Origin of the sequence: Kitasatospora sp. NPDC088160, from assembly GCF_044741445.1 — a bacterium.
Classification (GTDB): domain Bacteria; phylum Actinomycetota; class Actinomycetes; order Streptomycetales; family Streptomycetaceae; genus Kitasatospora.
On sequence record NZ_JBIUSS010000030.1, the window covers coordinates 56,975 to 113,418 of the forward strand.

Genomic DNA, 56,444 nt, shown 5'->3' on the forward strand with positions numbered 1-56,444 from the left:
GTGGCGCGCGGCCACCTCGGCGAGCTTCGGGTCCACCCCGCCCCAGGCGTCGTTCAGCAGGTCGGCGCCCACCTCGCAGACCGCCTCGCCGACCTCGTGCCGCCAGGTGTCGACGCTGATCACGGCCTCCGGGTGGCGCTTGCGCAGCTCGGCCACGAAGGGCACGGTGCGCCGCAGCTCCTCCTCCACCGTGACCTCGTCACCGGGCCCGGCCTTCACCCCGCCGATGTCCAGGATCGCCGCTCCCTCGGCCATCGCGCGGTCGGCGGCGGCGAACGCGGCCTCGTCCGCGAAGGTCGCCCCCCTGTCGAAGAACGAGTCCGGCGTCCGGTTGACGATCGCCATGATCACCAGCTCGTCGTCACCGAATTCCCGCGGTCCCAGGCGCAGTGCCACCGATGTCTCCTCCACAGCTGCTGCGGGTGCGATGATGGCCCCCGGCCTCACAGGGACCATGCTGTCATGATCAGTTTGGTCGGGGGCACTTCGCAGCAGGCCGGCCGGGAGTTCGGGAGGACAGCTCGTGTTCTGGGTGATCGTGGTCGCCATGGCCGTGGTGGTCGGCGGCGCCGCGCTGGTGGCGCTCGGCGGGGGCGGCTCGATGCCGGAGGCGGTGCAGGACCGCATCGCCGCCCGGCTGCCGCAGGACCGTCCGCTGAGCAAGGCGGACGTGGACGACCTGCGGCTGCCGATGGCCGTCCGCGGCTACCGGATGGACGAGGTCGACGACGTCCTGGACCGCCTCGGCGCCGAACTCGCCTACCGCGACTCGCGGATCGCCGAACTGGAGGCCGCAGGGCACCTGCGCGGCGCGGTCGAGGCGACCGACGGCCCGGACGCCGGCGCCGAACCGCTGCCCGGCCTGGAGGAGTTCGCGAAGGTGGTCGAACCGGCCGTCGCGCTCACCAAGGAGCGGCCCGAGCAGGAGCGGCCCGAGGACGCGAAGCCGGTGAACGACCGGTGACCGCTCTCGCCGAGGGCGCGGTGCTCGGCGCGGACGGCCTGCGCCGCTGCGCCTGGGGCGAGTCGACCGACGACTACCGGGCCTACCACGACACCGAGTGGGGCCGTCCGGTGCACGGCGACGACGCCCTGTTCGAGCGGGTCTGCCTGGAGGCGTTCCAGTCCGGGCTGTCCTGGCTGACCATCCTGCGCCGCCGGGAGGGCTTCCGGTCCGCGTTCGCCGGCTTCGGGATCGCCGCGGTCGCCGAGTTCGGCGAGGCGGACGTGGAGCGGCTGCTCGCCGACACCGGCATCATCCGCAACCGGGCCAAGATCGAGGCCGCCATCGCCAACGCCCGGGTCGCCCGCGACCTGGACGGCGGGCTGGACGCGCTGATCTGGCGGTTCGCCGGAGCCCCGGACCGGCCGGCCCCCCGCACGATGGGGGAGGTGCCGGCCGTCACGCCCGAGTCGACCGCGCTCGCGAAGGCCCTGAAGAAGGAGGGCTTCCGCTTCGTCGGCCCGACCACCGCCTACGCCCTGATGCAGGCCTGCGGCCTGGTCGACGACCACCTGGCGGACTGCCACGTCCGCACCGCGCGCCCGGTGTGATCCGAAGAGGGCCGCTGGGCGCGCCCTAGCGGCCCAGGTAGGTCGGCTTCTCCTTGGCGATGAAGGCGCGGACCGCGATCCGGTGGTCCTCGCTCTCGCCGGCCAGGGTCTGCAGCTCGTCCTCCTTGTCGAGCAGTTCGTCCAGCGAGTGCGAGGCGCCGTACGCCAGCGACTCCTTGATGGCGCCGTAGGCCACCGTGGGGCCCGCGGCCAGCTCCCGGGCGAAGGCCCGCGCGGTGGCGGCGAGCTCCCCGGCCGGCACCACCCTGGTGGCCAGGCCCAGCTCCAGCGCCTCGGCGGCCTTGACCGTCCGGGGCAGCATCAGCAGCTCGGTGGCCCTGGCGTGCCCGACCAGCCGGGGCAGCGTCCAGGAGGCGCCCGAGTCGGCGGTCAGGGCGATCCCGGCGAAGGCGGTGTTGAAGCCGGCCCGGTCGGAGAGGACCCGGAAGTCGCAGGCGAAGGCCAGCGAGGCGCCCGCGCCGGCCGCCACCCCGCCGACCGCGGCGACGGTCGGCTTGCGCATCCCGGCCAGCGCCCGCACCAGCGGGTTGTAGTGCTCGGCGACGGTGCCCAGCGGGCTCTGTCCGGTCTCCTCGGCCCGCTTCAGCGCCGTCAGGTGCTCGTTCAGGTCCTGCCCGACGCAGAACGCGCGCTCGCCGGCCCCGGTCAGCAGCACCGCCCGCACCGCCGGGTCCGCGGCCGCGGCGGCCACGGCGTCCCGCAGCGCGACCTTGGTCGCGACGTCCAGGGCGTTCATCGCCTCCGGGCGGTTGATGGTGATGACGGCCAGGCCGCCGTCCAGCTCGTACAGCACGGAATCGGACATGGGCGAGGGCTCCCTGTGGTCGGCTCGGTGTCGGTCGTGTGCCAGGATGCCGGAGCGGACGGCCGGGTGGGGAGTGTGAGGTATCGCACCTTTCGACGGCCCGCGCGCCGCCGCCACGCCGGGGCTTATGACGGCAATTGCGGCGCTTGGGGGCGGTCCGGCCGATGTTGCACCGAGAGTGATGTTGGTCATCAGCCCGTGGCATGCGGGATAATGGCTTCCGATCAATGCGTTCGATACCGGCGGTGGACGGACTGCCGGTGCGTAGCTGAGCGGTTGCAGGAAGGGGAACGAGCATGGCGGCCATGAAGCCGCGGACGGGTGACGGCCCGCTCGAAGTCACCAAAGAGGGACGGGGCATCATCATGCGCGTTCCGCTCGAAGGCGGCGGACGCCTTGTGGTGGAGCTCACACCTGACGAGGCCGACGCCCTCGGCGAGGCCCTGAAGAAGGCCTGCGGCTGACCGCAGCGGGTGCTCGTCATCTCCTGGAGATGTGCTGCCGGGCCCGGGTACGACGTCATGTCGGCCCGGGCCCCGCGGCGTTTGGGGCCCTGCCCGGCCGCCCGGAGGCCGCGGTCCGGGGCGGCGGGGCCGCTGCCTGACGGTCCGGCTGCCTGACGGCCCTGCCGCTCGACGGTCCTACCGCTTGATGGCGCAGAGCAGTCCGTCCGAGACCGGCAGCAGCGCCGGCAGCAGCGCCTCGCTCTCCCGGACGTCCCGGACCAGGTCGCGCACCGCGCCCGTCTGGGGGTCCTGCAGCTCCGGCTCGGCCAGCCGGCCCTCCTGGAACACCCCCTCGAAGCAGACCATCCCGCCCGGCCGTAGCAGCCGCATCGCCTCCAGCAGGTACTCCCTGGACTCGGCCGGGTCGCCGTCGCAGAACACCAGGTCGTACTGGCCGTCGGCGAGCCGGGGCAGCACCTCCAGCGCCCGGCCCGGTATGAACCGCGAGCGGTTGGCCGCGAATCCGGCCGCGTGGTACGCCTCGCGGGCCAGCTGCTGGCGCACCGGCTCGGAGTCCACCGTGGTGAGCACGCCGTCCGGCCGCATGCCGCGCAGCAGGTAGACCCCGGAGACGCCCGTCCCGGTGCCGATCTCGGCCACCGCCTTGGCGTCCAGTGCCGCGGCCAGCAGCCGCAGGCACGCCCCGCCGCTGGGCCCGATCGCCCGTATCCCGGTGCGCGCGGACTGCGCCCGGGCGTAGGTCAGCACCGCGTCCTCGCCGACGTAGGTGTCGGCGAGGGCCACACGCGCGGGCCCGAACTCGCTGATGGCTGCCTCTTTCGGAGCCCCGGGTTACGGCCCGGTGCCGAGGGAAGTCGATATTTCCTGGCACAGATTACTGGCCGACCGGGAACCGCGTACGGCGGCGGGCCGTTGTCACGAAGGACCGGGTACGGGAGACCTCCCGGGCACTTTTATCCGGGCTTGACGGGTGAGGTGGATATGGTGGTGGCCCTGCTGGGCAGAAGAGCCGACCGAGGAGGTGTGGCCGAGGGCGACGTCCCCGTGCGGCGGCACTCCCGCGGCACCGCGTCGGCCCGTACGCCGAAGCCCGTGATGAACCAGCCTGCGCACTCCGACCTGGACCAGCCCGCCGCCGCGACGCCGGCCGCCGGTACCACCGAGGCCCCCGCCCTCGCGACCTTCACCGAGGGCCCCGACGCGCAGACCTGGACTCCACCCTCCTGGGAGGAGATCGTCGAGGCGCACAGCGCCCGGGTCTACCGCCTCGCGTACCGCCTGACGGGCAACCAGCACGACGCCGAGGACCTCACCCAGGAGGTCTTCGTCCGGGTGTTCCGTTCGCTGTCCACCTACACCCCCGGCACGTTCGAGGGCTGGCTGCACCGGATCACCACCAACCTGTTCCTGGACATGGTCCGCCGCCGCCAGCGCATCCGCTTCGACGCGCTCGGCGAGGACGCGGCCGAGCGGCTCGCCTCCCGCGAGCCCAGCCCGGCCCAGCACTTCAGCGACACCCACTTCGACGCCGACGTGCAGCACGCCCTGGACACCCTCGCCCCGGAGTTCCGCGCCGCCGTGGTGCTCTGCGACATCGAGGGACTGTCCTACGAGGAGATCGCCGCCACGCTGGGCGTCAAGCTCGGCACCGTCCGCAGCCGCATCCACCGCGGCCGCTCGCACCTGCGCGCCGCGCTCAAGCACCGTGCCCCCGGCTCGGCCCCCGGGCGCGAGCGCCGCGGCGGCTCGGAGGAGCCGGTGCCGGTCGGCGCCGCCGTCGAGGGCGCGCTCGCGCCGGGTGCGCGCGGACGGAGGCGATCGTGAGCGGAACCGGCCGGTCCGGGCCGGGCCAGCCGGACCCGTCCGGCCGGTCCGCGGCCAGGCGGGGCTGGGCCCTGCCCGGCCGCCGCGGCGGCGACGAACCGGGCGAGCCCGTCCTGCCCGCGCTGCCGCTGCCGGGCGAGACGGCGCTGCGCGCGGTGCCGGTGCGCCCCGCCGAGCCGGCCGCCGAGGAGCACCACCTCGGTGAGCGCCTCTCCGCGTTCCTGGACGGCGAACTCGGCCACGACTCGCGCGATCGCGTCCAGGCCCACCTGGCGACCTGCCCGCAGTGCCTCGCCGAGGTCGACGCGGGCCGGGCCGTCAAGCACCTGCTGACCCGCACCGGCACCCCCGGCCCCTCCTCCGGCCTGATGGCCCGGCTGATGGCCGTCGGCGGCCTGCCCGAGGACGATCCGGCGGACGCCGACTGGCCCGTCCGCCGCGGCAGCCGCGGTGACGACGACGACCTGCCCGGCGGCGGGGTCGCGGCCGGCGGCACGCTCGGCGGCAGCCGGCTCACCGGCGGCTCCTTCGGCCGCGGCGCAGGCGCCTCCTTCGGCGCGGGCGCGCTCGGCGCCGACACCCCGGTGCCCGGGGTCGACCCGCGGGCGTTCGGGCGCGGCGGCGCGGTGCTGCGGCCCCTGATGGGCCGGCGCAACGGCCGCCCCGAGGCCGCGGCCCGCCCCGAGAGCACCGTCCGGCCCCGCCCGGCCGCCGCCGTACGCTCCGCCGCGCCGCGCGGGCGCCGCTTCGTCTTCGCCGCCGCGGGCGCCTTCTCGGTCGCCGCGGTCACGCTCGGCGGGGTCGGCGGCCTCAGCGCGCAGAGCGAGGACCAGCACGGCAACCCGGTCAGCACGGTCGGCAACAGCGGCGGCACGGGCCGCAGCGGGGGCCTGGTCCCGATGACCGCGCAGATCCCGGTGGACTTCCCGGCCCACCCCGTCGCCGCGACCCGCGACGCGACGCCGCCGCCGGCCTCGGAGCGCAACTCGGGCGGCCTGCCCGCACTGCGCCAGCAGACCCGCTAGGCCCTGTCCGCACCTAGAGCGCCGCTCGCGCCCCGGTCGCGACGATCTCGGCCATCGGCAGGTCTTTACCACGGCTTCATCGCAGCGTGGACCATGGACCCGCCGATGGCCATTACCCTGTAGGGACCGTCGTCCGACGAGCTAGGGAGCTTAGGTGTTCAGCGATGTAGGCGGGCTGGAGATCCTGACCCTGGCCGTGATGGCGATCGTCATCTTCGGCCCCGACAAGCTGCCGAAGCTGATCCAGGACACCATGGGCTTCATCCGGAAGGTCCGTTCCTTCGCCGACAACGCGAAGGAGGACATCCGCAGCGAGCTGGGCCCCGAGTTCAAGGACTTCGAGTTCGAGGACCTGAACCCCAAGACCTTCGTCCGCAAGCAGCTCATGGGCGGCGAAGAGGACCCGCTGGGCCTCAAGGAGATGAAGGACTCGCTCGACATCCGCTCGGTCCTGGACGACAAGCCGGCGGCGCCGGTGAACGGCCGCAGCGGCAGCGTCAGCTTCGAGAAGGCCGCCGCCCCGGTGGCGGCCTCCACCGGGGCGCCGTTGCAGCCCGGCGAGCGGCCCCCGTTCGACCCCGACGCGACCTGACCGGCCCCCGGTCACACCCCGTACGACCACGCCACCGCCCCGCCCGGCCGCCCGGCTGAGCGGGGCGGCGGCGTGTGCGCCGCTATTGTGCTGATTGTTCCCGCTGAGCCGTCCGTCACATTCCGCGCTGTCGCGGACCAGGAACGGCTCCCGGGAACGCCGCGGTACGCCACGATGGGAGCGCGCCACGGCAGGCAAACGTGTGTTTGAGGAGGCCCGGGGATGGACGCGACGAGTCAGGCGGTGGGGACGACGGCCACGGCCGGCGGCCCGGTGGTCGGCGGGCAGGCCGGCCCGGCGGACCCGCTGGTGCCCTACCTGTCCGCCGACTTCCCCTGGTACGGCCTGGACGACGGCTGGACCGGCCGCCGCTACCTGATGCAGGCCGGCGCCGGAGGCCTCCGGGCCGGGGCGCCCGGCAGCGTCGACTACGGCAGCCTCGGCCACGGCGAGGAGCCGGCCAGGCAGTACGAGCCGCGCGACATGCGCAGGTTCGCGGTCGTGGTCACGGTGGCCCGCCGGGACAGCCGCCGCAGCGCCGACAACACCGGCACCCTGGAGGCGACCTCCGCCTCCTCCGCCGCCTGGCTGGCCGGCTCGGGCCTGCTCGCCTCGACCTGGCCCGGCCAGCTCGACCGCGCGCTGCGCCAGGACTGGCTGGACCAGCAGAGCACCCTCGCGTGGGACCTCGCCGACGACCTGGCCGGCCCCGGCTGGTCCACCCTCAGCCTCCCGGTGAACGGCCTGCCGCAGCCCTTCCGCTACCGCGAGTCCGAGTACGGCTGGGTGCTCGCCGGCGAGGCCCCGGGCGTCCTGCTCGGCGCCTACGGCCGCGGCGTCAGCGCCTACGGAGCCGGCTTCGCCACCGCCCCCGACCTGACCGCCTACACCCGCCCGTAGGGCGCGACGACGCCGAGTACGCCGAAGGGGCCGGGTGGTCGAACCACCCGGCCCCTTCGGCGACGCGTCATCAGAACTTGTTCTTCGGGGTCAGCCCGAGGGAGAGCCCGGAGAGGCCGCGCTGGCGGCCGCCGAGCTTGCCGGCGACGGCGCGCAGGGCGACGCCGGCCGGGGAGTCGGGGGCGGCGAGCACGACCGGGCGGCCGTCGTCGCCGCCCTCGCGCAGGCGCACGTCGATCGGGATCGAGCCGAGCACCGGGACGGTCGCGCCGACGGTGCGGGTGAGCGCGTCCGCGACGGTCTGGCCGCCGCCGGTGCCGAAGACGTCGATCATCTCGTCGCAGTGCGGGCACGGCATGCCGGACATGTTCTCGATCACGCCGACGATCTTCTGGTGGGTCTGCACCGCGATGGTGCCGGCCCGCTCGGCCACCTCGGCGGCGGCCATCTGCGGGGTGGTGACGATCAGGATCTCCGCGTTGGGGACCAGCTGGGCCACCGAGATCGCGATGTCGCCGGTGCCGGGCGGCAGGTCCAGCAGCAGGACGTCCAGGTCGCCCCAGTAGACGTCGGCGAGGAACTGCTGGAGCGCGCGGTGCAGCATCGGGCCGCGCCAGACCACCGGGGCGTTGCCCGGGGTGAACATGCCGATCGAGATGACCTTCACGCCGTGCGACTGCGGCGGCATGATCATGTCCTGGACCTGGGTGGGCCGGCCCTCGACGCCGAGCATGCGGGGCACGCTGTGGCCGTAGATGTCGGCGTCCACGACGGCGACCTTCAGGCCGTCGGCGGCCATCGCGGCGGCCAGGTTGACCGTGACCGAGGACTTGCCGACGCCGCCCTTGCCGGAGGCGACGGCGTAGACCCGGGTCAGCGTGCCCGGCTTGGCGAACGGGATCTCCCGCTCGGGGGCGCCGCCGCGCAGCAGCTGGGAGAGTTCCTTGCGCTGCTCGTCGCTCATCACGTCGAGCTCGACCTCGACGCCGGTCACACCGGGCACGCGGCCGACCGCTTCGCGGACCCGGGTGACGATGGTGTCGCGCATCGGGCAGCCGGAGACGGTCAGGTAGACCGCGACGCGCACCACGCCGCCCTCGGCGATCTCGACCGATTTCACCATGCCGATCTCGGTGATCGGGCGGTTGATCTCCGGGTCGTTGACGGTCGCCAGCGCCTGGCGTACGGACTCCTCCGTGACGCCGGCCGCGACCTCTGTCTCGTTGGCCATGCCTTGATGGTACGGCGCTCGGGGGATCCCCTAACCCGACGGTGGCGTGCCGCCGGTCACAGCGTCTCGGAGGGCTCCCGGCGCTCCTCGATCTCCTTGAGCAGGGACTGGAGTTCGGAGCGGATGAAGTCCCGGGTGGCGACCTCGCCGAGCCCGTGCCGCAGTGCCGCGACCTCGCGGGTCAGGTACTCGGTGTCCGCGATGTTGCGGTCGCTGCGGGCCCGGTCCTGCTCCATGTTGACCCGGTCCCGGTTGTCCTGGCGGTTCTGCGCGAGCAGGATCAGCGGGGCCGCGTAGGAGGCCTGGAGCGACAGCACCAGGGTGAGGAAGATGAAGGGGTAGCTGTCGAAGCGCACGTTCTCCGGCAGCAGGGTGTTCCAGGCCACCCAGATGATGATCACCACCGTCATCCAGACGATGAAGCGGCCGGTGCCCAGGAAGCGCGCGATCCGTTCGGAGAGCTTGCCGAACGCCTCCGGGTCGTAGGCGGGCAGCGAGATCAGCCCGGGCCGGGCGGTGCGGGGCTGGTCGAGCCGGGTGCGGGCCGGGCCGGCCACGGAGATCTCGGCGCGCCGCTCCCGGCCGCCCTCCCGGCCGCGCAGTTCGCGCAGCTGGCGCAGTTCCCGCAGTTCGCTCTGGAGGCGTTGGCGTGGGGACTCGTCCCGCCGCCCCTTGCGGTCAGCGTCCACCGTGCACCTCTTCCCTCGTGCCGTCCGTGTCGTCGTGGCCGTGCAGGACGGACTCGCGCCAGTCCTCCGGCAGCAGGTGGTCGAGCACGTCGTCGACGGTCACCGCGCCGAGCAGGTGGTCGGCCTCGTCGACGACCGGCGCGGACACCAGGTTGTAGGTCGCCAGGTAGCTGGTGATCAGTGACAGCGGGGTGTCCGGCGGCAGCGGGTCCAGGTCGTCGTCGACCAGCGAGCCGACCAGTACGTACGGCGGCTCGCGCAGCAGCCGCTGGAAGTGCACGGTGCCCAGGTACTTGCCGGTCGGGGTCTCGTTCGGCGGCCGGCAGACGTACACCTGCGCGGCGAGCGCGGGCTTGTGGTCGGAGACCCGGATGCGGGCGAGTGCCTCGGCCACGGTCGCGTCCGGCTCCAGCACGACCGGCTCGGTGGTCATCAGACCGCCGGCGGTGTTCTCCTCGTACGACAGCAGGCGGCGGACGGGCTCGGCCTCGTCCGGCTCCATCAGCTGGAGCAGCCGCTCGGCCTCGTCGGCGGGCAGTTCGGAGAGCAGGTCGGCGGCGTCGTCCGGGTCCATCGCCTCCAGGACGTCGGCGGCGCGTTCGTCCTTGAGCTTGCCGATGATCTCGACCTGGTCGTCCTCGGGCAGCTCCTCCAGGACGTCGGCGAGCCGCTCGTCGTCGAGCGCGGCGGCCACCTCGGCGCGGCGCTTGGCGGACAGGTGGTGCATGACGCTGGCGAGGTCGGCGGCGCGCAGCTGGTCGAAGGTGGCGAGCAGGTTGGCGGCGCCCTGGTCCTGCTCGGGCAGCGTGAAGCCGGTGACGTCCTGCCAGTCCAGGGTGAGCCGCTCGCCCTTGCCCTTGCGCAGCCGGCCGGCCCGGCCGATCTGGACGAAGACCTTGCTGATCTCCCACTCGCGCATCCGGGTCTGCACCATCCCGACGTCCAGCACGGTGACGTTCTCACCGGTCTTGGACCAGGTGACGGTGCGGTCCAGCAGTTCGGCGAGCACCAGGGTCTCGGACGGGCGCTGCTCGAAGCGCCGCAGGTTGATCACGCCGGTGGCGAGCACCTGGCCGGACTCCAGGCTGGTCACCCGGGTCATCGGCAGGAAGATCCGGCGCCGGCCGACCACCTCGACCACCAGGCCCAGGACCCGCGGCGGGCGGCCGCTCAGCCGCAGCGAGACGACGACGTCACGGACCCGGCCGACCTGGTCGCCGTTCGGGTCGAAGACGGCGAGGGCGGAGAGGTGGGAGATGAAGACCCGGGTGCCTGGCCCTGCCATGAACTCCCTCGACTCGTTCGATGCCGTGCCGGGTACGCCGGGGCGCACCTGCGGGCAAGGCTACCCGCGTGTCGCGAGCCCGGCCCGACGAGGCACGGTACACAGCCGAGGAGTCCCGGGCGTGAATCTTTAGCGGCGCTTGAACAGCAGTTTGGGCAGGCCGGCCGGGACGGGGCGGCGGGTGGTGGCCGCGGTGGGCATCGGCTGGGCGGCGTGCGAGACGTCCGGCATCGTGCCCGGACGCTCGGTCAGCGCACCGGCGGGCTCCAGGCGCAGCACCCGGCACTCGCGGGCCCAGCGGTCGGTGATGGTGTCGGTGTCGGGCGCGTTCAGCCGCTTGCCCTTGAGCTCCTCGACGGCGCCCAGCCAGGCCTCGCCGCCGGGGGCCAGCTCCGAGACCCGGGCGCTCCAGCCGGTCAGCCGGCCGCCCTTGTCCTTGCTGCGGACGGTCACCACCGCGCCGGATCCGGCGGTCAGGCCGTGCAGCGGCTGCTCGCTGCCCTCGCCGACCACCACCACGGCGCCGTCGTGCCAGGCGTGCCAGAGCGGGCGGGCCTGCTCCTGGCCGTCCGCGCGGACCCAGAGGAGGCCGGACTTCTTCGCGGCCTCCTCCAGCAGGGCCTGGTCGAGGAAGTCGTCGGCGGTCGCGGCGGCGGGCGTACGGTCCATGGCGCCCAGCGTACGACCTCCGCCGTCCACGAGTTGTCTCAGCCGTCGGGCGACAGTTCCATCGGCTTGCCACGGGCCTTACCGTAGGAACGCCCGGCCCCGGCCCGGTTCAGCCCGGTCCCCGCCTCGCCCCAGCCCACGTGACCAGCAGAGGAGCGCCGTGCCCGCCGCCCGGCCCGCGACCGCCCCCGCACCAGCCGCCACCGCCACCGAGCCGGTGCACCCGCTCCCCACCGCCGACCTGCTGCTGCTCGCCGTCTCCATCGCCGGCATCTCGCTGTCCGGCCCGCTGATCAGCGCCACCGCCGCGCCCGCGCTGGCGATCGCGTTCTGGCGCAACGTCATGTCGGTCGGCGTCCTCGGCCCGTACGCGCTGCTGCGCCACCGCGCCGAACTGCGCGGGATCGGCCGGCGGGCGCTGCTGCTCGCGATCGCGGCGGGCGCACTGCTCGCCGTGCACTTCGCGCTCTGGATGCCCAGCCTGCGGATGACCTCGGTGGCCTCGGCGACCGCCCTGGTCACCACCACCCCGCTGTGGACCATCCTGCTGATGCGCCTGCTCGGCGTCCGCGCCCCCCGGATGGTCTGGCTCGGCACGGGCGTGGCCTTCGCCGGCGTGCTGGTGCTGACCGGCGTCGACCTCTCGCTCTCCCCGCGCGCGCTGCTCGGCGACGCGCTCGCCCTCGGCGCGGGCCTGGCCGCCGCCGGGTACATGCTGCTGGGCGCGGAGGTCCGCAGGACCGTCAGCACCACCGCGTACACGCTGGTCTGCTACACCACCACGGCGGCGGGCCTGCTGGCGATCTGCCTGGTCGCCGGGACGCCGCTGGCCGGCTGGCCGGCCGGGGTGTGGTGGCAGATCGTGCTGCTGATGGTCGCCGCCCAGCTGCTCGGCCACTCGCTGAGCAACCGCGTGGTGCGCACCCTCGGCCCGTCGATCACCTCCACGGCGATCCTGCTGGAGACCCCGGGCGCGGCCCTGATCGCCGCCCTCTGGCTCGGCCAGTGGCCCCCGGTGGCGGCGTATCCGGCGGTGGTGCTGATCCTGGTGGGCCTGGTCCTGGTCGCCCGTGGCGGCCGGCGGGCGCCGCGGGCGGCTACAGCCAGCCGTTGCGGCGGAAGCCCCGGTACATCCCGACGCAGATCAGGATGATGGCGGTGAGCACCATCGGATAGCCGTACTTGTGGTGCAGCTCGGGCATGTACTCGAAGTTCATCCCGTACACGCCGGTGATCATGGTGGGCACGGCGAAGATCGCCGCCCAGGCGGTGATCTTGCGCATGTCCTCGTTCTGCGCCACCGAGACCTGCGCCAGATTGGCCTGGAGCAGCGAGTTCAGCAGTTCGTCGAAGCCGTGCACCTGCTCGGTGACCCGGGCCAGGTGGTCGGCGACGTCCCGGAAGTACTTCTGGATGTCCGGGTCGACGAGGCGCTGCAGCGGTTCGGACAGCTGCTGCATCGGGCGCAGCAGCGGCACCACGGCTCGCTTGAACTCCAGTACCTCGCGCTTGAGTTGGTACACCCGGCCGACGTCGGCGCTGCGCCCGCCCTTGGCCGAGAAGACGCCGTACTCGATCTCGTCCACGTCGTTCTGCAGCCGCTCGGAGACCAGCAGGTAGTTGTCCACGACGTGGTCGGCGATCGCGTGCAGCACCGCGGACGGGCCCTTGGCGAGCAGCCCGGACTCGTCCGCGTCGGCCTCCAGCCGGTGCCGCAGCTCCTGTAGCGAGCCGTGGCCGCCGTGCCGGACGGTGATCACGAAGTCCCGCCCGGCGAAGACCATCAATTCGCCGGTCTCCACCACCTCGCTGGTCGGGGTGAGCTGGTCGTGCTCGACGTAGCGGATGGTCTTGAAGACGGCGAACAGCACGTCGTCGTAGCGCTCGACCTTGGGCCGCTGGTGCGCGTGCACCGCGTCCTCGACCGCGAGCGGGTGCAGGCCGAAGCGCTGGGCGATGCCCTCGAACTCGGCCTCGGTCGGTTCGTGCAGCCCGATCCAGCTGAACGAGCCGTCCCCGTCCGGGAGTTGGTGCGCGGCCTTGATCCGGCGGGCGGCCTCGCGGGGGCTGCAGGTCTCGCCGTGGCGCTTGCCGTGCTGGTACACCGCGCAGTCGACGACCGCCGAGCCGGCGCCCGCCGGGACGGCGTCGTACGCGCCGGCCGCGGAACGGCGGCGGTTGGTGCGGACGGCGGCGCGCAGGCTGTTGATCATCGACATGGCAGGCTCCCTGGAACAGGAGCCGCCGCACAGCGGCGTCGGGGTCCCCCCGTCGGAAGGCGGGGGAGGAGCGGGCGGCCGTGGTGCGACGGCGAAGAACACCGGTGAAGGGGGGTGAGGGTGCTCTCCCGGCCGGTTCGTCCGCGCCCGGCCTGCCCGGGCTACCTCGGCTGGATCAGCCGGTTCAGCCTGCGTGGCGAGGGGTGCGGGGAAGTCGGGGCCGGGTAGAGCTGCCGGTACTGCATGGTCGGCCGGTATCCACCGCAACCACCTCCTTCGTGCCGCCGCCCCGGGAACCTGAGGATTCCCGGTGGCCAGTCGCTCACCCTAACATCTGACCGACCATCGGCGCCCCGGGCTTTCCCGAGGCTTTGCCCGGGCCGCCCGCACACGGCCGGCCCGCCCCCGGGGGTTACGCTCACCGGCATGGCGCACGACTTCCCGCTCTTCGGCGAACCCCACGGCGGCAGCTCCCCGGCGCTCTCCCGGGAGGCGGTGCTGGCCGCCGTCGAGGCCCGGCTGATCACCACCTTCGGCGAGCCGAGCGGCCGCGCCGCGGTCACCTTCCTCGGCACCGACCGGATCGAGGTGCTGCGCTTCGGCCCGGACGCCGACGGCCTGGTCCGGTACGCGACGCTCGGCATGTCCGCCGCGCCGATGGCCGACCCGACCGCACCGGTGGCCGACCAACTGCGCGGCCCACGCGCCGAACTGGTGCTGACCGTCCGCGGCGGGCGCGACAGCGTGCTGCGCAGCCTGGCCACCCTGGCCGCGACCCCGCAGGTCGAGGGCCTGGTGGTGGCCCCCGGCGGCTCGCTGGACCTCGGCGCCCCGCTGTGGGACGGCGCGCCGTTCACCTCGGTGCTGGCCGCCGAGCCGGGCGGCCTGGTGCCGGACCTGGAGCTGGACGAGCCGGCCGACCCGGTCCGTTTCCTGCCTCTGCTGCCGATGACGCCCAACGAGGCCGGCTGGAAGCGGGTGCACGGCGCGGCCGCGCTCCAGGAGCGCTGGCTGGAGCAGGGCGCCGACCTGCGCGACCCGGACCGCCGCGGCGTCCGGCTGGACTGACCGGGGCTCAGGTCACGGGTCTCCCGTCCTGGCCCCGCGCTCCCGCCGCGCCCCCGCACCCCGGCGCGCGGCCCTCAGCCGCCGATCGGCTTCGCGCCGGTGGCCTGCGCCAGCAGCGCCTCGTACACCGCGGGATCGGTGGTGTGCTCGCCGAGCCGGACGGTCTTGCGGCTGCCGTGGTAGTCGCTGGAGCCGGTGACCAGCAGCCCCAGCTCGTCGGCCAGGCCGCGCAGCCGCACCCTGGTCTCCTCGTCGTGGTCGGTGTGGTCGACCTCCAGCGCCGCCAGCCCGGCCGCCGCGAGGTCGGCGATCACCTGGTCCGGAACGGTCCGCCCGCGCTTGACCGCGCCGGGGTGGGCGAACACCGGTACCCCGCCGGTCGCCCGGACCAGCCGGACCGCCTCGATCGGGTCGGTCTCGTGCTTGCGGACGTCCGCCCGGGCGCCGTTGGCCAGCCACTCGGCGGTGAAGGCGTCCGACACGGTGGCCACGACGCCCGCCTCGACCAGCGCGCTGGCGATGTGCGGGCGACCGACCGAGCCGGTCCCGGCGATCCGCTGCACCTGCTCCCAGCTGATGTCCGCGCCGAGTTCGCGGCAGCGCTCGACGATCGCCCGCCCGCGCCGGAACCGGTCGGTGCGCACCAGCTCCCGCTCGCGCGCGAACTCCGGCTCGTCCGGGTCGAACAGGTACGCCAGCAGGTGCATGCTGACGCCGCCCACCACGCAGGACAGCTCGGCGCCCGGGACGACGGTCAGCCGGCTGCCGTCCGGCAGCGCGCGCACCGCCTCGGCGGCCTCGGCGTGGCCCGCGACGGTGTCGTGGTCGGTGAGCGCCACGACGTCGAGGCCCGCGGCCACGGCCGCCGCGACCAGCTCGGTCGGGCTGTCGGTGCCGTCGGAGGCGTTGCTGTGGGCGTGCAGGTCGATGCGCACGGGGCGGACTCCTGAGGGCTCGGGGTGCCGCCCAGGATAGGACAGGGCGCCGGGCCCCGGCCGGACAGGACCTATCCCAGCAGGCGGGGGGAGAGGGCCCCGCAGGGGAGCAGATCCAGTTCGGCGCCGGCCTCGCGCAGGTCGGTGAGGACGAGTTCGTCGTACATCACCAGGGCGGACTGCTCGGGCCAGGCGACGGCCCAGAGCCAGAGGCCGCGGGCCTCGCCGACGAACACCGCGCGGTCGACCGGGGCGTCCGGGACGTGGAACATCGGGGTGGGCCGCCCGGCGGCCAGCAGTTTGGCGTCGGCGGGCTTGTAGAGGCCGACGGAGTCGCCCGGGTCGGGCCCGGGCATCCCGGCGTAGCGGGCGCCGAGGCCGACCCCCAGTTCCTCGGCGACGAGCACCAGCTCGCCGAAGCCGCCGAGCGGGGCCGGTCCGGAGCAGGCGACGGCGGTGGCCCGGGCGCCGGAGACGTCGTCGCCGACGTGGGCGATGCCGGTGTAGAGCCAGCCGACCGGGAGCGGCCAGGGCAGCCAGACGGGGACCTGCGAGCGGGCGACGGCGACGCCCAGGGCTTCGACGCTCGGTGGCAGCACGGGCTGCATCGGGTGCACGGCTCCGTGCCGGTCGCACTGCCAGGTGTCTGAGAACAGACCGGGGGCGCGGACCCGACCGGCGCACCTCGGGCAGCTTGGCTCGCCCCTCATAGGCGACAACGCTCCTCCCTCCGGACCGCCGCGTCAAGGACGATCACCCGTACGGAGGGCTCGGCGGCACCTGTCGGTGGCGGGGCCCGTTCGGCGCGGGTGGGGCGGCGCGGCACGGGCGGTTCCCGTTGGGGGATGTCCCGTGGCGGGCGGCGGCAAACGTCTACGGGCCCAGGGCCCGGACGCACTGACGCCCTGTCATCGGCGATCGCGGTGACAGGGCGTCAGTCGGGTATCGGAACGTCCGGATCGGACGCTCCCGGCTCGTCGGCGGCGGGTGAGGGCTCCCGGTCGGAGGCGCCGCGCGTGGTCAGACGGTCGGGCACGGGCGGATGAGCAGGCGCTCACCGGTGCGGGCGGCGGCCTGGACGAACTCGCGGACGGTCTCGGCGTCGGCTATCAGGCGGTCGGCGGCGGAGCCGTTGGCGTCGTCCAGTCGGACGATCTCGAAGCGCATGGTCTTCGTCATGGGCGTCTCCTCTTCTTGCCCCGTCGGTCGGGGCGATTGCGGCTGAGTGGGTACCAGCCCTTTCGGGGTCCTGCGGGTCCGGCGGTGCGGCCGGATCGTTCGGTTCGTACGTGCGGCGGTCTGCTGCGGCAAGGGCTCCCCCTGCTTGCCTGGTGCCTCGTGAACCACGGTGACGTGGTGATGCTTCCGGGTCGTTGCCCGACCGTGAAGTCCAGGTTTCGGCTGATTCGCGCCGACGCGGAGGCCGGCGATGATTCCCGGACAGAATCAAAGATTACCGTAACTAACGACTTTTGTCCTGTGTTGAGGACGGTCGAACTTCGAGAAGTGGTTCAGACCACTCTCCGGGACCGGTGCGGCTCAGGCCCAGAACGCGGCCAGCGCCTCGGCCGTGGCGGCCGGGCGTTCGGCGTTGGGGGAGTGGCCGGCGTCCTCGACGACCACCCGGCGGGCCCCCAGGCGCTCCGCCATCCCGGTCTGCTCCGGCACCGGCCAGGCGTAGTCCCGCACCCCGGACAGCACCAGCACCGGCAGGCCGGCGGTGGCGGCGGCCAGCTCCGCCACCCGGTCCGGCGCGGCGACCAGATGGCCACCGGTGACGCTCAGCGACAGCGGTACGTTGGCCAGCCAGCGGCGGTGCAGGAACTCCGCGACGGCCGGCTCCGGGCGCTGCTTCTGGTCCCCGCTGCCCTCCTCCATCTGCCGCATGACCTGCCAGATCTCCTCCAGGCTCATGACCGGCAGCACGTCCAGCAGCAGCTGGGTACGGGCCGCCTCGGCCGGGTCGATCGCGCCCGGGCCGGTGGACATCAGGGTCAGCGAGCGCCACGGCGACGGGCCGTCCGCGGCCGCGGCCAGCACTGCCTCCCGGACCACCTGGCCGCCGAAGGAGTGCCCCAGCAGGTGCGGCGGCCCGCCGTCGGCGGCCACGGCCTCGGTGAGCGCCCGGACGTCCGCGCCCAGCGCCTCGACGGCGTACGCGGCCGGGTCGTCCGGGCCGCCGGTCTCGTACTGGCCGCGCTGGTCGACGGCGGTCACCCGGTAGCCGGCCGCCGCCAGCGGCTCCAGCAGGGCGATGAAGTCCTCCTTGCTGCCGGTGAAGCCCGGCACCAGCAGCGCCGAGCCGCGCACCGGCCCGTCCGGCTCGGCCCGCAGCGCGGCGAACCCGCCGCGGCTTGTGGACAGCCGCAGCGCGCGGGCGCAGCGGGGAAGGGTGAGGAACGGCGGCGTGCTCATGGGCTGCTCTCCTGCAGGCGACTGGCCGGTGACCCCGACCCTATCCAGCCTGTGCCGGAACGCCGGAACGCCGGAACGCCGGAACGCCGGAACGCCGGAACGCCGGAACGCCGGAGGGGGCGGGCCGGACCGCGAGGGGCCCGGCCCGCCCCCTCCGGGACGGGGTGCGTCAGCTCTCTGGGGTGGCCTCCGGCGCGGCGGCGGCCTTGCGGGCCCGGGTGCGCTTGCGCGGGGCCGGGACCTCGGTCGCGGCGTCGGCGGCCGCAGCCTCCGGAGCCGCCGGGGCGGTCGCGGCCTCGGCCTTGGGCTTGCGGGTGCGCGTCCGGGTGGCGGGCTTCTCCGCGACGGCGGCCTCGGCGGCCGGGGCCTCGGCGACGGCCTCGACGGCCTCCGCCTTCGGCTTGCGGGTGCGCGTCCTGGTGGCCGGCTTCTTCGCGACGACGGCCTCAGCGGCCTCGACGGCCTCGACGGCTTCGGCGGCCGGAGCCTCGGCCGGGGCCTCGACGGCCTCGGCCTTGGGCTTGCGGGCGGCGCGCGTCCGGGTGCGGGCGGCCGGCTTCTCCGCGACGGCGGCCTCGACGACGGCCTCGGCGGCGGCCACGACGGCCACCGCGGCCGGAGCCTCGGCGACCGGAGCCGCCACGGCCGCCTCGGTCACCGCGACGGCCTCGGCCACCACGGCGGCCTCGCCGGCGGCGGCGCCGCGCGAACGGCGGCGACGGCGGCGCGGGGCCGACTCGCCCTCGGTGCCCTCGACGGCCGGGGCCGCGGGGGCCTCGACGACGGTCCCGGCCTCGCCCTCGGCGACCGCGGAGCCGCCCCGGGTGCGGCGGCGCTCACGGGTGCGGCGCGGCTTCTCCTCGGTCGCCACGGCGGCCTCGGGGGCGCCGTGGCGGCCGGAGCCGCTGCGCGGGCCCTTGGCCCGGGCGGTGCGCGCACCGCGCCCGCCGGTCTCGCCGAGGTCCTCGACCTCCTCCGCGCCGAGCCCGGCCCGGGTCCGCTCCGAACGCGGCAGCACACCCTTGGTGCCCGGCGCGATCTTCAGCAGCTCGTACAGGTGCGGCGAGGTGGAGTAGGTCTCCTCCGGGTCGTTGAAGGTCAGCTCCAGCGCCTTGTTGATCAGCTGCCAGCGCGGGATGTCGTCCCAGTCGACCAGGGTGACGGCGGTGCCCGAGGCGCCGGCCCGGCCGGTGCGGCCGATCCGGTGCAGGTAGGTCTTCTCGTCCTCGGGGCACTGGTAGTTGACCACGTGCGTGACGCCCTCGACGTCGATGCCGCGGGCGGCGACGTCGGTGCAGACCAGCACGTCGACCTTGCCGTTGCGGAACGCGCGCAGCGCCTGCTCGCGGGCGCCCTGGCCGAGGTCGCCGTGGACGGCGCCGGCCGCGAAGCCGCGCTGGGTCAGCTGGTCGGCGACGTCGGCGGCGGTGCGCTTGGTCCGGCAGAAGATCATCGCCAGCCCGCGGCCGTCGGCCTGGAGGATGCGCGAGACGAGCTCGACCTTGTCCAGCGAGTGCGCGCGGAAGATGTGCTGCTCGATGTTGGCGACGGTGGTGCCGGTGTCGTCCGGGGCGGCGGCCCGGATGTGGGTGGGCTGGCTCATGTACCGGCGGGCGAGGCTGATGACCTGACCCGGCATGGTGGCCGAGAACAGCAGGGTCTGCCGCTTGGCCGGCAGCATGGTGATGATCTTCTCGACGTCCGGCAGGAAGCCGAGGTCGAGCATCTCGTCGGCCTCGTCCAGGACCAGCGAGCGGACCTTGGACAGGTTCAGCTTCTTCTGCCCGGCCAGGTCCAGCAGGCGGCCCGGGGTGCCGACCACGATGTCGACGCCCTTGGCGAGCGCCTCGACCTGCGGCTCGTACGCGCGGCCGCCGTAGACGGCCAGGACGCGCACGTCGCGGACCTTGCCGGCGGTCTGCAGGTCGTTGGTGACCTGGGTGCAGAGCTCACGCGTCGGGACGACGATGAGCGCCTGCGGGCCGTCGGAGAGCTGCTCCTCGGTCGCCCGGCCGGCGTCCACGTCGGCGCGCACGACGCACCGCTCGATCAGCGGGAGGCCGAAGCCGAGGGTCTTGCCGGTGCCGGTCTTGGCCTGGCCGATGACGTCGTGGCCGGTCAGCGCGACCGGGAGGGTCATCTCCTGGATGGGGAAGGGGTGGACGATGCCGACGGACTCGAGCGCCTCGGCGGTCTCCGGGAGGATTCCCAGATCCCGGAACGTCGTCTTGATGGGTTCAGCGGTGGTGGACAGGGTGCTGCCTCTTCCGTGTGAAAGGGGCCGAGAGCGAGCGGCGGGCGGGCAGCCGCACGGCTGCGTACGGGCCTGGCGGCCCTGATGCAGCTGAGCGGACGCACAACCGCGCCGGTCCCTGCGGCCGGCCGGTGCGCGCTGCCCTGTGCGGGGCGCGTCGCCGGCGGCGTCGGGGAGGATTCCCATGAGGGACCTGCGCGGGACCTTCGCCAGGGGGCGTGGTCTCGGCGGCCCTCGCTCGGCCACTGATGCGGTGCCAAGGCTTGAAGTCCAAGCCATGGTCGGAGCCGATCGGCTCTCCGACCGGGCATCCGCGTACGTGAGTACCCGTGGCTCCGGTGCGGACACGTCCGGATGGACGGTGCCGCTTCGGAGCGGGCTTGCGCGGGACACCGAGACGGCGGTGACACCGTGCGAACACGACGGGGCTCCGTACCACCATACAGTCAGGCGACGACTCGAACACGTGACGCGTCTGACATTGCCCCTCCCGACCCGGGCCGGAAGGGGTGTTCCGGCCGGTCACCCGGGCGACCGGCCGACGGCCGGCCAGGGTGGGTCCCCCGGGCCGGCGGGACTAAGGTGGCGGGTCATGGAGACCCATGGTGAGACGCAGGACGCCGCGGCCGGCTCGATCGGGGACTGGGCCGCGTGCTCGGCCGACCCCGGCTACCGGGCGGCGGTGCTGGACCTGCTCGGCGCACTCGCCTACGGCGAGCTGAGCGCCTTCGAGCGGCTCGCCGAGGACGCCAAGCTGGCGCCGGACCTCGCCGACAAGGCGGCCCTGGCCCGGATGGCCTCCGCCGAGTTCCAGCACTACCAGCGCCTGCACGACCGGCTCGCCGAGATCGGCGCCGACCCGCAGGAGGCGATGCGCCCGTTCGTCGAGCCGCTGGAGCTGTTCCACCGGATGACCGCGCCCTCGGACTGGCTGGAGGGCCTGGTCAAGGCCTACGTCGGCGACGCCATCGCGACCGACTTCTACCGCGAGGTCGCCGTCCGGCTCGACGACGACACCCGCGACCTGGTGCTCGGCGTCATGTCCGACACCGGGCACGCCCAGTTCGCGGTGGACAAGGTGCGCCAGGCCATCGAGGCCGACCCGCGCTCCGGCGGCCGGCTCGCGCTGTGGGGCCGGCGGCTGATGGGCGAGGCGCTCAGCCAGGCCCAGCGGGTGGTCGCCGAGAGGGACGCGCTGTCCAACCTGCTGGTCGGCGGCGTCCAGGTGCAGGGCTTCGACCTGGTCGAGGTCGGCAAGATGTTCAACCGGATCACCGAGGCGCACACCCGGCGGATGGCCGCCCTGGGCCTGGCCAGCTAGGGCCTGCCCGGCCCGGGCGTCAGGCCGGCCGGTGGCGCCGGGTGCGGTGGACACCGGCCCGGTGCGGGTGGTGCCGGTGCGCCGGGGCCCGCCCGGCGGCGAGGTCCGGCCGGGCCAGCGTCGTGGTCAGCACCGCCGAGGCCAGCGCCGCGGCCGCGATCGACGCCGCCGGGTAGCGCCCGTCCAGGCAGAAGTGCGCCACCGTCCCGCCGAGCAGCGCCGCCGCCAGGGCGGTGCCCAGGGTCAGGGTGCGGGCCGCCCGGAAGTACGCGGGCCGCGCCAGCAGTGCGGCCAGGCCCGCGGCCAGGCCGACGAGGGCGAAGGCGATCGACTCGACCAGCAAAACTGCCTCCCGGGGACGGGCGCGCGGCGCCGACGGCCGCACTGTCGCCGTACCCCGGCCGACCCGGCCGTACACGCAACGGTGCCCCGCTCCCTGGGGGAGCGGGGCACCGGGTGAGCAGCTCGGACGACGCCTCAGGCGGTGCCGAAGCCGACCTTGCGGGCGGCCTGCTCGCCGATCTCCACGTACGCCAGGCGCTCGGCCGGGACGATGACGCGGCGGCCGTGCTCGTCGGTCAGCGCGAAGAGCTTCTCCGAACCCTCCAGCGCCTTGGCGATCGCGCTCTGGATCTCATCGGCACTCTGCGTGCTCTCGATCACGATCTCGCGCGGCGTGTTCTGCACGCCGATCTTGACCTCCACGGCTTCCGTCCCTCCGGGGTTGCAGCCTCCACGCGCGGACACCCCGACCGCCTGGGACAAGCGTTCGCGACGACCGCGCCGTACGGCTTCACCATAGAGCACGGGATCACCGCGGCGGCGAAGGTCGGTGGATCACCCCTGCTAGAGGGCCTCTCCGCCCTCCGAGGTGGGGTGCATCGGGAAGCCCTTCAGCCCGCGCCAGGCCAGGCTGGCGACCAGTCGCGCCGCCTCGTCGCGCGGGATGTCCAGGCCCTGCGACAGCCAGTACCGGGCGGTGATCTGGGCCAGGCCGCAGACCCCGGCGGCGAGCAGCTTGGACTCCGCCTCGGGCAGGTCGGTGTCCTCCTGGATCACCTTGCTGACCAGCGTCGCGCTCGCCTCGGAGGCCCGCTCGACCCGCTCGCGCACGGCCGGCTCGTTGGTCAGGTCCGACTCGAAGACCAGGCGGAACGCGCCGGACTCGCTGGAGACGTAGTTGAAGTACGCCTCCATCGTCGCGGCCACCCGGAGCTTGTTGTCGGTGGTCGTCGACAGTGCGTCGCGGGTCGACTCGACCAGGGCGTCGCAGTGCTTGTCCAGCAGCGCCAGGTACAGCTCCAGCTTCCCGGGGAAGTGCTGGTACAGCACCGGCTTGCTGACCCCGGCGCGGTCGGCGATGTCGTCCATGGCGGCCGCGTGGTAACCCTGCGCGACGAACACCTCCTGGGCGGCACCGAGCAGTTGTTCACGGCGGGCGCTTCGCGGCAGGCGGGCACCGCGCGGGCGCTCCTGCGCCTCCTGGATGGCCGTCACGGCGCTCCTCACTTCGGTTGTTCGGGGCTGGCAAGAGGGCCGATTCTACTTTTCGGTAACCGCTTCCGCGTTCGGCGGGAGTGAGAAAAGGACCTCGGCCTCCTTGTCAGGAGCCCACAATACGGCGCTGACCTCGGCGTCGGCAGGGGTGTGACAGGGGCCGGAACGGCCGTCCGGGCCGTCGGAATCCGAACCTCGTGACGCACCGCACCGGCGGCGTCACCGAGCGCGGAGCGCGGGCCAGCATCGTGGACCCGGGGCCCCTCGCGGCGGCGAACAAGGCCACTCCCATCGTCCGCCATGAGCGGGGAGGCCGGCGACCGGCGCCCGGCCGCCGGCGCCGCCCGGTAACGGCCCGGTTCGGGGCGAGGTCACGCCCGTTCACTCGTTCAGGTGGCAACCAGGCATGTGACCGATGGATTGCCCGGGCCCGGTCCTACCTTTCTGCTGTCGGACCGAACAGGTGTGGGGGAGGCCGCGGACGCCGGGGAAATCCGGAGGGCGGCCGCACCCAGGGGGCCCGGCGGGTCGGGCCCGGCCCGCCGGAACGGGCGTGCGCCCGGGGGAACGGATCGCGGGAGGGGCGCGGCCGGACCGTCGGGCCGGACGGCCGCACCACCGCTCGGTGGTGCCCCGCCCCGGGGGAGCGTCGCGGTGTCGTACCCGGCCGACCGGACTCCTCGCCCCCGGACCGTCCCCGCCGCCGTGCGGGGCCGCCCCGGTGGCCACTCAAGCCGCTCAAGCCATCCGTCGATCCGCCCGCCCGTGATCCGCCCGCCCGTGATCCGCTCTGCCCTGGAGGTCTCCCGTGCGCATCGCCCTGCTCACCGAGGGTGCCGGCCCACATTCCCGGCGCGGCGCCGGAGGCTGGTGCGACCGGCTGGCCGCGGGCCTGCCGGAGCACGAGTTCGGGCTGTACCTGCTGACCGGCCAGGGCGGCCAGGGCACCGCCGAGCGGCTGTCGCCCGCCTGGCGCGGGGCGCGCGAGCTGGCGCTGTGGGGGCGCCGGCCGGGCGGCCGGGTGCCCGGCACGCTGCGCGGACGCCAGTACGCCCGGGCGTACGAGGACCTGGTCAGAGCCCTGGTGCTGCCGGGGGAGCGGGCCGGCTTCGGGGCCGGGCTGTACCGGCTGGCCGTCCTCGCCCGGGAGGACGGCACGTTGCCCGCCTTCCTCGCCTCCGCGCACGCCCGGCGCACCCTGGAGCGGGTCTGGCGGCTGCCGGGCGCGGAGACCTCGGCCGGGCAGCCGCTGGTCCGCGACGTGCTGGTCGCGGCGGACCTGCTGGAGCAGTGCCTGCGGCCGTTGTCCGCGCCCTGGTACGGCACCGGGCCCGACGGCCTCGGCGGCGCCGACCTGTGCCACGTGGTCGGCGGCGGCCCCGCGGCGCTGCCCGCGCTGGTCGCCCGGTACCTGCACGGGGTGCCGTTCGTGGTCACCGAGCACGGCCTGCACCTGCGCGAGCAGTACCTCGGCCACCGCGAGGCGCCGTACCGGTGGCCGGTCCGGGCGCTGCTGCTGGCGTACTTCCGGGCGCTGACCGAGGAGACCTACCGGCAGGCGGCCGTCCTGACCCCCGGCAGCGCCCACGACCAGCAGTGGCAGCGCCGCTGCGGGGCCGACCCGGCGCGCACCCGGGTGGTCTACGAGGGGACGCCCGCGGTGGTCCGCCCGGCGGCCGGGCCCGAGCCCGCCGTGCCGACCCTGGTGTGGGCGGGCGCGCTGGAGCCGGGGCGGGACACCGAGCTGATGCTGCACGCCTTCGCGCGGGTGCGCGCCGACCTGCCGAGGGCCCGGCTGGTGATCCACGGCGAGGAGGCCGAGCCCGGCTACCGGGCGCACTGCGCGGCGCTCGCCGAGCGGCTCGGACTGGCCGCGGCGGTGGACTTCGCCGGGCGGCCCGGCTCGCTCGCCGAGGTCTGGGAGGGCGGCACGCTGGCCGTGTTCTCCGCGCTGTCCCAGCGCAGCCCCCGGCTGCTCGCGGACGCGATGCTCAGCGGCCGGGCCGTGGTGTCCACCGACGTCGGGGTGGCCCGCGAGGTGGTCGGGCCGACCGGGCTGCTGGTGCCCGCCCGGGACCCGCGCGCGCTGGCCGGCGCCTGCCTGGCGCTGCTGCGCGATGAGGAGCGGCGCGCCCGGCTCGGGCTGGCCGGGCGGCTGCGGGCGCAGGAACGCTTCGCCGTGGAGCCGGTGATCGGCGCCTTCCGGGAGATCTACCTGGAGCTGGTCTCGCAGTACCCGGCCTTCCCCGGCGGCGGGGCCGGCGGCGCGGCCGGGGAGTCGCCGCGCCCGTTCGCCCGGCCCGCCGAGTACTGGCTCGCCGACGGCCGCCGCGCGCCGGACGGCCCGGGCGGCCAGGGTGCCCCGGACGCGGCGGACGGCCCCGGCGGACGCCACGGCGCCGGGCCGGCCGGGTCCGAGCGGCCGGAGGACGGGGGCGGTGACGCCGGCGCGCAAGAGCGCCCCGGCGCCCTCGCGGAGGCCGTCTGATGGCGGGCGGCGCGGCGCCGGGCGGCCCCGGGAGCCCGGTGGGGGACCCGGTGCGCGAGGTGATGGCCGAGCACCGGGCGCTGTGCGAGCGGGCCGTCGACCCGCTGGAGATCGCCGCCGGACTGGAGGAGGCCGGGCTCGGCCCGCAGGCCGCCGCGCGCTGCCGGCACGCCGACCTGTTCTCGCTCGCCGAGGAGCTGTACGCGCGGGTGCCCCGCCGCCCACCCGTGCCGGAGCCGCCGCGCGGCCGGGAGTGCGCCGCCGCCACCCGGGCGACGCTGACCGCCGCCGCGCTGGCCGCACTGCCCTGCGCGGCCGTGGTCGCGCTCGGCGCCCGCTGGCCGGTGCTGCTGCCGGCCGCCGTCCCGCTGGTGCTGGTGCCCGCCCTGGCCGCGGACCCCGCCGCCGAGCCCGGCCCGCCGGACACCCGCCCCTGCGGCGCGGCGGACGGGCTGGGTCCGGCGCGGGCGCCGCGGCGGGCCGGCTCCCGGTGGCACCCGGCGGCGCTGGGGCACGGGCTGGGCCTGGCCGCGCTGCTGCTGCTCCCGCTGGCCGCGGCGGACGGGGACCGGCGGCTGACCGCCGCGCTGGTGCTGGCCGGGGCGGTGTCGGCCGGGTCGGCCGAGCGGGCGGCCCGCTGGTACCGGCAGGTCGGCCGCGGCCATCTCGGCGCGGCGGCCACGCTGGCCGAGTTCCGGTCCCGGATGCGGCCGGTGCTCCCGGTGGCGGTCGCCCTGCACCTGGCGGTGCTCGCGGTGCTGACCTTCGCCGCGCTGGCGGTGCTGACCGTCCTCGCGCCGCGCCCCGGGCCGGGCCACGGCGGGGGCCTGCTGCACCTGGCGGCCGAACGGGCCGGTGCCGCGCAGTGGGCGGCGCAGGGCGTGCTGGGCCTGCTGCTGGTGCTGCCCGCGCTGCTGGCCCGCTGCGGCCGGACGGCGGCCGCCGCGGCGGGGGCGCTGGCCGGGCCCGCCGTGGCGCTCGGGCTGCTCGCCCTGGGCCGTTCCGGGCCGACGGCCGGGATGCTCGGCGGCGGCGCGGTCGCCGCGGTGCTGCTGGCGTACGCCTGGGCCGTGCTCGGCCGGGCCGGTTCGCACCGCTGAGCCCGCCCGCCGGTGCGGCCCCGGGTGCCGCCCCCTTCTCTTTGCTCTCACTCAGTCCGCTCTTGATTTTCAGTCCGCCAGGTCGTCCCCGACCTCGCTTCGTGGAAGGACGCCCCCGATGAGGGTGCTGCTGCTGGGCGCCGACGGTTTCATCGGCCGCCGGGTCACCGATCGTCTGCTCATGGACCAGGAGTTGCAGGTGACGGTGCTCGGCCGGCGCGACTCGGCCGACATCCGCTTCGACCTGACCACCGGAAGCCCGGGCGCGCTGGCCCGGTTCCTGGACGCGGTCGTGCCGCAGGTGGTGATCAACTGCGCGGGCGCCACCTACGGCAGCTCGCGCACCCTGATCCGGTCGAACACGCTGGCCGTCGCCACCGTCTGCGAGGCGATCCGGCGCAGCCGGGAGCCGGCCCGGCTGGTGCACGTCGGCTCGGCCGCCGAGTACGGCCCGGTGCCGGGCGGGGTGCCGGTGTCGGAGCAGGCCGAGCCGCGGCCGGTCGGCCCGTACGGGGTGTCCAAGCTGGCCGGGACGGAGCTGGTGCTGGCGTCGGGCCTGGACGCGGCGGTGCTGCGGGTGTTCGACGTGGTGGGCCCGGGGGCGCCGACCGCCTCGCTGTTCGGGCGGCTCGCGGAGGGGCTGCGGCGGGCCCTGGAGCGGGACGAAACCCAGGTGCGGATGCCGGACCTGTCCGGATACCGGGATTTCGTGGACGTGCGGGACGTCGCGCGGGCGATTCAGGCGGCGGCGGTGTCGGCCGCCACCGGGGTGGTCAACATCGGCAGCGGGCACGCCGTCCGGGCCCGGGACGCGGCCCAGCTGCTGGTCCGGGCGTCCGGCTTCGAGGGGGCGATCGTCGAGGAGAACCGCCAGGTCCTGCTGCCCGCGCAGGCCGGCGGCCCGGTCGGCGACCACCTGCCCGGCCACCACCTGCCGGGCCACCGGCCGGAGGGCCGGGTCGCGGCGGGGGAGCCGGTGCCGTGGCGGCAGGCGGACGTGCGCACCGCCCGGGACCGTCTCGGCTGGCGGACACAGGTGCCGCTGGAGGAGTCGCTCGGGGACGTCTGGCTGGAGACGGCCTGCCGGGTCTGAGCGGCCACCGGGAGCGCCCGGGCCTGTCGGCACAGGCCGGGGGCGCTTTTCCGGGCTCCGGCGGGCGGTCCCACGATCCGACGCCGGCCGTCTCGCCCATCGGACGAGCTGTCTCGGAATACCGGAGGGGCGTGACACTGTTGGCCTAGGAGCCACCCGCGTGGCGGCGCAGCAACCACCATGAGGCTGGCCCAGGCCACCTGAACCAGACACCCATCGGAGTCCCCGTGTCGTTGCCACCCCTGGTCGAGCCGGCCGACGAGCTCACCGTTGACGAGGTCCGCAGGTACTCCCGCCACCTGATCATCCCCGACGTGGGCATGGCCGGGCAGAAGCGGCTGAAGAACGCCAAGGTGCTGTGCGTCGGCGCCGGCGGCCTGGGCTCGCCCGCGCTGATGTACCTGGCCGCGGCCGGTGTCGGCACGCTGGGCATCGTCGAGTTCGACGTGGTCGACGAGTCGAACCTGCAGCGCCAGATCATCCACGGCCAGTCGGACGTGGGCCGCTCCAAGGCGGAGTCGGCGCGGGACTCGGTCAAGGAGATCAACCCCTACGTCGACGTGATCCTCCACGAGGAGCGCCTCGACAACTCCAACGTCATGGAGATCTTCTCCGGCTACGACCTGATCGTGGACGGCACCGACAACTTCGCCACCCGCTACCTGGTGAACGACGCCGCGGTGCTGCTCGGCAAGCCGTACGTGTGGGGCTCGATCTACCGCTTCGACGGCCAGGCCAGCGTGTTCTGGGCCGAGCACGGCCCCTGCTACCGCTGCCTCTACCCGGAGGCCCCGCCGGCGGGCATGGTCCCCTCCTGCGCCGAGGGCGGCGTGCTGGGCGTGCTGTGCGCGTCCATCGGCTCGATCCAGGTCACCGAGGCGATCAAGCTGCTGGCCGGCGTGGGTGACCCGCTGGTCGGCCGGCTGATGATCTACGACGCCCTGGAGATGAACTACCGCCAGGTGAAGGTCCGCAAGGACCCGGACTGCGCCGTCTGCTCCGAGCACCCGACGGTCACCGAGCTGATCGACTACGAGGCCTTCTGCGGCGTCGTGTCGGAGGAGGCGCAGGCCGCCGCCGCCGGCTCGACCGTCACCTCGGCGCAGCTCAAGCAGTGGCAGGACGACAAGGAGGACATCTTCCTGATCGACGTCCGCGAGCCCGGCGAGTACGAGATCGTCAACATCCCCGGCGCGGTGCTGATCCCGAAGAACGAGTTCCTCATGGGCGACGCCCTGGAGAAGCTGCCGCAGGACCGCAAGATCGTGCTGCACTGCAAGTCGGGCGTGCGCTCGGCCGAGGTGCTGGCCGTGGTCAAGGCGGCCGGCTTCGCCAACGCCGTCCACCTGGGCGGCGGCGTGCTCGGCTGGGTCAACCAGATCGAGCCGCACAAGCCGGTCTACTAGAACGCCGATACGCGGAAGGGCCCGCCTCGGCGGGCCCTTCCGCGTATCCGGTGGACGTCAGAGCGCGCCGCGGCGCTGCAGCACGTTGTAGGAGATCCAGCCCGGCAGCACCGGCAGCCAGAAGGTGAGCGCCCGGTAGAGGAAGACCGCCGGGGTGGCGACCGCCGGCGACACGTCCGCGACCGTCAGGGCGCCGATCAGGGCGACCTCGACCGGGCCGATGCCGCCCGGGGTGGGGATCGCCGAGCCGGCCGCGTTGGCGGTCAGGAAGACCACCGCGACCGCCGAGAAGCTGACGTCGCCGCCGAAGGCCTGAACCGAGGCGTCCAGGCAGGCGGTGAAGGACAGGGTCAGCAGCAGGATGCCGCCGAAGCCGGTGACCAGCTTGCTGGGCGTCTGCATCAGGTCGAGCATCCGCGGCACCACGCCGAAGAACAGCGAACGCAGCCGGCCCAGTACGAACCGGCGCAGCGGCGCGACCGCCGCCACCACCAGGGCGAGCACGGCGGCGGTCAGCACGCCGATGATCACCGCGCGGGAGGCGGACAGGTCGCCGTTGGTCTGGCTGCCGGTGATCAGGCCGAAGCTGAACAGCAGCAGCAGGTGCCCGGCCAGGCCGGCCAGCTGGGAGGCGCCGACCGAGGCCACCGCCTGGCCGGAGCGGATCCCGGCCTTCTGCAGGTAGCGGGTGTTGAGCGCGATGCCGCCGATCGCGGCGGGCGCGACCAGCTTGACGAAGGAGCCGGCCAGCTGGGCCGCGACGGTGCGCCGGAACGGCAGCTTCTCCGGGACGAATCCGGTCAGGCTCATCGCGGCGGCGACGTAGCTGAACGCGGCCGCCAGCAGGGCCGCCGCCGCCCAGACCCAGTCCATCTGGGAGAGCTTGAGCTGGGCCGGCTTGATGGTGGTCAGCGCCAGGTAGGCGGCGAAGGTGAGCGCGATCACCATGATCAGGCTCTTCGGCTTCAGCCGCTCCAGCTTGGCCGGCTCCATCGGCGCCTCGGGGGCGATCTGGAGGATCTGGCCGCGGATGCGGCTCAGCAGGTCCTCGCCGGCCACCGCGATGTCCTCCTCGGCCTGCTGCTGGGTGCGCTCGCCGGCCGCGACCTGCTCCAGCGCCCTGGCCCGGGCGACGGTCTTGCGCTCCTTGGTGAGCCGCGCGAGGTCGACCCTGGTGGAGCGGCTCATCCCGACCGGCTGGAGCAGCGGCAGCGCCTGGGCGACCCGGTCGGCGCCGAGCACCGCGTTGGCGGTGGCGACGGCCCGCTCCGGGCCGATCCGCAGCGCGAAGGTGGTGACCAGCTGGGCGACGTCGATGCGCAGCGTCAGGTCGGTGGCGGCGATGTCGCCGCCGGAGAGGTTGACCAGGCAGGCCGTCTTCTCGTCCACCACCAGCAGCGACTCGCCGGTCAGCCGGCGGTGGGCGATCCGGCGCTCGTGCAGGGCCGCCACCGACTCCCAGAGCGAGGCCATCACCTGGTCGGTGACCTCCTCGTCGGAGAGCTCGTCCAGGATGCGGCCCTCGACCTTGCCGTAGACCAGGATCGCGGCGTCCGGACCCAGCTCGGAGGTGGCGACCAGCTGCGGCGCGCGGGCGCCCGACGCGGCCGCCGCGTAGGCGATCAGGGCCTCCTGCTCCAGCGCCTGGCGCAGCGACTGCGGGCTGCGGCGCACCGCCACCGAGCGCAGCCGCAGCCGCCGCCAGGCCCGGTAGAAGAAGCCGGAGGCCTGCTGCTCGCGGTCGATGATGTGGACGTCCAGCGGCGGGCCGCTCTGCTGGGTGACGTAGTAGCGGCGGGTGCCGCCGGGCGCGTCCGGGGCGCGGTGGGCGCTCTCCGGGGTGAAGCCGACCTTGCGCAGGCCGATCATCAGGTGCTGGCCGGTGGGCCGGATGTTCGGGGAGCCGATCGCGTACAGCGTGCCGTACGCGACGGACCAGCCGATCAGGACGGTGAGCAGCAGCGACAGCGGGGTGGTGTAGCCGCCGAGCAGTTCGGTGATCCCGCTGAAGACCACCACCACCCACAGGGCGACCCGCCACCGGGGGCGGCTCGACATGCCGACCGCGGTCATGTAGGCGATCACCGGGGCGAGGTAGCCGTGCACCGGGTCGGTGAGGGTGCCGTTGCTGTCCATCGGCAGCCTGGTCAGCGCGTCCCGGATGTGGTCGGAGGCGCCTTCGGCCACCCACCAGTCGATGCCCAGCGAGACGCCGTAGGCGAGCACCGAGGCGAGCACGCCGTCGGCGACCCGCAGGCCGTCGCGTTTGATCAGCCGCTCGACCGCGAAGGCCAGCGGCACGGCGAGCACCGCGACGCTGGAGAGCAGGCCGGTGATCGTGGAGAGCACCGCGGAGAAGTGCGGCGCGTTGGTGGCGATGTCCTGTTCGATGCCGGTGGTGGTCGAGGTGGCGATGCCCGCCAGCACGAAGACGGCGACTATGCCGAAGACGCCGGCCAGGAAGCGGATCAGGTCGGACGGGCGGTGCGCCCGGGCGGCGAGCAGTGGCTCGTCGACGTCCAGGTGCGGGGTGCCGTCCAGCGGGTCGTGGTAGTCGGGCAGCGGGCGCCGGGCCGGCGGTTCGGCAGCCGCCGGTCCGGGGACGGCCGGTTCCCCGGGGGCCTCGGCGGGTTCGGCGGGTTCGGCGGGTTCTTCGGAGGCCTCGGCGGGCGCGGGGGTCTTGATCGTCCGGTCCTTGATCAGGGAGACTTCCGGCGTAGGCCCGGTCGCGGGCCCACCACCGGGAGCCGAGGGCACGGCGGCGGCGGACTCGTCGGAGTCCTCGTCCACACCCACGTCAGCCGTCCCGGTCATCTGGTCTTGTCCTCGTATCACCACTCACCGCCCCGAAGATGGTGGCATGCCTCGGCGCCCCGTGCTGGACAGGGGCCGGATCGGGCGCGGCGGATCGTTCGTACGGGGCCGCGGGTGCGCCCCCGTGAGGAAGAATGCCGCAGGTGACGGACGTAACAGACGACGGCCTCCCGGACACCCTGCCGCCCTTCGCCGAACTGGTGCTCGACCTGACCGAGCGGATTCCACCCGGCAGGGTGATGACCTACGGGGACGTTGCCGAGTACCTCGGCCAGGGCGGCCCCCGGCAGGTCGGCCGGGTGATGGCCCTGTACGGCGGCTCGGTCCCCTGGTGGCGGGTCATCCGCGCCGACGGCCGCTTCCTGCCCGGGCACGAGCACCGCGCCCTCGCCCACTACGGCGAGGAAGGCACCCCGCTGCGCGAACTCGCCGACCCGCCCCGGGTCGACCTGCGCCGGGCCCGCTGGGACGGACGGGAGCCGGGCACCGCGCGATGAGGCCGCCGCGGAACGCGCGACGAGGCCGCCGCGGACCGGGTCGCTGCGGACCGGGGATGCCGCGAAACCGCCGCGCCGACGGGAATGACGGGGCAGGATCGTAGGCTCGATACGGGCGGGCCCCGGCGGGCCCGCCCGGCCACGCCTCCAGCACAACCCCAGGATCCGCCTCCGTGAGTTCCCCGTACCGGCTCGTGCGCAGCCCGCTCGTCCAGCCCGCCCCACCCGTGCTGGACGAGTACCAGCGCGCCGTGGTCGAGCACGGCGGCGGGCCGCTGCTGGTGCTCGCCGGCCCCGGGACGGGCAAGACCACCACCCTGGTCGAGGCCGTCGCCCGGCGGATCGAGGACGGCACCGACCCCGAGCGCATCCTCGTCCTCACCTTCAGCCGCAAGGCCGCGACGGAACTGCGCGACCGGATGTCCGCCCGGCTCGGCTCCTCCTCGGCCGCCCCCCAGGCCACCACCTTCCACTCCTTCAGCTACGCCCTGCTGCGCGCCCACCAGGACCCGCAGGACTACGCCGAACCGCTGCGGCTGCTCTCCGGCCCCGAGCAGGACGTCATGGTCCGCGAACTGCTGGCCGGCGGAGCCGAGGACGCGAAACTCGGCAGCTCCCGGATCCACTGGCCGCTCGACCTGCGGGCCTGCCTGACCACCCGCGGCTTCGCCGACGAGGTCCGTGCCGTCCTCGCCCGCAGCCGCGAGCTGGGCCTCGGCGAAGCCGAACTGGAGCGCTTCGCCCAGGGCGTCCAGCGCCCCGACTGGGCCGCCGCCGCGCACTTCCTCGCCGACTACCTCGACGTGCTCGACCTGCGCGGCGTCCTCGACTACGCCGAACTCGTCCACCGGGCCGTCCTGCTCGCCGAACGCCCCGAGGTCGCCGAGCAACTGCGGCGGCGCTACGAGGTGGTGTTCGTCGACGAGTACCAGGACACCGACCCCTCCCAGGTCCGGCTGCTGCGCCAGCTGGCCGGCGGCGGTCGCGAACTCGTCGCGGTCGGCGACCCCGACCAGTCGATCTACGCCTTCCGCGGCGCCGACATCAACGGCATCCTCGACTTCCCGCAGACCTTCCGCCGGGCCGACGGCGAACCCGCCGACGTCAAGGTGTTGCGTGTCTCCCGCCGTTCCGGCGCCGTCCTGCTCGCCGCCTCCCGGGAGCTCGCCCGGCGGATGCCGATGGGCCGGCTGCCCGCCGACAAGCTCGCCCAGCACCGCGCGCTGCTGCCCTCCCGCGAGGGCGGCCGGGCCGAGGTCTACACCTACCCCACCCCCGGCGCCGAACTCGACTCGATCGCCGACCTGCTGCGCCGCGCCCACCTGGAGGACGGCGTGCCCTGGGGCGAGATGGCCGTCCTGGTCCGGGCCGGCGCCCGCTCCATCCCCGGCGTACGGCGGGCGCTCAGCGCGGCCGGCGTCCCGCTGGAGATCGACGGCGACGACCTGCCGCTGCGCGAGGAGCCGGCCGTCGCCCACCTGCTGCTCGCCCTGCGGGTCTGCGCCGAGCAGGCCGCCCGCGACCGGCACGGCGACCCCGACACACCCGACCCGCTCACCACCGACCTGGCCCACGCCCTGCTCACCGGCCCGCTCGGCGGCCTCGACGGCTCCGACCTGCGCCGCCTCGGCCGCGCCCTGCGCGAGGAGGAACGCGCCGCCCTGCGCGCCGACGGGGACCCGGCCGCCCCGCGCCCGGCCGGCGACCTGCTGCGCGAGGCCCTCGCCGAACCCGAGCGGCTGATCGCCCTCGACCCCGCCCACGCCCGCCGGGCCCGCGACCTCGGCACCCTGCTGCGCAAGGTCCGCGAACGCCTCGCCGGCGGCTGCACCGCCGAGGAGGCGCTCTGGGAGCTGTGGGACGGCAGCCGCCGCTGGCGCGAACGTCTGGAACGGGCCGCCCTGCGCGGCGGCGCCGCCGGCCGCAACGCCGACCGCGACCTCGACGCGCTGTGCGCCCTGTTCGAGACCGCCGCCCGCGCCGAGGAACAGGTCACCGGCCACCGCGGCGCCCTCGACCTGCTCGCCGAGCTCGACGCCCAGGACATCGCCGCCGACACCCTCACCGTCCGGGCCGTGCGCCCCGAGGCCGTCCGGCTGATGACCGCCCACCGCTCCAAGGGCCTGGAGTGGCGCCTGGTCGTCGTCGCCGGCGTCCAGGACGGCCTCTGGCCCGACCTGCGCCGCCGCGGCTCCCTGCTGGAGGCCGACCGGATCGGCCGCGACGGCCTCGCCGAACCGCTCTCCCCGGGCGCCCTGCTCGGCGAGGAGCGCCGGCTCTTCTACGTCGCCGCGACCCGCGCCCGGGAGCGGCTGATCGTCACCGCCGTCAAGGCCCCCGCCGACGACGGCGACGAGCCCTCCCGCTTCCTGCGCGAGCTCTACCGCGAGGACGTCGACCCGCGCACCGGAAGGGTCGTGCGCCGCACCCCGCCGGTCGTCGTCGAGGACGTCACCCACCGTCCGCGCCGCCCGCTGTCCGTCGCCGCACTGGTCGCCGAACTGCGGGCCGTCACCGTCGACCCGGCCCGCTCGCCCGAACTGCGCCGGGCTGCCGCCGAACGGCTCGCCCTGCTCGCCGCCGCCACCGACGACGAGGGCCTGCCACTGGTGCCCGCCGCCCGCCCCGACCGCTGGTGGGGCCTGGCCGACGCCACCGCCGCCCCCGACCCGCTGCGCAGCGCCGACCTGCCGGTGCGGCTGTCCGGCAGCGGCCTGGAGCAACTGGAGAACTGCTCGCTGCAGTGGTTCCTGGACAAGGAGGTCAAGGCCCGCGCAGCCGGCTCCGCCGCCCAGGGCTTCGGCAACGTCGTGCACGCGCTCGCCGACGAGGTCGGCTCCGGGCGCACCCCCGCCGACCTCGCCGTCCTGATGGAACGCCTGGACACCGTCTGGGACGCGCTGGCCTTCGACGCGCCCTGGAAGTCCCAGCAGGAGAAGACCCAGGCCCGTGCCGCCCTGGAGCGCTTCCTCAACTGGCACGTGCTGGAACGCGGCCGCGACCTCGTCGCCACCGAGCACGGCTTCGACGTCACCCTCGACGCCGGCGGCGTCTCGGTGCGCATCCGCGGCTCGATGGACCGGGTCGAGAAGGACGCGGCCGGGCGCGCCTACGTCGTCGACTTCAAGACCGGCAAGCAGATCCCCACCGACAGGTCGCTGCCCGAGCACAAGCAGCTCGCCGTCTACCAGCTCGCCGTCCGCGCAGGGGCCCTCAACGAGCTGCCCGGCTTCGCCGACCGCCCCCCGGCCACCGGCGGCGCCGAACTCGTCCACCTGCGCGAGCCCGCCGCCAAGGCCGCCCAGGACGCCCCCAAGGTGCAGCGGCAGGACCCGCCGGAGGGCGAGCCGTGGATCGAGAACCTGCTCGCCGACGCGGCCGGCCGGGTCCTCGCCGAGCGCTTCGTCCCGCAGACCGGCGGCGGCTGCGACCGCTGCACCTTCCGCCGCAGCTGCTCCGCCCAGCGGGACGGGGCGCAACTCGTCGAGTGAAGGTTGTCCGCCGCTCCGGTTAACGTTGCGGGGTGACCGCCGTGCTCAGCCATCCCGACCAGCTCAAGGAGCTGCTGGGCATCCCGTTCAACCGGGAGCAGATGGCGGCCATCGGCGCCCCCCTGGAACCGGCCGTGATCGTGGCCGGCGCCGGGTCCGGCAAGACCACGGTGATGGCCGCCCGGGTGGTCTGGCTGGTCGGCTCCGGCGCCGTCCGGCCCGAGGAGGTGCTCGGCCTCACCTTCACCAACAAGGCCGCCGGCGAACTCGCCGAACGCGTGCGCACCGCCCTGCTGCGGGCCGGTGTCACCGGGGAGGACGGCGCGGAGCCGCTCGGCGAACCGGAGATCTCCACCTACCACGCCTTCGCCGGCCGGCTGCTCAAGGAGCACGGCCTGCGGATCGGCATCGAACCCGACGTGCGGCTGCTCGCCGACGCCACCCGCTTCCAGCTCGCCGCCAAGGTGCTGCGCACCGCCCGCGGCCCGTTCCCCGCGCTCACCGGCACCTTCGCCAACCTGGTCGCCGACCTGATCGCCCTGGACGGCGAACTCGCCGAGCACCTGGTCGAGCCGGACACCCTGCGCGCCCACGACGAGGACCTGCTGGACACCCTCGCCACCGTCAAGCTCACCAACGACGACCTGCGGGCCGTCCCCGCCACCGCCCGGGCCCGGCTGGAGCTGCTGCGCCTGGTCGAGGACTACCGGCGCCGCAAGCACGCCGCCGGGCTGATGGACTTCGGCGACCAGATAGCCGCCGCCGCCCGGCTCGCCCAGCAGCGGCCCGAGGTCGGCGCGCTGCTCCGCGGCCAGTTCCGGGTCGTGCTGCTCGACGAGTACCAGGACACCTCGGTCGCCCAGCGGCTGATGCTGGCCGGCCTGTTCGGCGCCGGCCCAGGGGGACCGGGCGGTGCCCACCCCGTCAGCGGCCACCCCGTCACCGCCGTCGGCGACCCCTGCCAGGCGATCTACGGCTGGCGCGGCGCCTCCGTCGCCAACCTCGACGAGTTCCCCCGGCACTTCCCGAAGGCCGACGGCCGCCCCGCCGCCCGCTACGCGCTCAGCGAGAACCGCCGCAGCGGCGGGCGGCTGCTCGCCTTCGCCAACGAACTCGCCGCGCCGCTGCGGGCCATGCACGAGGGCGTCGAGGCGCTGCGCCCGGCCCCCGGCGCCGAGCAGGACGGCTACGCGCGGGCGGCGCTGCTGCCCACCCACGCCGAGGAGGTCGACTGGCTCGCCGACTCGATCGCCCACCTGGTGCGCACCGGCACCGCGCCCGGCCGGATCGCCGTGCTGTGCCGCGGCGGCGCGGCCTTCCCGGACATCCACGCGGCCCTGGTCGCCCGCGAGGTGCCGGTCGAGGTGGTGGGCCTGGGCGGGCTGCTGCAACTGCCCGAGGTGGCCGACCTGGTGGCGGTCTGCGAGGTGCTCCAGGACCCGACCGCCAACGCCGCGCTGGTGCGCCTGCTGATCGGCCCGCGCTGGCGGATCGGCCCGCGCGACCTCGCCCTGCTCGGTCGCCGGGCCGCCGACCTGGTGCGCACCGACCGACCCGAGGGCGTGGAGGCGCTGACGGCGGCCGTCGCCGAGGCCGACCCCACCGAGGTGGTCTCGCTCGCCGACGCGGTGGAGACCTTCCTCGACGCGGAGCAGCCCGACGAACTGCCCTTCTCCGCCGAGGCCAGGGTCCGCCTGGCCCGCCTCGGCCAGGAGCTGCGCGACCTGCGCCGCTCGCTCGCCGACCCGCTGATGGACGTGCTGCACCGGGTGCTGGCCGTCACCGGCCTGGAGGTCGAACTCGCCGCCTCCCCGCAGGCGCTGGCCGCCCGGCGGCGCGAGACCCTGCACGCCTTCCTGGACGTCGCCGCCTCCTTCGCCGACCTCGACGGCGACCCCGGCCTGGCCGCCTTCCTCGGCTTCCTGCGCGCCGCCCAGGAGTACGAGCGCGGCCTGGACAGCAGCCTGCCCGGCGGCGAGGACACCGTGAAGGTGCTCACCGCACACAAGTCCAAGGGCCTGGAGTGGGACGTCGTCGCCGTCCCCGGCCTGGTCAAGGGCTCGTTCCCGTCCACCACCTCGCGCGAGCGCTGGACCAGCAGCAAGCGGGTGCTCCCGCACGCCCTGCGCGGCGACGCGGACACCCTGCCCGACGTGCGCGGCGGGTGGGACGGCAAGGCCATGACCGCGTTCAAACGGCAGCTGGCCGAGCACTCCGGCACCGAGGAACTGCGCCTGGGCTACGTCGCGTTCACCCGCCCGCGCACGCTGCTGCTGGCCTCCGGGCACTGGTGGGGGCCCAGCCAGAAGACCGTCCGCGGCCCGTCCGCCTTCCTGGAGCAGCTGCGCGAGCACTGCGAGCGGCCCGGCGCCGGGGAGGTCGAGCACTGGGCCGAGCAGCCGGAGAAGGGCGCCGAGAACCCGGCGCTGGCCGCCCCCGTCGAGCACCCCTGGCCGCTGCCGCTGGACCCGGCCGCCCAGCTGGCCCGCCGCCGGGTCGCCGAGGTGGTGCACGCCCGGCTGGCCGGCGCGCCCGCCCCCGAGCCCGAGCCGATGGCCGCCGAGGACCAGCGCCAGGCGGCCTCCTGGGACCGCGACCTCACCGCGCTGCTGGGCGAGTTGGAGCGCTCCCGGCGCACCGCCCGCGACGTGCCGCTGCCCGCCGCGCTGTCCGCCACCCAACTGCTGCGCCTGGCTGCCGACCCGGACGGCTTCGCGCGCGACCTGGCCAGGCCGATGCCGCGCCCGCCGCAGCCGGCCGCCCGGCGGGGCACCCGCTTCCACGCCTGGGTGCAGTCCCGGATCGAACCGCTGCTGCTGATCGAGCCGGGCGCGCTGCCCGGCGCGGACGACGACGGCATCGAGGACGAGCAGGACCTGGAGCAGCTCAAGGAGGCGTTCCTGCGCACCCCGTACGCCCAGCGCCGGCCGCACCGGGTGGAGGCGCCGTTCCAGCTGGTGCTCGGGGGGCGGGTGGTGCGCGGCCGGATCGACGCGGTCTACCGGGACGGTGACGTGACGTCAGTAGCCGGTGGCGCGTCACGCTACGAAGTGGTGGACTGGAAGACCCACCGCGAGGAGACTGCCGACCCGTTGCAGCTCGCGGTCTACCGGATCGCCTGGGCCGAGCAGGCGGGCGTTCCGCCGGAGCAGGTCACGGCTTCCTTCCTGTACGTCCGCAGCGGGCGGATCGTCCGTCCGGCAGGACTTCCCGACCGAAAAGAGTTGGAACGGCTCCTGATCGGGAACAGTGAAGAATGAGTCACGCAGAGCATTCAAGTCATCACGGCAGCGCCCGAAACCTGTGCGTCATGCACGTTTCGTGCCTATTGTGGGGTCGGTAACCGGTCAACCCCCGTGCTCCGGCCGCCAGCGAGGCCCGCATTCCCTAACCCTCAGTCATCACCGCAGGTGCCCCAGGGCATCGGCGTCTTCTGCTGGAGTAACGACGTTGAGCGCGACCGGATGGATCAGAGAGCGGTTCACCGGGCCGACCCCGGGACCCGCTCCGGGCACGACCGGCACCTGGCCGAGGACGGCGCTCGCGCTGCCCTTCATCGGCATGGCGCTGATCGTCGCCCTCGACTTCGTCAGCAACACCGAGGTGACGGTCGAACCGGCCCTCACCGCCGTCCCCGCGCTGGCCGCCGTGGTCAGCCACCGAACCTGGTACCCGCTCGCCATCGGCCTCTTCACCGAGGCGGTGGCCTTCCTGATGGCCTTCCGCAGCGACGCGCTCGACCAGTCCGTGCACGCCGCCAGCGTCTTCGCGATCCTGCTGGTCGCGCTGATCGGCTGGGTCAGCGCCACCCTGCGGCTGCGCCAGGAGCGGGCGCTGGCCGACGCCCAGCTCGTCGCCTCGATCGCCCGCCGGGTGCTGCTGAGGCCCGTCCCCGAGCGGGTCGGCACCGTCCAGGCGGCCGTCCACTACGAGGCCGCCGCCGCGCACGCCAGGATCGGCGGCGACCTGTACGAGGTGGTCAACACCCGGCACGGGGTGCGGGCCGTGGTCGGCGACGTCCGCGGCAAGGGCCTCGGCGCGGTCGAGACCGCCGCCGCCGTCCTCGGCGCCTTCCGCGAGGCCGCGCACCAGGAGCCCGCACTGGACCGGGTCGCCGGCTGGCTGGCCGTCAGCCTCGACCGGGCCCTGCACGAGAACGACCACCCGGGCGTGGAGGAGGAGTTCGTCACCCTGGTGCTGATCGGCGTCGGGGCGGACGGCACCGCGGAACTGGTCAACTGCGGCCACCCCTCGCCGCTGCTGCTGCGCGGCGGGGATGTCCGGCCGCTCGAACTCGCCGAGACCGTCCCGCCGCTGGGCGTCCTGGACCCGGCCGACGTCCGGCCGCCGGTGCACCGGGTGGCACTGCGGCCCGGCGACCGGGTCCTGCTGTTCACCGACGGGGTGATCGAGGCCCGCGACCGCTCCGGCGCCTTCTACCCGCTCGCCGAGCGCCTCCCGCGCTGCGCCGACGGCCGCCCGGCGGACGTCCTGCAGCGCCTGCACGAGGACGTGGTGCGCCACGTCGGCCGCCAACTCGGCGACGACGCGGCCATGCTGCTCCTCCAGTACGCGCCGGCCCCCGCCGCCGGCACCCAACTACCGCACCAGCACGGCGTCCTGACCCGGCACTAGTCCCGTGCTGGGCCCGTACTAGAGCGAGACCTCCACCAGCAGCGGCCGGTGGTCCGACACCGCCGCGCGCGGCGCCGCCGCCGGGCCGACCGCGGCGCGCGGCACGCCGACCGCCAGCACGTGGTCGAACTGCACCGCCGGGCGGTGCGAGGGGTACGTCGGGGTGCGGGCCAGGTCGTACCAGCCCTGCAGACGGGGGCGGGGCTCGCGCACCCGGCGCCGGCGCGGCTCGGCCAGGGCCGGCCGGGCCCGCCGGGCCGCCCGCAGCTCCCGGACCCGTGCCCGGGGAGCGGTGCGCTCCAGTGCGGTCGCCCCGCCGAGGACGGTGCGCGGCACCGCGCCGACCAGGTTGAAGTCGCCCAGCACCAGGTACGGCTGCGGCAGGTCCGCGATCCACCGCCGGATGCCGGCCAGCTGCGCCATGTTCCACCCGGGGACGAAGGACAGGTGCGCCGCCACCACGGTGAACGGGCCGTGGTCGCCCTCCAGCACGGCCGCCAGCGCCGCCCGCGGCTCGTCCGGCACCGGGGTGAGCCCGCGCCGGCCGGCCACCCGCAGTGGCAGTCCGAACGGGGCCGGGGCGAACCGGCGGGCCCGCCAGTGCCGCACCGGCAGCCGGGTCAGCAGCGCGGTGCCGTACGAGGGCGGGGCGCCGTCGCCGACGTCGCCGGGCCCGTACACCCGCAGGCCGCCGGGCACGGAGGGCTCCGGCACCCAGCCCGCGACCGGCGCCGGGCGCCCGTGCAGGGCGGCGGCGAACCGCCAGTCGGCGGCCCCCATGGCCTTGGCGGCCACCGCGGCCTGGTCGGTGCCGCCCGAGCGGGACTGGTGGCGGTCCACCTCCTGGAGGGCCAGTACGTCGGCGTCCAGCGCGGCCACCGCCTCCGCCAGCGGCCCGCCGGCGTCGGCGGGGTAGGGCCGCGGGGCGCCGTCCGGGGCGAGCGGCTGACCGTGCAGCAGGTTGAAGGTGGCGATGCGCAACTGGCTCACACCGCACGACGGTACCCGCTCGCCGGGGGAGGGGGCGCGGCTTGAGCCCGTGGGGCATACCGGGTATACATACTGAGTATGTCCATCCGACACGGCCTGCTCGCCCTGCTCGACCAGGGCCCGCGCTACGGCTACCAACTGCGCACCGAGTTCGAGGCGCGCACCGGCGCCACCTGGCCGCTCAACGTCGGGCAGGTCTACACGACGCTGTCCCGACTGGAGCGGGACGGCCTGGTCGAGCCCGCCGGAGAGGACGACGAGGGCCACCAGTTCTACGCCGTCACCGAAGAGGGACGCACCGAGCTGCGGGCCTGGTTCGACACCCCGGTGCCCCGGACCAACCCCCCGCGCGACGAACTGGCCATCAAGCTCGCCATGGCCGTCACCGTCCCCGGGGTGGACGTCTCCGCCGTCGTCCAGGGCCAGCGCCGCCACAGCATCAAGGCGCTCCAGGACTACACCCGGCTCAAGGGCCGCGCGCTGGCGGGGGAGTCACGGCCCGGCATCGCGCCCTCCGCGAGCAACGACCTGGCCTGGCTGCTCGTCCTCGACCAGCTGATCTTCCAGACCGAGGCCGAGATCCGCTGGCTCGACCACTGCGAGACCCGGCTCCACCAGCACGCGGAGACCGAACAGGCCCGCGCCGCCGAAGCCGCCCGCGACGGCGGCGCCACGGCCGCCCGGCCCGCCCGCCGCCGCTCGCGCACCTGACCCCGCCCGCCGTCGCTCGCGCACCTGCCCCCGCGACGGCCGCCGCTCGCGCACCTGACCGCGACGGCCCGCCCGAACCACCGGCCCGGACCCGACGCCGAGCCCACCACCAGCACAAGGGGGGAACCATGTCCCACACCGACCCGGCCCGGCAGACGCCGGTACTGCACCTGGAGAACGTCACCCGAGTCCACGGCCAAGGCGCCGCGGAGGTCCAAGCCCTGCGCGGCATCGACCTCAAGGTCCACCCCGGCGAGTTCGTCGCCGTCATGGGCCCGTCCGGCTCCGGCAAGTCGACGCTCCTCACCCTCGCCGGCGGACTGGACACCCCGACCACCGGCCAGGTCCTCGTCGAGGGCGTCGCCCTCGGCGGGCTCAACCGCAAGCGGCTCGCCCAGGTCCGCCGCCGCTCCATCGGCTACGTCTTCCAGGACTACAACCTGATACCGGCCCTCACCGCCGGCGAGAACATCTCGCTGCCGCGCGAACTCGACGGCCTCTCCGCCCGCGCCGCCCGCCGCGAGGCGCTCGCCGCCCTGGAGGAGCTCGGCATCCCCGAGCTCGCCGACCGCTTCCCCGACGACATGTCCGGCGGCCAGCAGCAGCGCGTCGCCATCGCCCGCGCCCTCATCGGCGACCGCCGCCTCGTCCTCGCCGACGAGCCCACCGGCGCCCTCGACTCCACCACCGGCGAGGCCGTCCTCGCCGTCCTGCGCGCCCGCTGCGACGCCGGCGCCGCCGCCATGATGGTCACGCACGAGGCCCGGCACGCCGCCTGGGCCGACCGCGTGGTCTTCCTGCGCGACGGCCGCATGGTCGACGAGAGCGTCAGCCAGGACGCCGCCAGCCTGCTCGTCAGCGCCGCCACCAACAGCATGAAGGTGGACGAGTGAAGCTCAGCGCCTGGCGGGTCGCCCTGCGCATCGCCCGCCGCGACGCCCTGCGCGCCAAGGGCCGCAGCGCCCTGGTGGTCGCCATGGTCGCACTGCCCGTCCTCGGCGTCACCGGCGCCGACGTGGTCTTCCGCAGCGCCGACCTCGAACCCGCCGAACACGTCGTGCGCGTCATGGGCCAGGCCGACGGCGAACTGCAGATGCTCGAACGCGGCGCCATCGTCCTCCAGGCGCCCGACCCCGACAAGGGAATGTCCACCAGGAGCGCCAAGGACGAGGCGAAGAACGGCGCCGCCCCCCAGTACACCCCCGCCCAGCGGCGCAGCCTCGACACCGAACCCGTCGAACTGGCGAAGCAGCTGCTCCCGCCCGGCACCGTCCTCGTGCCCGAGCGGCAGGGCCCCTACACCGCCGCCGGCAGCTCCCAGGGCCTGCTCAGCACCCGGACCACCGAGCTGGACCTCACCGACCCGGTCTGGAAGGGCCGGGTCGACCTGGTCAAGGGCCGCGCCCCCGCCACCGACGGCGAAGCCGCCGTCACCCGGGACTTCCTCACCCGCTCCGGCCTCAAGATCGGCGACCAGACCGCCGTCCGCGGCCTGGAGGACACCCCCTTCACCATCACCGGCGTCGTCGAGTACCCCGGTGAACTGACGGCCACCGAGATCATCGCCCGGCCCGACACCCTGATCGGCAAGATCGCCAAGCTCCCCGGCGCCGACCGCAGCCGCAACGCCGGCACCGACGCGCCCACCCGCTGGCTCGTCAAGCTCCCCGCCGGCAGCCTGGACTGGCCCAAGGTCACCGAACTGGGCGGCTACGGCTTCACCCTCGCCTCCCGCGCCGTCCTGCTCGACCCGCCGGCCCGCGCCGACGTCCCCTACTACGTCGAGGCCGACAAGCACGGCGGCCCCACCCCCGGGTACCTCGACCGCACCTCCGTCGTCATCCTCGCCACCGTCGTCGGCATGGCCCTGCTGGAGATCGTCCTCCTCGCGGGCCCCGCCTTCGCCGTCGGGGCCAGGCGCTCCCGGCGGCAGCTCGGACTGCTCGCCGCCGGCGGCGGTGAGCGCGCCAACATCCGCGCCGTCGTCCTCGGCGGCGGCATCGTCCTCGGCATCACCGGCGCCGTCGTCGGCCTCGGACTCGGCATCGGCCTGGTCGCCCTGCTGCGCACCCGGGCCGAGGAGTACGCCGGCCAGCGCTTCGGCCACTTCAACCTCCAGCCGCTCGACCTGCTCGGCGTGCTCCTGGTCGGCCTGGTCACCGGCCTGCTCGCCGCCGTCGTGCCCGCCGTCCAGGCCTCCCGCCAGGACGTCGTCGCCGCGCTCACCGGCCGCGACTCGCTCAAGCCCCCGAGCCGCAAGCTCGCCCTGCTCGGCCTGCTGATGCTCGGCGGCGGCTCCGCGCTCGCCCTGCTCGGCGCCACCAGCGGCTTCGCCAACCGCAGCCTGTCCGTCCTCGGTGGCTCGGCCGTCGCCGAACTCGGCATGGTCGCCCTGACGCCCTACCTGGTCGGCCTGTTCGGCCGGCTCGGCCGCTGGCTCTCGCTCGGCCCCCGGCTCGCCCTGCGCGACTCGGTGCGCCACCGCGGCCGCACCGCGCCCGCCGTCGCCGCCGTGATGGCCGCCGTCGCCGGCACCGTCGCGGTCAGCGTCTACCTCGCCAGCTACGACGAGGGGAACCGCCGCGAGTACACCGCCGCCGCCCCCTCCGGCGCCGTCATGCTCGGCAGCGGATGGCTGCCCGCCTCCGAGGGCAAGCTGCTGCCGCAGATGCGCGACGCGGTGGAACGCAACATCCCCGCCCTCGGATCGCGCGCCGACATCCAGCGCGTCGACTACAAGGGCGACTGCGCCGACGGCGGCAGCGGCTGCGGCTACATCCAGGTCGAACTGCCCAAGGAACTGCGCTGCCCCGCCCTCGACGACACCGAGCGCAGCACCGACGAGACGGAACGCATCCTCGGCACCGACCCGCGCTGCCAGGGCATCGGCCACCGCGGCAACCACTTCAGCAACCTCTCCGCGGGCGACGCCACCCTGCTGCGCAACCTCTACGGCGTCACCGACCCGGCCGCCGGGCAGGCCCTCGCCGCCGGCAAGGCCGTGGTCTTCGACGCGAAGTACCTCAAGGACGGCAAGGTCGCGGTCGGGTTGAACGATCCGATGGAGGAGACCGACGGGCCGTCCCCCCGGAAGCGCGGCCACACCGAGATCTCCGTCGACGCCGTCCTCGCGTCCGCGGTGGTGCCGGCCAGCGGCCAGGCCGTGATCAGCCCCGACACCGCCACCCGGCTCGGCCTCACCACCTCCCCGGCCGGCTCGGTCTGGCTGCCCGACAGCTCGCCCTCCGACGGCGCCCAGCAGAAGGCCAACGGGGCGCTGGCCAAGCTCACCGACCAGGACGTCCTCTCGATCGAGCGCGGCTACCAGTCCAGGTCCGACCTGATCGGCCTCGGCCTGTCGATCTTCGCCGGCATCGTCGCCCTCGGCGCGGCCGGCATCGCCACCGGACTCGCCGCCGCCGACTCCCAGCGCGACCTGACCACCCTCGCGGCGGTCGGCGCCGAGCCCCGGATCCGGCGCACGCTCTCCGGCTTCCAGTGCGGGGTGATCGCCGCCATGGGCACCCTCCTCGGCACCGTCTGCGGGATCGTGCCGGCGGTGGCCCTGCGCAAGGTCCAGGGCGTGGCGACCTCCGTCCCCGGGATGAGCGCCGAGACGATCGCCAACAACTCGGTCGTGGTCCTCCCGTGGCTCACCATCGCGGTCACCGTGGTGGCGCTGCCGGTGCTCGCGGCGGGCCTGGCCGCGCTGCTCACCCGCTCGCGGATCTCCCTGCTGCGCCGCTCCGGCTGAGGTTCGCGCACCCTCCCGTCACCCCCGTCCGCGCCCCCTCCACTCCGGGGGCGCGGGCGGGGGTGACGGAGGTTACAGCCCCGACGGCGCCCGGCAGCCGGACGGCCGGGGCGGGCACCCGCACGGGCGAACTAAAGTCGTCCGTATGACGAGAACTCCGGACAGCGTCGTCCGCTCCTTCATCGACCAGCACCAGGCCGGCTTCCTCGCCGACCTCTCCGAGTGGCTGGCCATTCCCTCGGTCTCCGCCGACCCGGCCCGCGCCGGCGACGTGCGGCGCTCCGCCGAGTGGCTGGCCGCCAAGCTGCGCGACTCCGGCTTCCCGGTGGCCGAGGTGTGGGAGACCGACGGCCTGCCGGCGGTGTTCGCCGAGTGGCCCTCCGGGGACTCGTCCGCGCCGACCGTCCTGGTCTACGGGCACCACGACGTGCAGCCCGCTGCCAAGGAGGACGGCTGGGACACGGAGCCGTTCACCCCGACCGTGGTCGGCGGACGGCTGTTCGCCCGCGGCGCGGCCGACGACAAGGGCCAGGTGTTCTTCCACACCCTGGGCGTGCGCGCCCACCTGGCCGCGACCGGCCGCACCGCGCCGGCCGTCAACCTCAAGCTGCTGATCGAGGGCGAGGAGGAGTCCGGCTCGCCGCACTTCGCCGACCTGGTCCGGCGCGAGGCCGGGCGGCTGGCCGCCGACGTGGTGGTCATCTCGGACACCGGCATGTGGTCCGAGACCACGCCGACCGTCTGCACCGGCATGCGGGGCCTGGCCGACGCCCAGATCGACCTGTACGGCCCGGACACCGACATCCACTCCGGCTCCTTCGGCGGCGCCGTCCCCAACCCGGCGCAGGTCGCCGCCGAGCTGGCGGCCGGCCTGCACGACGCCGACCGCCGGGTGGACATCCCGGGCTTCTACGACGGCGTGATCGAGCTGACCGACCGCGAGCGCGAGCTGTTCGCCGAACTGCCCTTCGACGAGGCGCAGTGGCTCAGGGTCGCCAAGTCGTACGGCACCCGGGGCGAGGCCGGCTACTCCACCCTGGAGCGGGTCTGGGCCCGCCCGACCGCCGAGGTCAACGGCCTCTGGGGCGGCTACACCGGCCCCGGCGGCAAGACCATCGTGCCGTCCTCGGCGCACCTCAAGCTGTCCTTCCGGCTGGTCGCCGGGCAGGAGGTGGAGAAGGTGCGCGAGGCCGTCCGGGAGTGGGTGGCCGCGCGGGTGCCCGAGGGCGTCCGCCACGAGCTGACCTTCCCGGGCGCGACCCGGCCCTGCCTGACCCCGCTGGACCACCCGGCGCTGCAGTCCACCGTCCGCGCCATGGGCCGGGCCTTCGGGCAGAAGATCCTCTTCACCCGCGAGGGCGGCTCCGGCCCGGCCGCCGACCTCCAGGACGTGCTCGGCGCGCCGGTGCTGTTCCTCGGCATCTCGGTGCCCTCGGACGGCTGGCACTCGGTCAACGAGAAGGTCGAACTGGACCTGCTGGCCAAGGGCGTGGAGACGGCCGCGTACCTGTGGGGGGACCTGGCCGAGAACTTCCGGCCCGGCGCGTGACCCCGCGCGGGCACACCATGGCAGTCAGATCACTCATCCGGATGATTCATCACGTGGGGATGGAACGAAGTGAGCACCGTGCCTGAGACCGAACGCCCACTGAACCTGGCACTGGCCCGGGCCGGGGTGGACCGGGCGGCCGAGCACCGGCTCGACGAGCCCTGGCTGGCCGCCGCCTGGAGCCACCCGGCCACCCGGGTGCTGCCGATCGCCGGCGGCGAGGCGTTCGTCGTCGACACCGCGCAGGGCACCGAACTCGTGCTGATGCCCTCCTTCGAGGCGCCGCAGACCGGGGACCGGTACTTCCTCGGCACCGACGAGGACGGCGTCTCGTACTTCGCGCTGGCCGGTGAGAGCCTGCCCGGGCGGCTGGACGGCGACGCCCGCCCGGCCGGACTGCGCGAGGTCGGCGCGCTGCTGTCGGACCGGGACGCCGGACTGCTGGTGCACGCCGTGGCGCTGGAGCACTGGCACCGGCTGCACAGCTTCTGCTCGCGCTGCGGGCACCCGACCGAGAAGGCCGGCGCCGGGCACGTGCGGCGCTGCACCTCCTGTGCGGCCGAGCACTACCCGCGCACCGACCCGGCGGTGATCATGGTGATCACCGACGAGCAGGACCGCTGCCTGCTCGGCCGCCAGGCGCTGTGGCCGGAGGGCCGCTGGTCCACCCTGGCCGGCTTCGTCGAGCCGGGGGAGTCGATCGAGCAGGCGGTGGTGCGCGAGGTGCACGAGGAGGCCGGCGTGCAGGTCGGCGAGGTGCGCTACGTCGCCAGCCAGCCCTGGCCCTTCCCGTCGAGCCTGATGCTCGGCTTCACGGGCCGGGCGCTGCCGGGCGGCACGGCGATCACCGTGGACGGCGAGGAACTGGCCGAGGCGCGCTGGTTCTCCCGCGAGGAGCTGCGGGCCGGGATGGAGGCGGGGGAGATCCTGCCGCCCTCCGGGATCTCGATCGCGCGCCACCTGGTCGAGCTCTGGTATGGCGGACCGCTGCCGTCGGCGGCGCGCTGGTAATCCCCGACGAATGGGGGGCGTGCGGGTTATCCCGCGCGCCCCCGTTTTTCTTTTCCCTTCCTTTCCGAATCCGCCACGATCGGATGTTCGTGGCCGGACGGGCCAGTTCTGCTACCACCGCCCGCCGTCCCGAAGCCGTCGTCAACCCGCGCGGACGACATTGCCGGAAACGGCTGAAACCCCGCCATCGCGCTCGCTACATTCACTCGGGTGACAATCCCCCGGGGCACCGCCCAATCCCCCAAATACCAGCGTCTCGCCGCCGACCTGCGCCGCCGGATCGCCGAGGGCGAGTTCACCGCCGACGCCGCACTCCCGGTCGAGAGCGAACTGGAACGCCAGTACGGAGTCGCCCGCAACACCGTCCGGCTCGCCGTCGACGTCCTGGTCAACGAAGGCCGCCTGGTCCGCCTCCAGGGCAAGGGCACCTACCTGCGGGAACATCCCGTCCTGGACCACCGCGCCTACGGCCCCACCCTGGCCCCCGCCCCCCGGGACTGCCTGGCCGTGCCCTCCGCCGTCTACCTCGGCGAGGCCGCCGAGGCCGGCCGCGAACTCACCACCGACTTCGAGATGATGATCGTCCGGGCCCGGGTCGACATCGCCGAACGGCTCGGACTGCGCCCCGGCGAGGCCATCGTGGTCCGCCGCCAACTGCGCCTGCTCGACCGCGAGCCGTACTCCATCGAGGAGAGCCACTACCGGGCCGGACTCGCCGCCGGCACCCCGCTGATGGAACCCGACCCGGTCGAGGGCGGCGACGAGGCCGTCCTCGACGAACTCGGCCGCACCGAGATCGGCGCCGTCGACCACCTGGTCGCCCGGATGCCCGGCCCCGAGGAGGCCCAGTGGTTCCAGGGCGGCCCCGGCGTGCCGCTGATGGTCCAGACCCGCGTCACCTACGACCGGCGCGGGCCCGTCCGGGTCATCGAGACCCGCTACTCGGCCGACCGCAGCCGGCTCGTCTACGGCATCGGCGACCTCGGCGCGCGCGCCACCCTGCCCGCGCCCGCCGCACCCGTCGACCCCGCCAGGGCCGACGCGCAGTGACGCGCGCCGGCCCGGACCCCGGGCCGGCCCGGCCGGGCCGTTCAAGCCCGCTCGGGCAGCACGGACCATGCGGGCCGCTCGGGTCGCGCGGACCGCTCAGGCCGTTCGGACCACTCAGACCCCGAGGGCCTTCTTCACCTGGAGCAGGCTCGGGTTGGTCATCACGACCCGCTCGCCGCCGGCGTTCGGCGTCACCAGCACCGTCGGCACGGTCTGGTTGCCGCCGTTGACCGACTCGACGAACGACGCCGACGCCGGGTCCTCCTCGATGTTGACCTCCGTGTAGCCGATCCCCTCCCGGTCCAGCTGGCTCTTGAGTCGGTTGCAGTACCCGCACCAGGTCGTGCTGTACATCGTCACGCTGCCGGACATCGAGGAGGCTCCTTCAGGAAGAGGGCGTACGGTCTCAGGGCAGGAACGCCCACCGCGCGACGGTCATTCCGCACGGCCACGCTCCGTCGCACCACGACGGCGCCCGAACGGCCCCGCGCGCCCCGGTGCGCAGCGATCATCCTGCGATCACACCGTGCCTGTGGACAACCCCGCCCCCGTTGTCCCAGCGGGCTGAGAGGATGGAAAGCATGCAGGAAGACCTCTTGAGCGGCAGCCCGTCCGACGGCCCCCACGGCTCCCTCTGGGCCGACCCCACCGCCGCCACGGGCCCCGACGCCGTGCTCGCCGGGCTCGACCCCGAACAGCGCGCCGTCGCCACCGCCCTGCACGGGCCCGTCTGCGTCCTCGCCGGCGCCGGCACCGGCAAGACCCGCGCCATCACCCACCGGATCGCCTACGGCGTGCGCAGCGGCGTGTACCAGCCCCAGCAGGTCCTCGCCGTCACCTTCACCGCCCGCGCCGCCGGCGAGATGCGCGGCCGGCTGCGCCAACTCGGCGCCGACGGCGTCCAGGCCCGCACCTTCCACGCCGCCGCGCTGCGCCAGCTCCAGTACTTCTGGCCGCGCGCCGTCGGCGGCCCCGTGCCCCAGCTGCTCGAACGCAAGGTCCAGCTCGTCGCCGAATCCGCCGGCCGCTGCGGCCTGCGCGTCCAGCGCACCGAACTGCGCGACCTCACCGCCGAGATCGAGTGGGCCAAGGTCACCCAGCTCGGCCCCGACGACTACCCCGCCGCCGTCCAGAAGTCCGGCCGCGACGCCCCCCGCGACCCGGCCGAGACCGCCCAGGTCTACCGCGTCTACGAGGAGACCAAGAGCCGCCGCGGCGTCATCGACTTCGAGGACGTCCTGCTGCTCACCGCCGCCATCCTGGAGGACCGCCCCGACATCGCGGACCAGGTCCGCTCCCAGTACCGGCACTTCACCGTCGACGAGTACCAGGACGTCTCCCCGCTCCAGCAGCGGCTGCTCGACCAGTGGACCGGCCCCGGCGGCGGGGCCAGCCTCTGCGTCGTCGGCGACGCCAGCCAGACCATCTACTCCTTCACCGGCGCCACCCCCGACTACCTGCTCAACTTCCGCACCCGCCACCCCGAGGCCACGGTCGTCAAGCTGGTCCGCGACTACCGCTCCACCCCGCAGGTCGTCCACCTCGCCAACGGACTGCTCAGCCAGGCCCGCGGCGAGGCCGCCCGCCACCGCCTCGAACTCGTCTCCCAGCGCGAGGCCGGCCCCGAACCCGTCTACACCGAGTACGAGGACGAACCCACCGAGGCCGAGACCACCGCCCGCCGGATCAAGGACCTGCTCGCCACCGGCGTGCGCGCCAGCGAGGTCGCCGTCCTGTTCCGCACCAACGGCCAGTCCGAGGTCTACGAGCAGGCCCTCGCCGACCTCGGCGTCCCCTACCAGCTCAAGGGCGCCGAGCGGTTCTTCGAACGCCCCGAGGTCCGCGACGCCGGCGTCCTGCTGCGCGGCGCCGCCCGGGCCGGCGCCGACCCGCTCACCGCCGACGCCCCCGACCTGGCCGGCCAGGTCCGCGCCGTCCTCGCCGCCCGCGGCTTCACCGCCGAACCGCCCGCCGGCTCCGGCGCCGTGCGCGACCGCTGGGAGTCCCTCGCCGCCCTCGTCCGGCTCGCCGAGGAGTTCGAGCGCACCCGCACCGCCGCCGGCCACAGCGCCGACCTCGCCGCCTACGTCGCCGAACTCGACGCCCGCGCCGCCGCCCAGCACGCCCCCGCCGTCGAAGGCGTCACCCTCGCCTCGCTGCACGCCGCCAAGGGCCTCGAATGGGACGCCGTCTTCCTCGTCGGCCTCACCGAGGGCACCCTGCCGATCATCTACGCCAAGACCGACGAGCAGATCGAGGAGGAGCGCCGACTCCTCTACGTCGGCGTCACCCGGGCCCGCAAGCACCTCTCCCTCTCCTGGGCGCTCAGCCGCTCCCCGGGCGGCCGGGCCAGCCGCAAGCCCAGCCGCTTCCTGGACGGGCTGCGCCCCGGTTCCAGCGCCCCCGGCGCACGCACCGGCGGGCGGGGCGGGCGCGGGGGCGTGGAGCCCGGCGAGCGCTCCGCCGGACGGCGGGTCCGCGGCCCGGTCAAGTGCCGGGTCTGCGAGAAGGTGCTCACCGAGGCGGTCGAGCGCAAGCTGCGCCGCTGCGAGAGCTGCCCGTCCACCATGGACGAGGCGCTGTACGAGCGGCTGCGCGAGTGGCGGGCCCGCCAGGCCAAGAAGCAGGGGGCGCCGGCCTACGTGGTGTTCACCGACGCCACGCTGATGGCCATCGCCGAGGACGTGCCGGCCAGCCGCCAGGAGCTGGCCGTGATCTCCGGGGTCGGCGCGATGAAGCTGGACAAGTACGGGGCGGCCGTGCTCTCGTTGTGTGCGGGGGAGGAGCCCGAGGAGGATCCGGACGGCGTCGAGGACGGCGAGCCGGTCGATCCGGCGTGAGCCGGTCCGGGCGCGGTCCAGGGGAGTCTCCCGGGGGCCGCTCGGGGGACATCCGAACCCGCCGTGAAAAATAGTTTGCGCGGCATACCGGGAGCGCAATAGCCTGCCGGAGCGGTCAAGGGGACGAGATCGCACGGGGTGACACCTGTGCCGAATCCCCTGCACCCAACAGCTTCACCGAGACAGACATCCGAACATTCGGAACCGGGGCGACCTGGCTCCGCGAGACGCCGAGAGGAGGCGATGACAGTGGGAAACATCATGATCACCAAAATGACTGGCCAGACCGTTGTTGCTGCCTCCCTGCGTGCCGCCCGTCTGCGGGCGCTCGCCGAGCTCGGTGGAACCGGTCTGGGTCTCGACACCACCGGTGTCTCCGTCGTCCCCGCTGTCAGTGGCCTTGGACACACTGATGTCTGCGCCGCGGGCGGCAGGAACGTCGAAGGCACCTCCGTCGAGGCCGGTCTGTCCGGCGACTGGGCGTCGTTCGGTACGTCGCGCTCCCTGCGTGATGAGCGACCGACCCAGGCACCGAAGGCAGTCGTAGCAGCCGCCATGCATGGCGACTATGCGCAGGTCGTCGGTGCCGGAAGCACCCAGAAGCAGAACGAGCAGCAGATTAACCAGGCCATGGCCGCCTTTGCGGGCGCCACGGCCGTCCGGATGCGGGCCTTCCGCGGGCCTGAACCCTGGAGAGAACGAACCTGAGTAAGCCTCAGGTCGGCACCTCCAGGGCCGCGGAACCCGTCACACCGGGATCCGCGGCCCTTCTGTTTTGTCCGGTACGCAAGACCACCCAGGCCCCCCGGGGCCTCCGGCCCAGACCCACCAGCCATCTGGGCCGGAACCACTGAGAAGACGAGGAAGACGCCACAGTGTCCACGGTCATCACGCCGCCCATCCCGTCCGTACCGCCGACAAGCCAGATCACCAAGGCCGACCAGGCCGACCCCCCGGAGGTTCCTTCCATGCAGATCAGCTCCATCGAGCAGGCCGAGGCGCTCGGGCTCCCCATCCCCTGCCGCGCCTTCGACCCCGAGGTCTTCTTCGCCGAGACGCCCGCCGACGTCGAGTACGCGAAGTCCCTCTGCGGCACCTGCCCGGTCAAGGACGCCTGTCTGACCGGTGCGCTGGAGCGGCGCGAGCCGTGGGGCGTCTGGGGTGGCGAGCTCTTCGTCCAGGGCGTCGTCGTGGCCCGCAAGCGGCCGCGTGGCCGTCCGCGCAAGACCGAGGTCATGGCGTGAACCCCGCCCACGGCGCCAGGGCCGTCCGCCGGGGAGAGCAGCCCCTGCTGGACAGCTCCCTCCGCCGTTCCGTCCGGATCGCCGCCGCCAAGGCCGACGCATCCCGGCCAGCCCCCTTCCCGAGCACGCACCACGAGCAGGACCACCACATGACCGCCGCCGCCATCGATCCGACCGTCCGCGCTGAGCAGACCACCGAACTTCAGATCCAGAACAGGACCCTCGAAATGCAACTCCTCCACGAATCCCTGGCCCGGGCCCATATGCAAGAGCGCCTGCACGAGGCCGAGCACCAACGCCTCGTCACCCGGGTCGCCCGGGCCCGCCGGCTCAAGCAGCGGGCCGAGCGCGCCTCGCTGCGGGCCCGCAAGGCGATCGCCGTCGCCCTGATGTAGTCGCGGCTGTCGTCGCGTGCGGGGCCTCCCCGCGTTCCACCCCCGTCGTGCCGCAGGCCGCCCCCCGTCACGGGGAGCGGCCTGCGGTCGTCGGGGGCGGCGTTCCGGTCAGCTCTTGCGGGTGCGGCTGGCGGGCCTGCCGCCTGCCGACTTGCGACCGGCGGGCTTCGCCGTCCCCGCTGGGTTGGCCGGCTTCGCCGGCTCCCGACCGGCGAACTGGGGCAGCCACGCCAGCATCTCCGCCCGGAACGGCGCCTGGGCGCCCAGCTGGCAGAGCACCCCGATGGTGCTCAGCGTCACCCGGTGGATCAGCAGGTACGCGGGCGGCAGGTTCAGCTGCTTGCCCAGGTTGTAGGCGGGCGAGCGCGGATCGGCGATCCGGGCCGCCTGCGCGCGCATCCAGGCCCGGGTGAAGTGGAAGCTGTCCACGGCGGCCGGCTCGATGATCGGCCGCAGGTAGTCCAGCACCGCGTCCGGGTCCAGCTCGATCGAGGGCTTGACGAAGCCCTCCTCGCGCAGCATCTTCAGCACGCCCGCCGCGTCGCCGTCCAGGGCCATCCGCAGCGACGCCCCGATCGGCGCGGGCAGCCCGCCCGGCAGCCGGTCCACCGTGCCGAAGTCCAGCACCCCCAGCCGCCAGCCCGACGCCGGGCCGTCGTCCTTCAGCAGCCGGAAGTTGCCCGGGTGCGGGTCCGCGTGCAGCAGGCCGGTCCGGGACGGGCCCGCGAACAGGAACCGGGCCAGCAACTGCCCGGCACGGTCGCGCTCCTCCTGGGTGCCGTCCGTGATCACCTCGGCCAGCGGGGTGCCGTCCATCCACTCGGAGACGAGCACCTGGTCGGCCTGCGCCACCACGCCGGGCACCACGATGTCCGGGTCGCCGGCGAACTCCTCGGCGTGCCGGCGCTGGGCCTGCGCCTCCAGCTCGTAGTCCAGCTCCTCCGACACCCGTTCGCGCAGCTCGGCGATCAGCGGCTTGATGTCCAGCCCCGGGATCAGCGGGCCCAACAGCCAGGCCACCCGGCTCAGTTGCGTCAGGTCGGCGAGCAGCGCGTCACCCGCGCCCGGGTACTGCACCTTGACCGCGACCCGGCGCCCGTCGTGCCAGACGGCCCGGTGCACCTGCCCGATCGAGGCGGCCGCGGCCGGCCGGTCGTCGAACTCCCGGAACAGCTCGCGCCAGCCGTCCCCGAGCCGCTGGGCGAGCGCGGTGTGCACCTTGGCGGCGGGCATCGGGGGAGCGGCGTCCTGCAGCTTGGTGAGCGCGGCCCGGTACGGCCCGGCGACCTCCTCGGGCAGCGCGGCCTCGAAGACGGACAGCACCTGCCCGAACTTCATGGCTCCGCCCTTGAGTTCACCCAGGACCTTGAACAGCTGGTCGGCGGTGGCCTGCTGGAGCTCGGCCGTCACCACCTCGGCGGAGCGGCCGCCGATGCGCTTGCCCAGACCGAGCGTGGCGCGTCCGGCTATCCCCAGCGGCAGGGCGGCGAGCCGTGCCGTGCGGGTCACTGCCTTGCGCGGAAGATCGCTCACCCGGGCCTCCATTCCCTGGCCCCCCGACACCGGACGGCCCACCATCACTAGGCCATTGTGCCCGCTCCCCACCCCGCGACCGCCGGTATTTCGCCAGGCGGGGAAGGGGCGCCCGCACGTGGGACGCGACCGCTGTCCCTTTGCGGGGGAGTTGGACGGCTTGGTCCGGTCGGCCCGGCGTGGTGGGCGGACGGCGGCTGCGCGCTGAGCGGAGCGGCCGGGGGTCGTCCGACCGGAGGGTCAGCGGGGCAGGCGGAGGGCCAGGCCGTCCAGGACCACGTCGAGGCCGTAGGCGAACTTGGCGTCGCGCGTGGCGGCCGGGTCCGGGTCCGCGGAGACGGTCGAGTAGGCGTCGGTGAGGTGGGCGAAGCCCGCGGTGGCCTCCCGGGCGGCGGGCATCAGCCGGGCGATGAACGCGGCCTCACTCTCGCCGGCCCGGGCGACGGTGGTGAGCCAGGCCGCCTCCGTGGTGCTCATGCCGACGACGTAGGAGATGACCGTGTCGATCGCCCGGACCGGCTCGGGGAAGCCGGCCGAGGTGAAGAAGGCGGTCAGCCGCTCGCCGTAGGACATCAGGTTGGGGCCGAGGTAGGCGAGGCCGGCCTGGCCGAGGACGGACGACAGCCAGGGGTGGCGCAGGGCCGTCGCCCGGAAGGCGCCGGCGGCCTCGGTGGCGGCGGCGCGCCAGTCGGGGCTGTCGGCGGGCGGGAGGGTGATCTCGCCGAAGACCTCGTCCACCGCGAGCTCCATCAGCTCGTCCTTGGTCGCCACGTGCCGGTACAGGGAGGTGGCGCCCGCGTTCAGCCGGGTGGCCAGCTTGCGCATGCTCAGGGCCTCGATGCCCTCGGCGTCCAGCATGGTGATCGCCTCGCGGACGATCGCGGCCCGGCTGAGTGCGGGCTGGTCGGGCTCGCGCTGCCGACGGGCCCACACGGACGGGATCGGGTTCGTTTCGGCGGCCATGGCGGCTCCCCTTCCCTCTGCTCCTGCTTCGCTGCGTACACCGTTCGCATTGAGCGTACAGGAGTCGGGTGTTGCGCACACCGTTCCGCAGTGCGTACAGTGTGCGCAA

The 56,444-nt window shown here is 74.6% G+C and carries 49 protein-coding genes (1 of these 49 cut by a window edge); 28 read left to right on the top strand and 21 right to left on the bottom strand.

Going from position 1 to position 56,444, the window contains the following annotated elements; genetic code table 11:
• Positions 1–345: the 5' portion of a dihydropteroate synthase gene (folP, locus tag ACIOGZ_RS35730; protein ID WP_363586766.1), read on the bottom strand. 468 nt of this gene lie to the left of the window's left edge; only the first 345 of its 813 coding nucleotides appear in the window; it begins with the start codon at positions 343–345; its stop codon lies off the left edge, out of view.
• A gap of 178 nt (positions 346–523) precedes the next feature.
• Between folP and ACIOGZ_RS35735 the strand changes: the two genes are divergently transcribed.
• Both ACIOGZ_RS35735 and ACIOGZ_RS35740 read left to right on the top strand, forming a co-directional pair.
• Positions 524–964 (top strand): DivIVA domain-containing protein, encoded by a 441-nt coding sequence (locus ACIOGZ_RS35735; protein WP_363586755.1) that lies wholly within the window; start codon positions 524–526, stop codon positions 962–964.
• Positions 961–1,554, top strand: coding sequence for a DNA-3-methyladenine glycosylase I (locus ACIOGZ_RS35740; protein WP_363586754.1), 594 nt, complete (start codon positions 961–963; stop codon positions 1,552–1,554). Before ACIOGZ_RS35735 ends, ACIOGZ_RS35740 begins: the two co-directional genes overlap by 4 nt.
• 25 nt (positions 1,555–1,579) lie before the next feature.
• Here ACIOGZ_RS35740 and ACIOGZ_RS35745 read toward each other — a convergent pair whose 3' ends face one another.
• The gene (locus ACIOGZ_RS35745) at positions 1,580–2,380 is read right to left on the bottom strand and encodes an enoyl-CoA hydratase-related protein (protein ID WP_363629537.1); all 801 of its coding nucleotides are present in this window, start codon (positions 2,378–2,380) and stop codon (positions 1,580–1,582) included.
• A gap of 296 nt (positions 2,381–2,676) precedes the next feature.
• On the opposite strand from ACIOGZ_RS35745, the gene ACIOGZ_RS35750 reads away from it, so the two are divergent.
• Positions 2,677–2,844: a DUF3117 domain-containing protein gene (locus ACIOGZ_RS35750; RefSeq protein ID WP_014137929.1), complete on the top strand. Its 168-nt coding sequence runs from the start codon at positions 2,677–2,679 to the stop codon at positions 2,842–2,844.
• Positions 2,845–3,021: 177 nt separating this feature from the next.
• Here the strand turns inward: ACIOGZ_RS35750 and ACIOGZ_RS35755 are convergent, their stop codons facing one another.
• Positions 3,022–3,630, bottom strand: coding sequence for a class I SAM-dependent methyltransferase (locus ACIOGZ_RS35755; protein ID WP_350879900.1), 609 nt, complete (start codon positions 3,628–3,630; stop codon positions 3,022–3,024).
• 312 nt (positions 3,631–3,942) lie between these two features.
• On the opposite strand from ACIOGZ_RS35755, the gene sigE reads away from it, so the two are divergent.
• The 4 genes from sigE to ACIOGZ_RS35775 all read left to right on the top strand — a co-directional run bounded on the left by sigE (position 3,943) and on the right by ACIOGZ_RS35775 (position 7,188).
• Positions 3,943–4,671: an RNA polymerase sigma factor SigE gene (gene sigE, locus ACIOGZ_RS35760; protein WP_371522687.1), complete on the top strand. Its 729-nt coding sequence runs from the start codon at positions 3,943–3,945 to the stop codon at positions 4,669–4,671.
• A complete protein-coding gene (locus ACIOGZ_RS35765; RefSeq protein WP_363586752.1) occupies positions 4,668–5,696 on the top strand; it encodes a zf-HC2 domain-containing protein in 1,029 nt (342 codons plus the stop codon). The genes sigE and ACIOGZ_RS35765 overlap by 4 nt, the downstream gene beginning before the upstream one ends.
• Before the next feature lie 154 nt (positions 5,697–5,850).
• Positions 5,851–6,288 (top strand): sec-independent translocase, encoded by a 438-nt coding sequence (locus ACIOGZ_RS35770; protein ID WP_363586751.1) that lies wholly within the window; start codon positions 5,851–5,853, stop codon positions 6,286–6,288.
• Between the two features lie 222 nt (positions 6,289–6,510).
• Positions 6,511–7,188, top strand: a complete 678-nt coding sequence (locus ACIOGZ_RS35775) for a hypothetical protein (protein WP_363586750.1) — start codon at positions 6,511–6,513, stop codon at positions 7,186–7,188.
• 70 nt (positions 7,189–7,258) lie between these two features.
• Here ACIOGZ_RS35775 and ACIOGZ_RS35780 read toward each other — a convergent pair whose 3' ends face one another.
• The 4 genes from ACIOGZ_RS35780 to ACIOGZ_RS35795 form a co-directional block, all read right to left on the bottom strand.
• Positions 7,259–8,419: an Mrp/NBP35 family ATP-binding protein gene (locus ACIOGZ_RS35780; RefSeq protein ID WP_363586749.1), complete on the bottom strand. Its 1,161-nt coding sequence runs from the start codon at positions 8,417–8,419 to the stop codon at positions 7,259–7,261.
• Between the two features lie 56 nt (positions 8,420–8,475).
• Positions 8,476–9,048, bottom strand: coding sequence for a DUF1003 domain-containing protein (locus ACIOGZ_RS35785; RefSeq protein ID WP_371522685.1), 573 nt, complete (start codon positions 9,046–9,048; stop codon positions 8,476–8,478).
• Positions 9,049–9,097: 49 nt separating this feature from the next.
• Positions 9,098–10,393 carry a magnesium transporter MgtE N-terminal domain-containing protein gene (locus ACIOGZ_RS35790; RefSeq protein WP_363586748.1) on the bottom strand — a complete coding sequence of 432 codons (1,296 nt, stop codon included), beginning with the start codon at positions 10,391–10,393 and terminating at the stop codon, positions 9,098–9,100.
• A gap of 129 nt (positions 10,394–10,522) precedes the next feature.
• Positions 10,523–11,062 carry a hypothetical protein gene (locus ACIOGZ_RS35795; RefSeq protein ID WP_363586747.1) on the bottom strand — a complete coding sequence of 180 codons (540 nt, stop codon included), beginning with the start codon at positions 11,060–11,062 and terminating at the stop codon, positions 10,523–10,525.
• 160 nt (positions 11,063–11,222) lie between these two features.
• On the opposite strand from ACIOGZ_RS35795, the gene ACIOGZ_RS35800 reads away from it, so the two are divergent.
• Positions 11,223–12,215: a DMT family transporter gene (locus ACIOGZ_RS35800; protein ID WP_400989010.1), complete on the top strand. Its 993-nt coding sequence runs from the start codon at positions 11,223–11,225 to the stop codon at positions 12,213–12,215.
• Here the strand turns inward: ACIOGZ_RS35800 and corA are convergent.
• Positions 12,160–13,281, bottom strand: coding sequence for a magnesium/cobalt transporter CorA (corA, locus tag ACIOGZ_RS35805; RefSeq protein ID WP_363586746.1), 1,122 nt, complete (start codon positions 13,279–13,281; stop codon positions 12,160–12,162). The genes ACIOGZ_RS35800 and corA overlap by 56 nt on opposite strands.
• Positions 13,282–13,707: 426 nt before the next feature.
• Here corA and ACIOGZ_RS35810 point away from each other — a divergent pair, with 426 nt between their 5' ends.
• Positions 13,708–14,349, top strand: a complete 642-nt coding sequence (locus tag ACIOGZ_RS35810; protein WP_363586745.1) for a suppressor of fused domain protein — start codon at positions 13,708–13,710, stop codon at positions 14,347–14,349.
• Between the two features lie 74 nt (positions 14,350–14,423).
• Here ACIOGZ_RS35810 and ACIOGZ_RS35815 read toward each other — a convergent pair whose 3' ends face one another.
• From ACIOGZ_RS35815 to ACIOGZ_RS35835, 5 genes are all read right to left on the bottom strand, one after another.
• Complete coding sequence (locus tag ACIOGZ_RS35815; RefSeq protein ID WP_400989012.1) at positions 14,424–15,284, bottom strand: PHP domain-containing protein; 861 nt, start codon at positions 15,282–15,284, stop codon at positions 14,424–14,426.
• A gap of 71 nt (positions 15,285–15,355) precedes the next feature.
• Positions 15,356–15,994 carry a DUF6758 family protein gene (locus ACIOGZ_RS35820; RefSeq protein ID WP_363586743.1) on the bottom strand — a complete coding sequence of 213 codons (639 nt, stop codon included), beginning with the start codon at positions 15,992–15,994 and terminating at the stop codon, positions 15,356–15,358.
• A gap of 310 nt (positions 15,995–16,304) precedes the next feature.
• The gene (locus tag ACIOGZ_RS35825; protein ID WP_159398440.1) at positions 16,305–16,463 is read right to left on the bottom strand and encodes a hypothetical protein; all 159 of its coding nucleotides are present in this window, start codon (positions 16,461–16,463) and stop codon (positions 16,305–16,307) included.
• Positions 16,464–16,823: 360 nt separating this feature from the next.
• Entirely contained in the window at positions 16,824–17,699 is an 876-nt protein-coding gene (locus ACIOGZ_RS35830; RefSeq protein ID WP_363629529.1) for an alpha/beta fold hydrolase, read from the bottom strand.
• Between the two features lie 169 nt (positions 17,700–17,868).
• Positions 17,869–19,839: a DEAD/DEAH box helicase gene (locus tag ACIOGZ_RS35835; RefSeq protein ID WP_400989014.1), complete on the bottom strand. Its 1,971-nt coding sequence runs from the start codon at positions 19,837–19,839 to the stop codon at positions 17,869–17,871.
• Between the two features lie 706 nt (positions 19,840–20,545).
• Between ACIOGZ_RS35835 and ACIOGZ_RS35840 the strand changes: the two genes are divergently transcribed.
• Entirely contained in the window at positions 20,546–21,274 is a 729-nt protein-coding gene (locus ACIOGZ_RS35840; RefSeq protein ID WP_063347921.1) for a ferritin-like fold-containing protein, read from the top strand.
• Between the two features lie 19 nt (positions 21,275–21,293).
• Here ACIOGZ_RS35840 and ACIOGZ_RS35845 read toward each other — a convergent pair whose 3' ends face one another.
• From ACIOGZ_RS35845 to ACIOGZ_RS35855, 3 genes are all read right to left on the bottom strand, one after another.
• The gene (locus ACIOGZ_RS35845; protein ID WP_363586741.1) at positions 21,294–21,617 is read right to left on the bottom strand and encodes a hypothetical protein; all 324 of its coding nucleotides are present in this window, start codon (positions 21,615–21,617) and stop codon (positions 21,294–21,296) included.
• A gap of 134 nt (positions 21,618–21,751) precedes the next feature.
• Complete coding sequence (locus tag ACIOGZ_RS35850) at positions 21,752–21,979, bottom strand: DUF3107 domain-containing protein (RefSeq protein WP_063347919.1); 228 nt, start codon at positions 21,977–21,979, stop codon at positions 21,752–21,754.
• A gap of 141 nt (positions 21,980–22,120) precedes the next feature.
• Entirely contained in the window at positions 22,121–22,771 is a 651-nt protein-coding gene (locus ACIOGZ_RS35855) for a TetR/AcrR family transcriptional regulator (RefSeq protein WP_363586740.1), read from the bottom strand.
• Between the two features lie 808 nt (positions 22,772–23,579).
• On the opposite strand from ACIOGZ_RS35855, the gene ACIOGZ_RS35860 reads away from it, so the two are divergent.
• From ACIOGZ_RS35860 to moeZ, 4 genes are all read left to right on the top strand, one after another.
• The gene (locus ACIOGZ_RS35860) at positions 23,580–25,259 is read left to right on the top strand and encodes a DUF3492 domain-containing protein (protein WP_363629526.1); all 1,680 of its coding nucleotides are present in this window, start codon (positions 23,580–23,582) and stop codon (positions 25,257–25,259) included.
• Positions 25,259–26,359, top strand: a complete 1,101-nt coding sequence (locus tag ACIOGZ_RS35865; RefSeq protein ID WP_400809865.1) for a hypothetical protein — start codon at positions 25,259–25,261, stop codon at positions 26,357–26,359. The genes ACIOGZ_RS35860 and ACIOGZ_RS35865 overlap by 1 nt, the downstream gene beginning before the upstream one ends.
• Positions 26,360–26,477: 118 nt before the next feature.
• Positions 26,478–27,452 (top strand): NAD-dependent epimerase/dehydratase family protein, encoded by a 975-nt coding sequence (locus ACIOGZ_RS35870; RefSeq protein WP_363586737.1) that lies wholly within the window; start codon positions 26,478–26,480, stop codon positions 27,450–27,452.
• 227 nt (positions 27,453–27,679) lie between these two features.
• Complete coding sequence (moeZ, locus tag ACIOGZ_RS35875; RefSeq protein ID WP_363372596.1) at positions 27,680–28,858, top strand: adenylyltransferase/sulfurtransferase MoeZ; 1,179 nt, start codon at positions 27,680–27,682, stop codon at positions 28,856–28,858.
• 57 nt (positions 28,859–28,915) lie between these two features.
• On the opposite strand, the gene ACIOGZ_RS35880 is transcribed toward moeZ, so the two are convergent.
• Positions 28,916–31,672 (bottom strand): lysylphosphatidylglycerol synthase transmembrane domain-containing protein, encoded by a 2,757-nt coding sequence (locus tag ACIOGZ_RS35880; RefSeq protein ID WP_363586736.1) that lies wholly within the window; start codon positions 31,670–31,672, stop codon positions 28,916–28,918.
• 134 nt (positions 31,673–31,806) lie between these two features.
• Here ACIOGZ_RS35880 and ACIOGZ_RS35885 point away from each other — a divergent pair, with 134 nt between their 5' ends.
• The 4 genes from ACIOGZ_RS35885 to ACIOGZ_RS35900 all read left to right on the top strand — a co-directional run bounded on the left by ACIOGZ_RS35885 (position 31,807) and on the right by ACIOGZ_RS35900 (position 40,295).
• Entirely contained in the window at positions 31,807–32,169 is a 363-nt protein-coding gene (locus ACIOGZ_RS35885) for an MGMT family protein (RefSeq protein WP_371517224.1), read from the top strand.
• A gap of 173 nt (positions 32,170–32,342) precedes the next feature.
• Entirely contained in the window at positions 32,343–35,660 is a 3,318-nt protein-coding gene (locus ACIOGZ_RS35890; protein WP_363586734.1) for an ATP-dependent DNA helicase, read from the top strand.
• Positions 35,661–35,692: 32 nt separating this feature from the next.
• Positions 35,693–38,920, top strand: coding sequence for a UvrD-helicase domain-containing protein (locus ACIOGZ_RS35895; RefSeq protein WP_371517223.1), 3,228 nt, complete (start codon positions 35,693–35,695; stop codon positions 38,918–38,920).
• A gap of 190 nt (positions 38,921–39,110) precedes the next feature.
• A complete protein-coding gene (locus ACIOGZ_RS35900; protein WP_363586732.1) occupies positions 39,111–40,295 on the top strand; it encodes a PP2C family protein-serine/threonine phosphatase in 1,185 nt (394 codons plus the stop codon).
• Between the two features lie 18 nt (positions 40,296–40,313).
• On the opposite strand, the gene ACIOGZ_RS35905 is transcribed toward ACIOGZ_RS35900, so the two are convergent.
• Positions 40,314–41,285, bottom strand: coding sequence for an endonuclease/exonuclease/phosphatase family protein (locus tag ACIOGZ_RS35905; protein ID WP_363372609.1), 972 nt, complete (start codon positions 41,283–41,285; stop codon positions 40,314–40,316).
• A 78-nt stretch (positions 41,286–41,363) separates the two neighbouring features.
• Here ACIOGZ_RS35905 and ACIOGZ_RS35910 point away from each other — a divergent pair, with 78 nt between their 5' ends.
• From ACIOGZ_RS35910 to ACIOGZ_RS35935, 6 genes are all read left to right on the top strand, one after another.
• Positions 41,364–41,996, top strand: coding sequence for a PadR family transcriptional regulator (locus ACIOGZ_RS35910; RefSeq protein WP_063347909.1), 633 nt, complete (start codon positions 41,364–41,366; stop codon positions 41,994–41,996).
• A 128-nt stretch (positions 41,997–42,124) separates the two neighbouring features.
• Complete coding sequence (locus ACIOGZ_RS35915) at positions 42,125–42,889, top strand: ABC transporter ATP-binding protein (protein WP_363586731.1); 765 nt, start codon at positions 42,125–42,127, stop codon at positions 42,887–42,889.
• Complete coding sequence (locus ACIOGZ_RS35920) at positions 42,886–45,750, top strand: FtsX-like permease family protein (protein ID WP_400989017.1); 2,865 nt, start codon at positions 42,886–42,888, stop codon at positions 45,748–45,750. The genes ACIOGZ_RS35915 and ACIOGZ_RS35920 overlap by 4 nt, the downstream gene beginning before the upstream one ends.
• Before the next feature lie 145 nt (positions 45,751–45,895).
• Complete coding sequence (locus ACIOGZ_RS35925; protein ID WP_363586729.1) at positions 45,896–47,299, top strand: dipeptidase; 1,404 nt, start codon at positions 45,896–45,898, stop codon at positions 47,297–47,299.
• A gap of 69 nt (positions 47,300–47,368) precedes the next feature.
• A complete protein-coding gene (gene nudC / locus ACIOGZ_RS35930) occupies positions 47,369–48,310 on the top strand; it encodes an NAD(+) diphosphatase (protein WP_363586728.1) in 942 nt (313 codons plus the stop codon).
• A gap of 210 nt (positions 48,311–48,520) precedes the next feature.
• A complete protein-coding gene (locus ACIOGZ_RS35935) occupies positions 48,521–49,360 on the top strand; it encodes a GntR family transcriptional regulator (RefSeq protein WP_363586727.1) in 840 nt (279 codons plus the stop codon).
• Between the two features lie 114 nt (positions 49,361–49,474).
• Here the strand turns inward: ACIOGZ_RS35935 and ACIOGZ_RS35940 are convergent, their stop codons facing one another.
• On the bottom strand, positions 49,475–49,732 hold the full coding sequence (locus tag ACIOGZ_RS35940) for a mycoredoxin (protein WP_363586726.1): 258 nt from the start codon (positions 49,730–49,732) through the stop codon (positions 49,475–49,477).
• A 200-nt stretch (positions 49,733–49,932) separates the two neighbouring features.
• On the opposite strand from ACIOGZ_RS35940, the gene ACIOGZ_RS35945 reads away from it, so the two are divergent.
• The 4 genes from ACIOGZ_RS35945 (at position 49,933) to ACIOGZ_RS35960 (ending at position 53,839) form a co-directional block, all read left to right on the top strand.
• Positions 49,933–52,200, top strand: a complete 2,268-nt coding sequence (locus tag ACIOGZ_RS35945) for an ATP-dependent DNA helicase UvrD2 (RefSeq protein ID WP_400809880.1) — start codon at positions 49,933–49,935, stop codon at positions 52,198–52,200.
• A 261-nt stretch (positions 52,201–52,461) separates the two neighbouring features.
• Positions 52,462–52,908 carry a hypothetical protein gene (locus ACIOGZ_RS35950; RefSeq protein WP_400989019.1) on the top strand — a complete coding sequence of 149 codons (447 nt, stop codon included), beginning with the start codon at positions 52,462–52,464 and terminating at the stop codon, positions 52,906–52,908.
• Positions 52,909–53,075: 167 nt separating this feature from the next.
• Positions 53,076–53,444: a WhiB family transcriptional regulator gene (locus tag ACIOGZ_RS35955; RefSeq protein WP_400335999.1), complete on the top strand. Its 369-nt coding sequence runs from the start codon at positions 53,076–53,078 to the stop codon at positions 53,442–53,444.
• A gap of 149 nt (positions 53,445–53,593) precedes the next feature.
• Complete coding sequence (locus ACIOGZ_RS35960) at positions 53,594–53,839, top strand: hypothetical protein (RefSeq protein WP_079136258.1); 246 nt, start codon at positions 53,594–53,596, stop codon at positions 53,837–53,839.
• 108 nt (positions 53,840–53,947) lie between these two features.
• Here ACIOGZ_RS35960 and ACIOGZ_RS35965 read toward each other — a convergent pair whose 3' ends face one another.
• Positions 53,948–55,372, bottom strand: a complete 1,425-nt coding sequence (locus ACIOGZ_RS35965; RefSeq protein ID WP_400989021.1) for an ABC1 kinase family protein — start codon at positions 55,370–55,372, stop codon at positions 53,948–53,950.
• A 240-nt stretch (positions 55,373–55,612) separates the two neighbouring features.
• Positions 55,613–56,335 carry a TetR/AcrR family transcriptional regulator gene (locus ACIOGZ_RS35970; protein WP_363621495.1) on the bottom strand — a complete coding sequence of 241 codons (723 nt, stop codon included), beginning with the start codon at positions 56,333–56,335 and terminating at the stop codon, positions 55,613–55,615.
• Positions 56,336–56,444: the final 109 nt, after the last annotated feature.

What these genes read in the sequence shown, in the direction of transcription:
- ACIOGZ_RS35745 (WP_363629537.1), bottom strand. Translation starts at nt 2,380, where the DNA reads ATGTCCGATTCCGTGCTGTACGAGCTGGACGGCGGCCTGGCCGTCATC.
- ACIOGZ_RS35750 (WP_014137929.1), top strand. Translation starts at nt 2,677, where the DNA reads ATGGCGGCCATGAAGCCGCGGACGGGTGACGGCCCGCTCGAAGTCACC.
- sigE (WP_371522687.1), top strand. Translation starts at nt 3,943, where the DNA reads ATGAACCAGCCTGCGCACTCCGACCTGGACCAGCCCGCCGCCGCGACG.
- ACIOGZ_RS35775 (WP_363586750.1), top strand. Translation starts at nt 6,511, where the DNA reads ATGGACGCGACGAGTCAGGCGGTGGGGACGACGGCCACGGCCGGCGGC.
- ACIOGZ_RS35780 (WP_363586749.1), bottom strand. Translation starts at nt 8,419, where the DNA reads ATGGCCAACGAGACAGAGGTCGCGGCCGGCGTCACGGAGGAGTCCGTA.
- ACIOGZ_RS35790 (WP_363586748.1), bottom strand. Translation starts at nt 10,393, where the DNA reads ATGGCAGGGCCAGGCACCCGGGTCTTCATCTCCCACCTCTCCGCCCTC.
- ACIOGZ_RS35795 (WP_363586747.1), bottom strand. Translation starts at nt 11,062, where the DNA reads ATGGACCGTACGCCCGCCGCCGCGACCGCCGACGACTTCCTCGACCAG.
- corA (WP_363586746.1), bottom strand. Translation starts at nt 13,281, where the DNA reads ATGTCGATGATCAACAGCCTGCGCGCCGCCGTCCGCACCAACCGCCGC.
- ACIOGZ_RS35810 (WP_363586745.1), top strand. Translation starts at nt 13,708, where the DNA reads ATGGCGCACGACTTCCCGCTCTTCGGCGAACCCCACGGCGGCAGCTCC.
- ACIOGZ_RS35820 (WP_363586743.1), bottom strand. Translation starts at nt 15,994, where the DNA reads ATGAGGGGCGAGCCAAGCTGCCCGAGGTGCGCCGGTCGGGTCCGCGCC.
- ACIOGZ_RS35825 (WP_159398440.1), bottom strand. Translation starts at nt 16,463, where the DNA reads ATGACGAAGACCATGCGCTTCGAGATCGTCCGACTGGACGACGCCAAC.
- ACIOGZ_RS35830 (WP_363629529.1), bottom strand. Translation starts at nt 17,699, where the DNA reads ATGAGCACGCCGCCGTTCCTCACCCTTCCCCGCTGCGCCCGCGCGCTG.
- ACIOGZ_RS35835 (WP_400989014.1), bottom strand. Translation starts at nt 19,839, where the DNA reads ATGACCCTCCCGGTCGCGCTGACCGGCCACGACGTCATCGGCCAGGCC.
- ACIOGZ_RS35840 (WP_063347921.1), top strand. Translation starts at nt 20,546, where the DNA reads ATGGAGACCCATGGTGAGACGCAGGACGCCGCGGCCGGCTCGATCGGG.
- ACIOGZ_RS35865 (WP_400809865.1), top strand. Translation starts at nt 25,259, where the DNA reads ATGGCGGGCGGCGCGGCGCCGGGCGGCCCCGGGAGCCCGGTGGGGGAC.
- ACIOGZ_RS35870 (WP_363586737.1), top strand. Translation starts at nt 26,478, where the DNA reads ATGAGGGTGCTGCTGCTGGGCGCCGACGGTTTCATCGGCCGCCGGGTC.
- ACIOGZ_RS35880 (WP_363586736.1), bottom strand. Translation starts at nt 31,672, where the DNA reads ATGACCGGGACGGCTGACGTGGGTGTGGACGAGGACTCCGACGAGTCC.
- ACIOGZ_RS35885 (WP_371517224.1), top strand. Translation starts at nt 31,807, where the DNA reads ATGCCGCAGGTGACGGACGTAACAGACGACGGCCTCCCGGACACCCTG.
- ACIOGZ_RS35910 (WP_063347909.1), top strand. Translation starts at nt 41,364, where the DNA reads ATGTCCATCCGACACGGCCTGCTCGCCCTGCTCGACCAGGGCCCGCGC.
- ACIOGZ_RS35915 (WP_363586731.1), top strand. Translation starts at nt 42,125, where the DNA reads ATGTCCCACACCGACCCGGCCCGGCAGACGCCGGTACTGCACCTGGAG.
- ACIOGZ_RS35925 (WP_363586729.1), top strand. Translation starts at nt 45,896, where the DNA reads ATGACGAGAACTCCGGACAGCGTCGTCCGCTCCTTCATCGACCAGCAC.
- ACIOGZ_RS35940 (WP_363586726.1), bottom strand. Translation starts at nt 49,732, where the DNA reads ATGTCCGGCAGCGTGACGATGTACAGCACGACCTGGTGCGGGTACTGC.
- ACIOGZ_RS35945 (WP_400809880.1), top strand. Translation starts at nt 49,933, where the DNA reads ATGGAAAGCATGCAGGAAGACCTCTTGAGCGGCAGCCCGTCCGACGGC.
- ACIOGZ_RS35950 (WP_400989019.1), top strand. Translation starts at nt 52,462, where the DNA reads ATGATCACCAAAATGACTGGCCAGACCGTTGTTGCTGCCTCCCTGCGT.
- ACIOGZ_RS35960 (WP_079136258.1), top strand. Translation starts at nt 53,594, where the DNA reads ATGACCGCCGCCGCCATCGATCCGACCGTCCGCGCTGAGCAGACCACC.
- ACIOGZ_RS35970 (WP_363621495.1), bottom strand. Translation starts at nt 56,335, where the DNA reads ATGGCCGCCGAAACGAACCCGATCCCGTCCGTGTGGGCCCGTCGGCAG.